Source organism: Ochrobactrum sp. Q0168 (assembly GCF_016427605.1).
Taxonomy (GTDB): Bacteria; Pseudomonadota; Alphaproteobacteria; order Rhizobiales; family Rhizobiaceae; genus Brucella.
Genome location: NZ_JAELXQ010000006.1, coordinates 229,264 through 272,792, shown reverse-complemented (window position 1 = coordinate 272,792; position 43,529 = coordinate 229,264). Strand labels below are relative to the sequence as shown.

Sequence of the window (43,529 nt, the reverse complement as noted above, 5' to 3'; positions counted from 1 at the left end):
GGTGGGCGATATCGGCCACCACCTTGAGATTGTGTTCCACCATCAAAACGGCGCGATCCTTCGCGACATCGGCAATGAGGGCGGCGATGGTGTGAACGTCTTCATGGCCCATGCCGGCCATCGGCTCATCGAGCAGCAGCACTTTGGGATCGAGCGCAAGCGTGGTGGCGATTTCCAGCGCGCGCTTGCGGCCATAGGACAAATCCGCAGCCAGTGCATGACGGGCATCGGCAAGGCCGACGCGTTCCAGAAGCGCGATCGCCTGCGCATCCAGCCGGTCGAGTGCTGCAAGCGAACGCCAGAATTGCGTGGCAAGGCCGTTCGGGCGCTGCAGCGCCACCTTGACGTTTTCCAGCACCGTCAGATGCGGGAAGGTTGCGGAAATCTGGAACGAGCGCACCAGTCCCATCCGCGCCACTTTGGCCGGATCGGTCTTGGTAATCGTTTCGCCCAGAAGCGTGATCTCGCCGCTTGTCGGCTGGAGAAACTTGGTCAGAAGATTGAAGACCGTCGTCTTGCCAGCCCCGTTCGGGCCGATCAGCGCATGAACGCGGGCATGGTCCACATCAAGATCGACATTCCTCACCGCATAAAAGCCGCCAAACGACTTGCCCAAGCCGCGCGCCGACAAAACAGGACGCGCAGCGGCTTGCGATGGAGAATTCGAGCTCGACGGCCCTGCTTCACGCAGAGCCGTCACATTGCCAGAAGCTGTCATTCAATAAGCCTCTTACTGCGTGACCAAAGGACAGCCGCCCTTATCGAGCGGACGGAACGCCTCGTCGCCCGGAATGGTGCGCAGAACTTTATAATAGTCCCACGGACCTTTGGATTCCTCAGGCGACTTTACCTGAACAAGATACATGTCGTGTACCATACGACCGTCTGCGCGCAGCTTTGCGTTGCGGGCGAAGAAGTCATTGATATCCATCGTGCGCATCTTGTCCAGAACCACCTTGCCGCTGGTGGACTTCGCTGCTTCCGAAGCCTTGAGATAATTCATGACCGCCGAGTAAACGCCAGCATGAACCATTGTCGGCATTTTGCCGTTCATCCGTTCGCCGAAGCGCTTCGACCAAGCGCGGGTCTGGTCATCATAATCCCAGTAGAAGCCGGTGGTGAGTGTCAGTCCTTTTGCAGTCTCGAGGCCAACGCTATGGACGTCGGAGAGAAACAGCAACATGCCCGCAATCTTCTGTCCACCCTGAGCAATGCCATATTCATTGGCCTGCTTGAGCGCAGTCATCGTATCGCCCGAGGAGTTAGCAAGGGCAATCACGTCAGCGCCCGACGCTTGCGCCTGTAGCAGGAAGGAGGAGAAATCCGTGGTTTCACGTGGATGACGCACGGAGCCCACAACTTCGCCGCCGCTTGCCTTGACGGCTTCTGTCGTGTCCCGTTCGAGGGCATGACCGAAGGTGTAGTCAACCGTGATGAAGTACCACTTCTTGCCACCTTCCTGCGTCATGGCGCGACCGGTACCATTGGCAAGTGAATAAGTATCCCAGGTCCACTGCGCCGTCGTTGGCGAGCAGGCCTTGCCCGTCAGGTCCGAGGAACCTGCGGTCGATGCCAGAAAAGCTACGTCCTTGTCACGCGCGATCTCTTGAACCGCCATTGCGACCGACGATGTCGGCACGTCGATAATGGCCTTGACGTTCTTCTCATCGATCCAGCTGCGCGCCAGCGTGGATCCGATATCCGGCTTGTTCTGATGATCGCCGACGATGACTTCAATGGCCTCGCCATTCAACTTGCCACCGAAGTCCTCCACAGCCATCTTGGCCGCAACGACCGAGCCTTCGCCAGCAAGATCGAAATTCATGCCGGACATATCCGTCAGCACACCCAGTCGAACGGGCTCTGCCAAAGCCGGGCTTGCAAGCACCATTGCGGCAAATGCACCCGAAAGCATCATTGATTTCATTGTCATGGTTTTCCTCCTCCCAAATAATAACGGTGTCAGCCCGACTGACTGCTGCTTTCCACAATCAGTCTCGCCAGATAAAACTGGTCTGCTTCATAAGGTGCGGCCCAGTTGGCGCGGTGTTCTTGATCAATAGCCCTCTTGGTCATCCGCAGGGCTAAAGGCGAGCATTCGGCGATTGTTTGCGCGAAGAGTTTTGCGGCTTCTACCGCCTCACCTGCGGGAGCAATCTTGTCGCAAAGCCCCATATTGAGCGCGTCCTGCTCGCCGATCCGCTCATTGGCGAAAAGCACGCGCTTGGCACGCGTCGGGCCGATAAGCGACGACAAAAGGGGCAGTCCGCCCCAACCCAGCGTCATGCCCAGACGGACTTCTGGAAACTGAAAGAAGGCGCCCTCAGCCATAACGCGGAAATCGGCTGCCAACGCCAGAATGCCGCCGCCACCAACGGCCGGTCCCTCGACGGCCGCGATCGTGATCTGCGGCAGCAACCGCCACCGATCACACATGACGCCGCCGAGCGACATGGCCGTGTGGCGAGAGACAGCGTCCGCATCGTTGCGCCACAGGTTCTCATCCTTCAAATCAACGCCACCGGAAAATCGGCTTTCGGTTCCGGCGATGATTACGACCTGAACACTGTCATCCGCCGATAATTCGTCCGCTGCCTGGATGAGCGCCTTGATTGATTCTTCATTGAGAGCATTGGCCTTGCCGCCCCGGTCATAGCGCGCCACCGCAATCGGTCCCTCGCGCTTGATATCGACTATGGCCATTTCCATCCTCCCAGATGTTTTCGCTTTGACATACTACCGAGTATGTTGCATATTCCAAACAGGTTTGCAACTGCCCTCTTTTGAAGGTTTAGTTGCGGCCGGGTAGGAGGAATTCAGAACATGACGCCAGACCAGCGCGCGCTCAACCGTAACCATTCCGTGTTACGATATCTTCTCGATCAATATGCAGCCGAGCGCCCCACGGCACCATTCGTGCATTTTTGGCCGTCGACGGAATGGGATTACAAGACGACCCGCGACCGCGTTCGCCAGCGCGCGGCAACGCTGCAATCCCATGGCGTAAAACGCGGCGATCACGTGCTTTGTTTTATGGGCAACGGCCCGGATCTACTTACCACCTGGTTCGCGATCAACTATATTGGCGCTGTCTATGTGCCGATCAACACTGCAGCACGTGGACGCCCGCTGGAACATATTCTGGACGACGCGGATGCACCACTGATGGTTGCTCACGCCGATCTGATGGAACGATTGCTGAGTATCGCCCCCGGCAAGCTGCGCAAAGTTCTGGTGGTCGAAGGCACCATAGACTGCACCATTGCTGGCGTAGAAATCCAGCCTTTGACTGACGTGGAAACAGTCAGCGAGACCGAACTTGTTCTCGACAAGCCGATTGAGCCTTGGGACACGCTTGCCATCATGTACACATCTGGCACGACGGGCAATGCCAAGGGTGTCGTAACCTCTTATGTGCAGCTTTATACAATGGGTCCTGACGCCTTTGACTGCGTGGATGAAACGGATCGTTGCATGATCTGCGGTCCGATCTTCCATTGCGGCTCCACGCTCTATGTCTACGCGATGCTGGCGCGCGGCCTTTCCATCGGCATGATGCGCGAGTTCAAAACTCAGCATTTCTGGCAGGCTGTTCGAGAAACGAACTCGACCTATTGTCTGTTGCTCGGCGTCATGGCGAGCTTCCTCCTGAAACAACCAGTTTCATCGGATGATCGCAACCACCCGCTGCGGCGCGCCTTCATTACCCCGTTCGGCGAGGATGGCCCATTATTTGCGGAAAGATTCGGCATCGAGGCATGGACCATTTACAACATGACCGAAATCGCCAGCCCGCTTGTTGCTGGACCCGGCATTACGCAAAAGGGAATCGCCGGAAAGCCGCGCCCCTGGTATCAGCTGCGCGTGGTTGACGAAAACGACATCGAAGTGCCGGATGGCACAGCCGGTGAACTGGTCATCCGCTCCGACCGCCCCTGGGCGTTGATGAAAGGTTACTACAACAACCCGAAGGCCACCGTCGAAGCGATGCGCAATGGTTGGTTTCACACCGGAGACAGCTTTCGCAAGGATGAAAATGGCGTCTATTTCTTCGTAGATCGCCTGAAAGACGTCATTCGGCGGCGCGGCGAAAATATCTCCTCCTTTGCGTTGGAGGCCGAAGTGCTTTTCCACCACACCGTCAAGGAATGCGCGGCCATCGCAGTGCCAAGCGAATTGAGCGAAGATGAAGTGCTGATCGCCGTAACTCCTGTCGAGGGACAGGAAATCGTCGCCGGGGAACTGCTGGAATTTCTCGCAGGCCGGCTGCCACGCTTCATGGTGCCGCGCTATGTGCGAATTTTGGAATCTCTTCCAAAAACCTCGAGCGGTAAAATTCAGAAACATGTACTACGCAGCGAAGGCATTACCGGAGATACGATCGATCGCGAACTCAATGTGAAGCGCGCGGGCTGATCTCTCAAAATCGAAAGACCTGAACATCATGGAAAATTTCGTTTTCAATACAACGCCATCCATCGTGCTGCAGACCGGCGGGCTGGCGAAGATCGCTGATATTGCCGGGCATCTGCTGGGCAAGCGCGTGGTCATCGTAACCGACAAGGGATTGCGTAGACTCGGGCTTCTGGGCCCGGCCACAAACGCTTTGGAACAGGCAGGCATTGCCGTTTCGATCTTTGATGATGTGCAGGCCGACCCGCCAGAAGGCAATGTTATCGCGCTGAAAGATCACATTCTGGCTCACGAAGCGACTGGCGTTATTGCCATTGGCGGCGGCTCCTCAATGGACGTTGCGAAGGTTGCCGCTCTGATCGCAAAAAGCAGTGAGACGCTCAACGACATTTACGGCGTCAACATCGCTCGTGGACCGCGACTGCCGCTCGTGCTGGTGCCGACGACAGCGGGCACCGGGTCGGAAGTTACACCTATATCGATCATCACCACCGGCGCATCGGAGAAGAAGGGCGTCGTCTCCCCACTGCTGCTGCCGGACATGGCAATTCTCGACGCGGATTTGACTGTCGGCTTGCCGGCAGCGGTCACTGCCGCCACTGGCATCGACGCAATGGTGCACGCCATAGAGGCTTATGCTTCAGCTTCCGCCAACAACAACCCTTTGTCGCGTTCGCTGGCGCGCAACGCGTTGCAACTGCTCGGCGCCAATATTCGTACAGCTGTCTTGAACGGCGGGAACCGCGACGCACGCGCCGCCATGCTGCTCGGCTCGCTGCTTGCCGGTCAGGCCTTTGCCAATTCTCCGGTTGCTGCAGTTCATGCCCTCGCCTATCCGATTGGTGGGCATTTCCATGTACCCCATGGCTTGTCTAATGCGCTCGTGCTTACGCATGTTTTGCGCTTCAACCTGCCGGAAGCAAGCCACGTTTATGCGGAAATTGCCGCAGATGTTTTTCCGGAACTGAGCACCGTGTCGGCAGAAAACCGTGCTGAAGCCTTTGTCGAAAAACTGGCGGACCTCAGCCGTGAGCTCGGCGTGCCGCAGACATTGCGCGAAGTGAATATTACGGAAGACGACCTGCCCCTGCTTGCGCGCGACGCCATGAAACAGACCCGCCTTCTGGTCAACAATCCGCGCAAGGTCACTGAGGCGGATGCCTTGGCGATTTATAAAGCCGCTTATTGACACCGCCGCTGACAATATCATGAAAAAGGCCGGTTTAACCGGCCTTTTTCGTTTCAATCAACATATTTCGAACAAGCCCGCAGCGCCCATACCGCCGCCAACGCACATGGTCACCACCACATAGCGTCCATTGCGCCGCTTGCCTTCGATGAGGGCATGCCCGGTCATACGCGCGCCCGACATTCCATAAGGATGGCCAATCGAAATAGCGCCGCCACTGACGTTCAGTTTTTCATTGTCGATGCCGAGCTTGTCTCGACAGTAAAGTACCTGCGCTGCGAAGGCTTCGTTCAGCTCCCACAGATCGATATCATCAACTGTAAGGCCATGCTGCTTGAGCAGTTTGGGTACGGCATAAACAGGGCCGATACCCATTTCGTCAGGTTCGCATCCGGCGACCGCCATTCCACGATAAATACCGAGCGGAGAAAGACCCCGCTTTTCTGCTTCCTTTGCTTCCATTAGCACAGACGCCGAAGCACCATCGGACAGCTGTGAGGCGTTGCCAGCAGTAATATAGTTCCCCTGCGCGATCATCTGACCACCGGCAAAGACCGGCTTCAACCCGCGCAAGCCTTCCAGCGTGGTTTCGGGGCGATTGCCTTCATCCATCGCTAGCTCAACGCTTTTCGCGGAAACCTCGCCCGTGGCCTTGTCCGTGACCAGCATGGAAGAGCGAAGGGGTACAATTTCTGCGTTCAGGCGGCCTGCTACCTGTGCCGCCGCTGTGCGCTGCTGCGATTGAAGCGCATATTCATCCTGCGCCTCACGCGATATACCATAACGAGCGGAAACGATCTCCGCCGTCTCGATCATGCTCATGTAAGTAGCAGGCAGATGTTCCGTCAACCAAGGATCGCGCCATCGATAGACGTTCATATGGTCGTTCTGCACGAGCGAGATCTGCTCTACGCCGCCGCCGATGGCAATCGTCATACCGTCGCCGGTGATCTGCTTGGCGGCAGTTGCGATAGCCATCAGCCCTGAAGCGCATTGTCGGTCCATCGACTGGCCAGGAACTGAAACCGGAAGGCCAGCCCGCAACAAGGAGGTGCGGGCGATATTCATGTGCGTTGTGCCTTGCTGAAGCGCAGCACCAAGGACAACGTCCTCAACTTCGGCACCATCGATGCCCGCGCGCTCAACCGCAGCGGCAATCGCGTGGCCCGCTAGCGCTGGCGCTGTGGTGTCGTTGAAAGCGCCGCGATAGGCTTTGCCAATCGGGGTGCGTGCAGTTGATACGATTACAGCTTCTCTCATCAGAGCTCCTCCACTGACGCCGAAACGTAAAGCCTCCCGGCCAATTCTTTCAATTCCGGGGTCAGCGGAACAGGCCGTCGCGTGTCTCGGTTAACATAGACATGCACATATTCACTTACAGCAGCCGTCAGCTCTTCGCCATCCTTGAAGATGCCAAATCCCCATAGCAGGCTTGTAGTGCCGATATGCTCGACACGTACCCCGACAACGACACTGTCAGGATAAGAAATCTCGGAGAAATAATTCGTAGAATTGCGCGCGACGATACCGATGGGGGTGGAGCCATTCAGCTCCAGAGCGCCTGCCGCGATCAACGACCGGTTCAATGCCGCATCGCAATATTGCATATAGACGACATTGTTGACGTGGCCATAAATGTCCATGTCGCTCCAGCGTGTCTGCATTTCGTAGAACTCCCGATAGGCTGACCGATGTTCAGCCTTCGGGCGGATTTTTTGCGCCGTCATTCGACAGCCTCATGCGCCCGCGAAGTTGCGATGATGCGATCCACATGCGCCAAACCGGCATCGGTCTCGATAAAGTTGGTCATGTCATCGATCTTTGTGAAAGCAGCGGCGACGGCTTCCGGCGTCCGCTCGCCTTTCGGCAGATAAACACCTTCGCTTTCCACAATTGCCATACGAGCCACAGTACCTGCACCAGCAAGAAGAACGGTGCGGCTCGGCGCCTGTTCACTCACGAGGAAGAGCGCAGCCGGAACGACATTTTCAGGTGCGAGACGCACCAGCATTTCTTCGTCCAGCACATCGCCGGTCATGCGCGTTGCCGCCGTTGGAGCAATCGCATTGACATGAATGTCATACTTTTCGCCTTCAAAATGCAGCACATTCATCAAGCCGACGAGCCCCGCCTTGGCGGCACCATAGTTGGACTGGCCGAAATTCCCATAAACGCCGGACGTGGAAGTCGTCATTAGGATGCGGCCATAGTTCTGGCCTTTCATGACGTCCCACACCGCGCGGCTGGCATTGGCCGAGCCAATAAGATGCACGTCAACCACGGCGCGAAAATCAGACATTTCCATCTTCGCAAAGCTCTTGTCGCGCAAGATCCCGGCATTGTTGATGAGAATATCAATGCGACCAAATTCTTCGACCGTGCGCTTCGCCAGAGCCTGCATGTCTTCGAACTTCGTAACGTTGCCTGCGTCCGCAATGGCGACACCGCCCTTGGCGCGAATTTCCGCGACGACTTTTTCGGCTGCTTCCGATGCCCCGCCAGTACCGTCACGGCTGCCGCCGAAATCGTTCACGATGACTTTTGCCCCGCGCGCTGCCAGTTCGAGGGCATAAGCGCGCCCAAGTCCACCACCTGCGCCGGTTATAATTGCAACGCGATTTTCAAAAGAAATGGCCATGTGATCCTCAACCTACAGTCAGTATGAGCCAGTCGGCGGCGAGCGCTGGCTTGGTTTCGTCTTTGATTTCAACGGTCGCAGCAAGGGTCTGGAGCTGACCATTCCCTTTCGGCTGCACCGATTTGGAGCTGAATACGCCACGGATGGAAGACCCAACCTTTACCGGCGAAAGGAAGCGGACCTTGTCGAAACCATAGTTGATTTCAACCGTACCGGCCGCAACTTCCGGCAGCACCTCGCGGCTGAGCTTGGTCAACAGGCCAAGCACGAGAAAACCGTGGGCGATGGTGCCACCGAACACACTTTCGGTCGCTGCGCGTTGCGGGTCTGTGTGAATGAATTGATAATCGTCAATCACATCGGCAAATCGATCCACGAGCTGTTGATCGATCTTGATCCAGTCCGAGTACAGGAGCTGGTTTTCTGCGTTAGCAGAGGGCGCAGACGCAGTGGAATTAGGCTGAATTTGCAAATTTATGTCCTCCAAGCGCTGAAAAATGAACCGTAGTCGCATTAATCAACAACATACCGCGTAGCATGCACTTGAACATCGCCTTGTCTAGTGGCATTTTCCTTACAAAATTTGCTAGGCTGGGTTGCCGCTTACCTATGCATAAATCGGAGTAGCAGATGGCTGACAGCCGCCGATCTAACCGCACGGACAGTACCGGGAATGTCGTGATCCTGGAAACCGCCGCCCAGTGTTTCATGGAACAAGGCTTTTCGACGACAAGCATTGATGATGTGGCGCGCAGGATGGGCTCCACCAAGGGGCGCATCTATCATTATTATTCTTCCAAGACAGATTTGTTCTTTGACGTGCACCGGGAAGGCATGGAACGACTGTTCAAGGCCGTGGAACCGGTTATGACGCTGAATGGCTCTGGCCTGTACCGGCTTGAAGAGATGCTGACGGCCCATGCGCTTGCCATGATGAACAACGTCGCTTTCGAAGCAGTCGTCGTGCAAGGCGTTCATATGCATAAGCTCGCGGCGACCACACCCGACCAGCGCAGAACGCTCAACGAACTGATCTCTATCAGACGCCGGTTCGAGGACTTGTTCAAGCAGGTCATTCGCGAAGGCATAGAAGATGGCAGCATTCGTCACGTCGATGTATCGATAGCGGCCAAAGCGGTGCTCGGTGCCATCAACTGGCTATCGATCTGGTATCAACCAAGAAGCGTCGATACCGACGCTGACAGGATAGCCTTGGCCAGGGAAATTGTAGGCATACAGATCAAAGGTCTGCATTCGTAAGAGACGACCAGGCGTCTCTCACGAATGGGGCTCGATTGCTTTCAGAACCACATTGACGCATTTCATTTCGTTGTGACGAAGCGATCCAGTTTGCCCAGTGTCTCCATCCCAAGCTCAATGGCTCCAAAGCCCTTGGCACCCTGGAATTCAGCCGCTGTGTTGAAGACCATTCCCAAGGTCACTTTCGTAAACCCGTCCTGATCCTCGAACGCGGCCCATGCATCGGCATGTTTCGGCCCATTCTCGCCCCACAAAAGCGTATAGCCGAGCCGCTCTTCCGGCTTGATCTCACAATAGCGGTGGTGGTTTGGATACACCGTGCCGTCCGGTCCGATCATATCGAAAACCCATTCACCGCCCTGACGCAGATCGATCCTCTTTGTGCGACAGGAAAAACCTTCCGGCCCCCACCAGAGCGGCAAGGTTTCCGGATTCATCCATGCTTTCCAGACAACCGTGCGCGGCGCTCGAATGACTTTCTGCAACACCATGGTGCGCTCGGCGGCCTGACCCAGATTGTCCAGCCCCGCGCTGAAGCCTTCTCTATAGCCAGCCTCCATATCTCCGGCCAGCGATGACAACTGAACCGTCACCGTCACACTGCTGCGTTCGCCTTTATCGGCAAAGGCAGCAGTAACCAATGCTGCCGATTGCTTCACGCCTTCACTGGAGATCACTTCATAATTCACGCTGCGTAAAGCGGGGTGCAGTTCGAGCCAGCCACATTCGCAGCAAATGTCGGGCTGATCTTTCACCTTGCATAGCGAAACCTCACGACCACCAATCCGGGTGTCGGCTTCCAGAAATTCCACTTCGACGGCAGAGTTCGGCGCAGACCAGACCGCCCGCGCGGCGGGAGCAGTCCACGCCTGCCACAGAACGGACACCGGCGCCGCCACGTCCCGCTCTAAGGTGAGGGTTACAAAACGGCCTTCTTCTATGGGCGCGACATCAATACTATCGAGTTTCTGATTCCGTGTCATTTTTGCGCTCCTCCATAACGTTCATCACAAATGCATCAAGACGATCCAGTCGTACTTCCCAAATGGCGCGCTGTTCATCCATCCAACGGCGCGCCGGTTCCATCGCCTCGGGTCGGATAGCACAGGTGCGTATTCGTCCGTCCTTCGACGATACGATCAAACCCGCGTCTTCCAGCACGGAAAGGTGTCGCATCACCGTCGGCAGGCGCAGTCCGGTCGGACCTGCCAAATCCGTCACCGCGGTCGGCCCACCAGCTAAACGGGTCAGGATCGACCGGCGTGTCGGGTCAGCCAGCGCGTGGAACAAGAGTGAAAGATCTGGATCATGCTTAGCCATATTGCTAACTATCCACATGATGAAACAAAGCGCAAGGGAAAACTTAGCTGTTTAGCGAAGTTTCTCTTGCGCTCTCAGTTTGGGTTGCGACTATGAAAAACAGTTAACCACAATAAGCGCGAATGATTTTGCCGGTCGTAGCGTCTGTTTCAATAGTTACGCGCTCCTGCCTGAAATCCATCGTAACCGGATCGCCAGGCTTCACCTGACGGACGATGGTTGCGCCTGTCAGCTGCATGGCGGCTTGGTCTGTCATTTTATGCTTGCCGGCAAGAGTTTCTGCAACATCCTTCTTGCAGCTTCGAGCTTCAGCAGCGACCGGAGCCTGCTCCTTTTGGCATGCGGCAACGGCAAGCAACAGCACGACACCAGACAACAAAGACGCGCGACGCATGAAAACCATAATCAAGATATCCTTTCAGAACGAACCATCTGCCACCGGAATAGCACTATTGCGAAACACCAGCAGCCTTGCACAGATACATAATCTCGCTCACGTGACTGGAACCTGAACACAGGACGATTTCCTGTTGGCGCAGCAAATCAGTATCGGTATGTTTGCCAGAACGGCGATTGATATCGGGATGGAACTATGAATCTGCATAATGGAAGCATATGGGCGAGATTTCGCTCTGCTTTGCTCCCATTTGTCATTTGGTCACTGCTCAATCTTCTGATTGTTGGTTGTCTCGCAGTTTATCAGCGATCCGCTTTGATGTCCGAACTTGAAACAGCCAGTTTCACTTTGCATCGCGAAGCTTCTCAGCGTGCGGTTCAGCATGATGCCCATTTGACCGCGCTTTCAACGATTGCGCAATCCAAGACGCGAACCGCCGAACTCTCACAGGACGACGTGTTTCTCGAAGTCGCTACAACCATCACGCGCTTCTATCCGCGTATTGATGAAATTCAACTTGTACCGATCAATCCCACAGCGCCGGTTACCGGCACAAGAGCGCTGGAACCAGAGTTGGCTGCAGCAATACGAGCGGCAGCACTTTCATCGAGCGGCGTTCCGAAACTGATCACAACGGCAGCGCGTCCCGGGCATTACATGATCGTAAAGCGCAGTCCCAATAACGATGCTCCCCACGACGGGCTAACATTATCGATTAACGCTGATGCCCTGATCAGCTCGGACGATACATTCTGGCAACGCGATGGTGTCGCACGGCGTATTCTCATGCCCGACGGAACTGTCCTTTTCAGCAGCCCTGCGTCATTTGGAACCGCGCTTTTTTCCAAGCAATTGGGAAGCGCCTCTCAGCCGCTTCTTTTCGAAACCGCCATGAATGTGGGATGGGCGGCTCTGCTGCATCTGGACCAGTCGATCCCGATCCTCATTCTCACAAACCTGCTGTTCTTCGGCGGCATGGTAATCATTCGCCAGATACAACGCACACACCATGCGGAACGTCGCGCCGAACTGAGCGGCCTAGAAGCCCGACTGGCCCATGCGTCACGCGTCAACACCATGGGGGAAATGGCAAGCGGCATGGCGCATGAACTGACGCAGCCGTTGACGGCACTCCTCGCTGGCGCGCAAGCCGGACGCCGCCTATTGAGCCGCAACAACACAACGGCGCTTGCCAGCGCACTTGACAATATGGTGGATCAGGCGCGCCGCGCGTCTGCCATTCTGGATCGGTTACGCAACTGGTCTCGTCCACAACGCAGCGAAAACACCAAAGCCGACCTCCGTCTTTCGTTGCAAAATGTACAAACCCTGCTGGCCTCAGAAGCGAAACGGCAAAGTGTCAGGGTCGAGCTTCTAATACCTGAAAGCCCGTTGATAGCTCCAGCAGACCCCGTGGAAATGGAACAGGTAATGTTCAATCTTCTGCGCAATGCCATCGAGTCTTTTCACGACACTGACAACGGCAGTGAACGGCACGTAACAGCATCGCTCAAAACTGAAGGAACCATGGCGGTTCTAGAAGTTCAGGACAATGGCCCTGGCGTCGCGCCCGAATTGCTACCTCGGCTGTTCACACCGTTCACGACAAACCGCCCTGAGGGAACCGGCCTTGGACTTGCCCTAAGCCAACGTCTGGTCGAACGTTTCGGCGGCGAGATTTCTTATATCCCGCAGGAGCACGGGGCGCTATTTCGCGTGGTGCTTCCGACGGTTGCCGACAAAGAAAGTTGAAACTGATGGTTCAGCCTGTTTATCTCGTGGATGACGATGCAGCGGTCAGAAAAGCGCTTAGCCTCCTGCTCTCGACCATCGACATTGAGGTCAAGACTTTTGCCGATCCGTCGGCATTTCTGGCACAATTGCCACGACTGACGCCGGGATGCCTGATTTTCGACATTCGTATGCCGGTGATGACGGGCCTTAAACTGCAGGAAGTTTTGGCGGCACAGAAAATCGACTGGCCTGTGGTCATTATTTCCGGCCACGGCGATATCGAAGCCTGCCGCCGCGCGTTCCGCAACGGTGCAGTCGATTATCTTTCCAAACCCGTCGATGAACAGGACCTGATCGATGCAATCCAGAAAGCGCAGCAATTGCTGGACCATATGTTGGGCAGCAAGGCGCTGAGAGCTGAAACACTTGCCCTGCTCGACATGCTGACGGCCCGTGAGCACGAGGTGCTGGACCGTATTGCACAAGGCTTCACCACCCGGCAGATTGCGGATGGTCTTGGTTTATCTCCACGAACCATAGACAGCCACCGGGCAGCCATTGGTATAAAACTGGGCACCACATCGCAGGCGGAAATGACCCGCCTGTGGCTCGAAGGAAATGCAAATCCGTAGTTCTACGGATAAGATCGCAAAGGCTACGGATTCAGTTTCAGGGCGGGCGGAGTTAGATCACACCCATCGAAACCGAGGAACAACCATGATCCGTAAAGTTGCAATTATCGCTTTGTCGATGGCTCCGGCTACCGCTTTCGCTCAGACTCTTCCCACGACGCCTTATTTGCCGCTCGATCTGGCAACCAAGGCTGCTCAGGCGGCGCTGGATGCGTGTGTCGCCAAGGGGAACAATGTGAGCGTTGCAGTTGTAGCGCGTGATGGATCGACGAAAGTTCTGCTGAAAGCCGACCTTTCCGGTCCGCACACCGGCAATAGCGCCACAGGAAAAGCGTTTACGGCGGCGGCTCTTGGCCGCGACTCCGGCGAACTTGCAGAATTTATCGCTTCAAAGCCAGCCAATAGCGGCATGCGGGATATGGATTCGCGCTTTGTCATTCAAGCTGGCGGATTGCCGATCAAAATCGGCGATGCACTGGTGGGCGGAATTGGCGTCGGCGGCGCACCGTCGGGCGCAACAGATGCCGAATGTGCACTTGCTGGCATCCAGGCAATCGTTGCAAAATAAGAACAGTCGGGGCCGCAGCTAAGCGGCCCTATCTTTTCTTGCAGGTGAGTCACCGTTGCCTTGAAACAAGGCTCCTTTTCATAGATGAAGGCATATAATCTGCGCGCCAATCTTAGAAACAGGAAAGTGCCGATGACTGTTACGATCTACCACAATCCGAAATGTGGCACCTCTCGCAACACGCTGGCGATGATCCGCGCCAGCGGAGAAGAACCAGTCGTCATTGAATATATTCAAAATCCGCCACCACGCGAAAGACTGGTCGAGTTGCTGACAGCGATGCGGGTAACGCCCCGCCAGCTCTTGCGCGAGAAAGGCACGCCCTACGCACAATTGGGCCTGTCCGATCCAAAATGGGCGGATGACGAGCTGATCGATTTCATGATGGCGCATCCCATCCTGATCAATCGTCCTATTGTGGAAACACCGCTTGGCACCCGGCTCTGCCGTCCCTCGGAACTAGTCCTTGATCTTCTCGACAATCCGGTTACGACATTCACCAAAGAAGACGGCGAAGAAATCACTTACGAAAAGGTGTCAACTTGATATGTGTCACATCCCGCTCTTGGCAAGGTAAGCTCGCATACGTTCGGCAACTTGAATTGTCGCTGGCGTGTAGACCATCATATTGAGATCTGGACGACCATCGATTGCAAATGTCGAAAACTCGAGCTCAAGCGGCCCAAGTTCGGGATGATGCAGCCGTTTGACGCCCTCCCCCGACCCAACGACCTCATTATCGCGCCACAAAGATGCAAATTCCGGGCTCATCTGCGTCAGTTCTTCGACGAGTTGGGCAATTTCGGCGCCGGCACCAGCACGCGCTGCATCTGCCCTGAAGGCCCCCACAACGAACCTTGCTACACGCAGCCAGTCCTCCTGAATGGCTTTCACTCGCGAATCCGTGAACATCATGCGCAAGATATTTCGCTCACGCCGGGAACGCTTTGCATAATCCGTCAGGATTATGCTGGCAGCCTTGTTCCAGGCAATAACATCCCAGGTCGCGGTTCTGATAAGTGCGGGGCTGGCGGGAATAGCTTCAAGCACGCGCTGCAATCGCGGCGTTATGCCATCCTGCTCGTGAAACCGCACTTCCGGAGGGTGTCCAAACGCCAGAACATGGAGATGCACCCGCTCCGGCTCGGTCAGCATCAGTCCCTTGGCGATGCGCTCCAGAACATCCGCTGACGGTGCGCCGCCGCGACCCTGCTCCAGCCACGTATACCATGTCGGGCTGATATTGGCGCGCTGCGCGACTTCTTCTCTCCGCAATCCCGGTGTTCGCCGCCGCTCTGCTGAAAAGCCGAATGCCAACGGATCGAGACGCATGCGACGATCACGCAAAAACTGGCCCAGTGGATTTTCGCTTTCAAATGGCATGTCTATCCTGTTGGTTATTATACCATGATAAGATCACTACTTTAACATGAAAAAGATTACGCGATAATCCCTTTCCAACAGAAACGGAGAAACACACATGCGTATATTCCTCACAGGCGCAACCGGTTTTATCGGCTCACGTATCGTGCCCGAATTGCTTGTCCGTGGTCATCAGGTGGTTGGCATGACCCGCTCGGACGCCGGAGCGAACGCGCTCGCTGCGGCGGGAGCCGAGGTCCATAAAGGCACGCTTGAAGATCTCGACAGCATTCGCGCTGGCGCAGCCAATGCCGACGCGGTGATCCATACTGCATTCGATCATGACTTTTCCGACTTCATGGCCAATTGCGAGAAAGACCGCCGCGTCATCGAAGCGTTAGGTTCAGTTCTCCAGGGCTCCAACCGCTCGCTTCTGATAACATCAGGCACCGGCTTCGGCGATCCCGGCAATGGTCAGCCCGCCAAGGAGGACGTATTCAACTCGCATCATCCAAATCCGCGCATTGGCTCGGAACTGGCGGCGCAACGCTTGCTGGAAGAGGGTGTGAACGTGTCTGTCATGCGGCTACCGCAGGTACATGACACGGTGAAACAAGGCCTCATTACGCCATACATTCAGGTCTCGCGGGAAAAAGGAGCCGTTGCATATATTGGTGAAGGCTTGAACCGCTGGCCAGCGGCGCATGTTCTCGATGTAGCCAAACTTTACGCCCTTGCTGTCGACAAAGGTGAGGCCGGCGCACGGTATCATGCCGTTGCCGAGGAAGGCATCGCCGTCCGGGACATTGCACAAATCGTTGGAACAGGTCTTGGTCTACCGATCATCTCCCTCTCGCCTGACAAGGCCGCCGACCATTTCGGGTGGCTCGGGATGTTCGCCAGCCTCGATATGCCGGCTTCAAGTGCAAAAACGCGGGTAGAGCTTGGTTGGGAGCCAACGGGCCCAAGCCTGCTCTCGGACCTGAAAGCAATGGACTATGCTGCCATTCAACATTAAGGTCAGCACCTTGATTAAAAATGCCACTTTGATACTAAAGGAAAACGGTAGCACAATCATGAAGTGATCCAGAATTTTGATATGACGACTATTCTTGAAATCTTGCTCTCTATATTCGACGGTTTGAAGAATGTGTCGTCATTTCCTCTCATGATGGATGCCAGATCAGACGATGCCAATGGGTTGCTGCACACGTAAGTTGCAGCGACCCCGACACTCCCATCACCACGAAACATACAGTTCGCACTGGCAAGGCCAGTCGTTCTTTTCAACGTTTGGGTTTTTAAATGGCAATCTGGACTGAGTTGGCGCGCGCCGGCAATGACGCTGGCGACGAAATATTGTTGCGACAAAGAGACGACATCTACGAAATTCGATATAACGGGTTGGAATTGATGTCGAACGTCAATTTCCAATCGGAGATCGTCCTGGCGGAACGTTCGCTGAGATTTTTGCCTCAAACGCCGAGAAAAATTCTCATCGGCGGGCTCGGCATGGGCTTCACGCTGCGGGCGGCGCTGAACTTCGTTCCGCTGGAAACTGAGATAACCGTATGCGAACTCGTTCCTGAAATTGTCGAATGGAACCATTCCTTTATTGGTCATCTTGCTGATGATCCACTCGAAGATCATCGTGTGGAGCTTCAGGTCGGCGATGTCATGGAGACGTTACGACAGCAGCCTGCAACATTCGATCTGATCTTGATGGACACCGATAACGGCCCCGATTTCCTTGTAAGAGAACAAAACAACTCGATCTATTCCGAAAGTGGTCTGGCTACCCTTGAACGCGCCTTGACGCCGACAGGAACGGCAAGCTTCTGGTCTGCAACCGTATCATTGAAATTCGAAAAAATGCTTGATGCGGAGCAATGGAACTGGAGCCGCCACGATGTGTGCCTCATAGGTGGTAGAGCGGATGCATTTCACTATGTTTATTCCGTCAACCGGAACACGAATAGCGCTCTATACCCCATGAAGAACAGCAGTTCACAACAGTTTGTTAACGCTTGATAATTTCGGAAAAGAGGAAGGCGGTATACAGTCGTCTTCCTCACATCAACTGCATATTTCAGACTGCTGCAAAGGCGAGATCGGTAAGAAGCCAAGTCGCAAATTCCAATCCTCGGTATAATACGCTAGGCGTTCGGCCCATAGGCTGCTAAATCCTCCACAGAAGGATATAACGGCCACGGAACCCGAGAAACAAAGATGATGAATCACGAATCCCATGACCCAGGTGGCAAGGTTCGTCTGAAAATCAAACCGGAGATCAGAGGAGACGCAGTCTTTTCTGAATGCGGTCGATATCGTCGTCTTTTGACGCGAGAATGGGACGGGGGCGATAAAGACGGATACGTGCTCTGGATTGGCATGAACCCCAGCACCGCCGCCTATGATGTGGACGATCCCACGGTTTTCAAAGAGCAAAAGTTCACGCGCCGCTGGGGCTACAGCCGCTATGTAAAATGCAATGTGATGGATTACCGCGCCACGCACCCGAAAATGTTGCTGGAAGAAGGTGTTGTTCCCTGCACTGAAGAAAATGTGAAGACAATCCTCGAACAGGCCAAAAATGCAGCAATTGTTGTAATGGCATACGGGTCGCTTCATAAGAAACTTGCCCATCATGGTAAGCTTGTCACAGATACGCTGCGCAGCAACAATATCAAGCTCCATGCGCTGAAGATCACGAATAATGGTTCGCCCGGCCACCCCTTGTATTTGAAGGATACGAGCGAACTGATCGCTTATTGAGAAACGTGCGAAGTTCGGTTGGGCACAAAAATTGTTATCGATCCGGTGAGCGCCCGTTGCGCAAAACCGGCACCACAGACCAACGATAGAAAGACGGAAAATTGGCCAAGAATCCTCCTCGCAATCAGGCTGGTTTTGCAACGCGCGCAATCCATATCGGTCAGGAACCTGATCCATTGACCGGAGCCGTAATCCCGCCGATTTACCATGCAACGACATATGTGCAGGATGGCATCGGGGCGAGCAAGGGGTTTGATTATACGCGTAGCGGCAATCCAACCCGAAATGGTCTCGAGCGTTGCCTGGCAGACCTTGAAGGTGCAGAAGCCGCGTTCGTTTTTCCGAGCGGCCTTGCGGCAGCGGCGACATTGATTGAAGCGCTGCCGGCGGGATCGTCGATATTGGCCCACAATGATCTATATGGCGGCGTCTATCGGCTGCTTGCCGACGTCAAGCCGATCACGGCGGCACATAATGTGAACTTCGTGGATTTTTCCAACGAAGCCGCTCTTCGCCAAGCCATCACAGTTCATAAACCTGCCCTACTGTGGTTTGAAACTCCATCCAACCCAACGCTGCGCATCGTTGATCTGTCGCTGGTTGCAGAATTGGGCAAGAAGGCAGGCGCGATTACGGTTTGTGACAGCACTTTCTCATCGCCCGCTGGCCAGCGGCCAATTGACTATGGAATTCACGTGGTCGTCCATTCAGCAACGAAGATGCTGAACGGGCATTCAGACCTTTTGGGTGGCGTGGTCGCGGTGTCGGCGAACGCACCTGCCGGACTTGCAAAGCGGGTGGGTTATCTGCAAAACGCGCTTGGTTCCGTCATGTCGCCGACCGATTGCGCTCTTTTGCACCGCTCTCTGAAAACCTTGGAAATTCGCAACATCAGGCAGTCGGAAACAGCACTGAAGCTCGCGACCAGACTCGAACAACGCGCTGAAGAACTGGGGCTAACCAGAGTCGTATATCCCGGTTTGGCGAACCATCCGCAGCATAAACTGGCAGCGGACCAGATGATCAATTTCGGTTGTGTCATCTCCATTGAGGTCGCAGGTGATCTGGCGCGCGTTGAACGCATCTTGACTTCCACCCGCTATTTCCACTTTGCTGTCAGCCTTGGAAGCGTGGAAAGCCTCATTCAGCATCCTTTTTCGCTCACCCATGCGGTTGTACCGGAAGAACAGAAAAATGATCTGGGCATTGGCGCTCAGCTCATCCGTATCTCTGTCGGCCTCGAAGATCTGGAAGATCTGGAGGCTGATCTTGTGCAAGCATTGATGAATAATCGCTGATCGGTTTTTCCATCAGGAGCAAAGTGGCGTGGCGGCTCCAGCAATCCGCCCGTCAATTTGCTTCACTGACAGTCAAAACCCGCATCATCGACGCTGTGGACGCATCGCACCTGTCGGAACATTTTTCCAGCGAGACTGTTGATCTACTCATCATTCGGCGATGAGGATAGAGCAATGAAACAGTTCATTTTCGCGATAGCTTTTGCAGTCACTTCGACTGCAGCGTTTGCACAAGCACCCGGCATGCCGACCCAGTCAGGCGGACAGGAACCAGAAGTGCCCGGAAACCCGCCGCCTTCGTCCAATCAGCAGCTTGCTGCACCCGAAAACGTACCCGTTCCTGAAAAAGCTAAACCACCAAAGCATGATCGTAAAGACCGGAGCGAAAAGCACACCAAATGCATGCAAGGTCAAGACGCGAAGAAATGCCGGGATGAGCAGCGCGGTCGCAAATAATCGGCATTCGTTTGCCGTCCGTTTGGAACAATACCGACATCGCGCGGTTTGGTAGGGCTGTTTCGCTTCCGTGCTCAGGCGTGGCGGAACAGGCAGTTCATCAACGAGCGTATCGATAGCGGAGAAACAACATGCCCGCAAAATCAAAAGCACAGCAACAAGCCGCCGGGGCCGCCCTCGCCGCCAAACGCGGAGACAAAGCCAAAGGCAGCCTGCGTGGTGCATCAAAGCAAATGGAAAAATCCATGAGTGAGACGGAGCTGGAGAAAATGGCTTCCACGAAGCAAAAGGGGAAACCTAAACATGCATCCAAATCCTGATCGTTGTCTGTCGCATCTCCCGTCTTGAAAACAAAAATCGTGGGGAAGATGAAACAAATAGCCGCCTGATAGGTTGGGTTGGCCTGTCGCTGCAACAAAGCGACACTTACTTCGAAACAAGAAAACGGAGAGTTGGAAATGGCCAGAACCAAGCAACGCACTCTTGAGGATCTTTTTTATGATACGCTGAAAGATATATACTATGCTGAACGCAAGATATTGAAAACACTTCCAAAAATGGCGCGTGCGGCTGAAGATGAAAAGCTAAAAAACGCCTTCATGAAACACCGCGACCAGACAGAGGGGCATATTGAACGCTTGCAGCAATGTTTCGAGATTCTCGGAAAGCGCGCTCAGGGCAAAACATGCGAGGCGATTGAAGGTATCATTGCCGAAGGCGAGGAGATCATCGAAGAGTTTTCCGACACCCCCGCTTTGGATGCAGGCTTGATCTCTTCCGCTCAGGCAGTGGAGCATTACGAAATAACCCGTTATGGCACTTTGAAGCGTTGGGCGCAGACATTGGGTTACAACGATGTGGCCAAACTCCTTGATCAGACCTTGCAGGAAGAGGGCCAGACCGACAAGGATCTCACCCAGCTTGCTGAAACCTCCGCCAATCGTCACGCCGAAGCTGCCTGACGTTGATGGATACCATCGAGAAAATCTGCGTCATCAGTCGACCTTCGGATAGTCGGCATGATGTTGCCAGCGTTGAGGCCATCGCGGCGCGACTGGCGAAACTAACCGGGGCCCGTCTCGGTGCCACTGCGCAACATTTCGACGACGCGGATCGGACATTCTTTGTGCCGACTTTCTCGTTGATCCGACAAAGCCACCCCGAGCTTGATGCTAATCAGTTCTGGGGTGGTCGCGTCGATCAGGAATTCATGACAACCAAACTGGCGACACATCCTGCATGGGCTGAAGAAGACGATTTGCCGACTGGCTGGAAGCCGCAATTTGCCAGGGATCTGGAAGGTGCGGCCCTGATTGGCTTTTCGGTTTTCTCATATGATCACGCTGCACGAGCGGGTGCATTTCTCCTCGATAAGCGAAAGATCAGGTTGAAAGACCCCTACGCATCCGGCGGCAAGAAGCAGAGCGTCGTTCAAAACAATCACGAACTGGACGTGTTCCTTCGGGCACTTTCGGAAAGTGATATCGCCAGAGGAATGGTAATCGAGGAAGATATTGAAAACTCGTCAACTTATTCGGTGGGGCAAGTCAGCCTTGCCGGTCTGACGATGAGCTATCTCGGTCGCCAATATACCGCCAGCGACCGCAATGGCGAAAGCGTCTACGCGGGAAGTCGGCTCTATGTGGTGCGGGGAAACTGGGAGGCACTGCGAACGCGACTGCGTATGCCTGTCGCCCATCGGATTATCGAAAGCGCGCGACGCTATGATAGCGCAGCCGAACAACATTTCGGCCTCGTCGCATCTCGAAAAAACTATGACGTGCTGGTTGGCCCCGTGACCGAAGATGGCTTTTGCTGCGGCGTGCTGGAACAGTCTTGGAGGGTCGGGGGCGCTTCTCCCGCCGAAATTCTCGCGCTGGAGGCAATGACCGCAGACAATTCCGTCGGTGCGGTAAAGGTCGTTGCACGTGAGACCTACGGCGCAGCGCCCCAATTGGACGCCGATGATTTTGTTGTTTACGTCGGCGAAGATGATACAGGGCAGCCGCTGCACAAATATGCACGATTAGAGAAACTCTACCATGATCCGTAATTCTACCACCGTTGATGTAGGTCAAGTCCAGCTGGATGCCACCGTCATCTCACCGGATACAACTATTCCAGGCATTTTGTTTCTCCATGGCTGGGCTGGTAATCAGGAACGCGATATCGAGCGGGCGAAATCAATTTCAGAACTCGGTTGCGTTTGCCTGACATTCGACATGCGCGGCCACGGACATACAATCACCAGCAATAAAACCGTCACACGTGGAGAAAATCTGGACGACGTCATCGCTGCCTATGACCGGCTGGCCAGTCTGAAGATCGTCGAAGAAGGATCGATTGTCGTCGTTGGCAGCAGCTACGGTGGGTATCTTGCAACGCTATTGACAGAATTCCGGCCCGTCAGATGGCTGGCCCTCAGAGCCCCTGCCCTTTATCGCGACAGTTATTGGCAATTGCCAAAAGCGCAACTCGATAGGGTTGATCTCCAGGCATATCGCTCGGCCTTGATAGGAGCGGAGGACAATCGTGCTCTCCGCCAAGCTAGAGAATTTCGCGGCGATGTGCTGCTCGTAGAATCTGAATATGACACAATCGTACCCCATCCAACGATTGCCAGCTATCAAGGCGCTTTCATCCATTCACACTCACTCACCTTGCGTATGTTGAGCGGAGCAGATCATGCGCTTGAGGATACTATTCACCAGAAAGCCTATAACCATCTTTTGACACGCTGGATCAGAGAAATGGTTCTCGGAGCCCGTTAGTGCGCGTTTCGATCTGATTGGATCAAATCGACGTTCTAATCCTTTGTTTTAAGGCGCATTTTTTTCGAAAACCGTTTCACACTTATCGGGACGCGCTCTAGGGTGAACCATGGATCGGATTGTGCGCGGATTAAAAGAGCTTCGCGCCGTCTGTCGGGTTCCATTGGATCAAAGCGCATCTTGATGGAACATCACGCCATCTCGCTGGTTGGGGTATCTCTCACCTTGAAGGGAGGAATTCCATGAAAAGCTCACTCAAATATTCGGCAGCTGCTGCTTTCGTTCTATTTGCCACCAGTGCACTCGCCCAAACGGCGCCTTCCGATGAACCGCAAACTCCTGCGGTCACAACGCCCGGCGAGACCAACCCGAACGCGCCCGTTCCGGGCAAGAACAGCTTTACCGAAGATCAGGCAAAACAGCGTCTGACCGACGCTGGTTATACCAATATTATGAACCTAAAACTCGGCGAGGACGGTATCTGGCGCGCCGAGGCGGCGCGTGATGGACAGCCCTTTAAGGTTCAGCTCGATTTTCAGGGTAATGTAACAACGCAATAAAAACGTAGCCCCAAAAGAACTGAAGGAGACGACAATGGTACATGTGACCGGTCTGTTCGACAATCATGACGAAGCGCTCGACGCTGTACGGGCACTAGAAGAAGCGGGCGTTTCAGCCGATGATATCAGTTTGATATCCAACAATACCAACGGGCAATATGTCGATGATGCTGTCCGAGAAAGTCAATCCACAATTGCAGGGGTGGAAACCGGCGCCGGCGTCGGTGCTGTCGCAGGCGGCGGAGCTGGCCTGCTGACAGGACTGGGCCTACTTGCAATTCCAGGCGTTGGACCCGTCGTTGCTGGTGGTTGGCTCACCGCCACTCTCGTGGGATTGGTGGGTGGTGCTGCCGCTGGCGGTGTCGCAGGCGGTATCGTCGGCGCCCTTGTGGAAAGCGGCATCCCGGAAGAGGAGGCTCAGGCCTATTCCGAAGCAATCCGTCGAGGCAGTACTTTGATCGTCGTTCGCTGTGACGAAGAGGAACGGCAGAAGGTGGAAGCGATTTTCGACGAGTGGGCCCGAGTGGACATCAGGAAAAGGCGCAATGCCTATATTGATGAAGGCTGGGAACGGTTCAATGCGGCCGGGGCGCCGTATACATCTGATCAGATCGAGCAGGAACGCCGTCGATGGACATAGATCAGGAGTGGAGCAGCCATTATGAAGGAGGTTACTCCCAAAGACGCCCGGCAGGGTCCGAAGGGACGCCGTATATTGCTGATCCTCGTTGTCAGTCTATTACTGGCAATAGTTGTCTGGGCGGCTGTTGAATTTTACGGGCAGTTGAGACCCGGCAGGGGTTTCATGGATGACAACAGCAAGCCGCCCGCATCTACAGAATCGAAACCACCGGCTTCGGCAACGGGCGCGCAATGACACAACGCTCAGCAAAAACCACGGAGGCTTCCCTGGCCTCCGTCAGGCACGAAGCACGTGGCTGTACGCGGTGCGACTTATACAAAAACGCAACGCAAACTGTCTTCGGTGAAGGGCCTGCTGGGGCCGGTATCATGTTTGTCGCCGAACAGCCTGGTGACAAGGAGGATCGAGCGGGCCATCCCCTGATCGGTCCAGCAGGGCAGTTGTTTGAACGCTGTCTGGCGGAAGCAGGACTTCAACGCGACCGTTGCTACCTCACCAATGCTGTCAAACATTTCCGCCATAGTCAGCGAGGCAAGCGAAGGCTGCATCAGCGCCCCTCGACAAGCCATATCGAAGCCTGCCGCTGGTGGCTCGATCAGGAGATCGAACTGGTCCAGCCGGCACTCATCGTTGCCTTAGGAGCAACCGCCGCACAATCCTTATTAGGCAAGACGGTCCGGATTTCGGACATACGAGGGCGGCTGCTCGCTTATGGCGACCATACGCAATTACTCATCACCATCCATCCCTCCTACTTACTGCGGTTACAAAACCGACCGGAATTCGAGAAAGAACGCGCTGCCTTCCTAAAGGAACTCGCGATGGCTGTCGATTTCGCGCGTTGATCCAATTGCCCAAGCCAAACGTGAAGTTTGTTACAGCGAAAGCGCGGAACCTAGGCACGCTGGGCGGGTTAGGCTTATGTCACGCGCGACAGAATAACTTTGGAAACTTGAAACCACCGGAAGGAAAGTAAAATGGCCCAGAGTCATACGCCAAGCCATACCCAGGGTGGCACCCACGAACAGCACGTAAAGGCTGGCCAGCAAAGCCATAAGAATGATGGCAAGCAGGCAAGCGGTGGCAATAACCAGCAGTCGTCTTCACGCGGCGGCTCCCATGAGCAACACGTGAAGGCCGGGCAGCAAAGCCACAAGAACTCGTAACCTAAAGGGGCGGCAAAAGCCGCCCCACCCTCAAACCGAACCGTGGTTCGGAAAGGTCAGACGGATGTCTTGCCCCCTTCATTCCGACTACACATTGGAACCCGACGAACTCGTTGAGATGATCCCCGCTTTGCGCGCATTTGCGCGCACTTTTTATAGCCAACGGGAAGATGCCGAAGATCTCGTTCAGGAAACGCTTGTTAAGGCATTGGCAAACCGGGAAAAATACGTCCCTTATTCTCCACTGAAATCTTGGCTTTTCACCATCATGCGCAATACGTTTTGCACCCGTATCCGCCTGCAAAAGAGAGAAGCGCCGGGTGTTGCGGAATGTATCTCACCAACAGCAAGCGTGGATGCTTCTCAGGAATATACGCTGGAAGCACATGATGTGCAGATTGCGCTCGCAACCTTGCCGCAAAAATATCGTCGTGTGCTTTCACTCGTCGTGCTGGAAGGCAAAAGCTACGAGCGAACAGCGGAGCTGTGCGATTGTTCGATTGGTACGGTTAAAAGCCGTCTGCATCGCGCCCGCCATAAGCTGCACGATATCGTCGATGGCTGATGAATGAAAAACTCTCGACTTGCCTAATCATCAGCGTGTCGATCAAAGCGCAAAACCATCGCCCGATGTCTTGCGTTTTGCATTTGGACATGACTAACTAACTATTTGTTATGATAGGTGTAAATGATAGGGCCATGTATTCATTTTCGGGCAAGCGCATTCTCGTTTTCGAAGATAGTTTTCTTCTTTCGGAGGAAACCGGGCGAAAACTTGGTGCCATTGGTGCAGTCATTCTTGGCCCCGTCAACACGACAGAGCAAGCGCTCCATTTTCTTCAGAACGAAGAAGTCGACGCTGCTATCCTTGACGTGGCGCTGGAACCAGTGACTGTATTACCGCTCGTCGATGCGCTGGAAACCCGTTCGACACCGTTTATCTTCGCACTGTCTGCCAACCCGGCGACGGATACCAAAGATTTCACTGGATTCGTGCTGAGCAATCGCGACAATGATCTGTCAGTTATTGCAGAAGCGCTTTTCCGACCTCGCGGTCTGGAGCAATAGTTACCGACACGTACCGCGCACATTCAACGACATAGGATGGGAACACTGGCGAATTCTGGTGGTTAGAACCGAAGCAATGATAATGCTACGGAAGGACAATCCATCATGAACGAACAATATCCCGCTCCTCCCTTTGATACGCCGCATCAGTCCATGCCCGGCTTAACGGAAAAGATGAATCCCAAGCCAGATCATGGCGAAGAAAGCTACAAGGGTTCAGGCAAGCTTGAAGGGCGAAAAGCCATCATCACGGGCGGCGATAGCGGGATCGGACGCGCCGTCGCTATCGCCTTTGCACGAGAAGGTGCGGATGTTCTGATTGTCTATCTTCAGGAAGAGGCCGATGCGCTTGAAACGCGGTCGCTGATCGAGGCAGAGGGCCGCAAAGCCGTTTTGATGAAATGCGATATTCAGCGTGCCCAAACCTGTCGGGAGATCGCGGAGCTTGCCGCTCAAGAATTTGGACAGATCGATATTCTGGTCAATAATGCCGCGCACCAGGCCAGTTTTACCGCGTTGGAAGATATCAGCGACGAGGAGTGGGATCTGACCTTCCGGGTAAACATCCATGCAATGTTCTATCTGACAAAGGCGGCCCTGCCTCATATGAAACCTGGTTCGGCAATCATCAACACGGCTTCGATCAATTCGGATATGCCCAACCCCACCCTGCTGGCTTATGCGACGACCAAAGGCGCCATCCAGAATTTCACTGCTGGGCTTGCGCAATTACTGGCTGAAAAAGGAATTCGCGCCAATGCGGTTGCGCCGGGGCCAGTATGGACGCCTCTGATCCCTTCCACATTGCCAGAAGAAGCCGTCGCATCGTTTGGTAAGCAGACGCCGATGAAAAGGCCCGCTCAGCCCGCAGAGCTTGCCTCCGCCTATGTCATGCTGGCGGACCCGCTCTCAAGCTACACCTCAGGTGCGACCATCGCTGTAACTGGCGGAAAGCCAATCCTCTAAAAGAAAGCGCCCGCTTCAAGCGGGCGCTTTAGAGCGCGTTTTTATCGCGCATCTTTTCCGAAAACCGTTTCACACTTTTCGGGATGCGCTTTAATCGGGAGGATTGGTCTGCAAAGAATGGGGCGAAGGCTGTGTGCCAGCGTCTTCGTCGGTGGAGGGGTAAAAGAGAGAACCCACCGCCAGAAGCAACACAACACCAATAGCCAACCAGAGGACCGTTCTCATTTGTCTGATACTCGCTCCGCGTAGAGCCAGTGCTCCTTGTCATCGCGGTCCTTCGACCGGTCAGCAGCTTTGCGGTCTTTCGACTTCTCGGAATTCTTATCAGGCATTGTTGATGTCTTGTGCTCTTGTGGGAGGTGCTTGGGGATATGATGATCGTCCATCTCATTCTCCTTTGAGCCAGTTTTTCTATACTCAGACCGGCATCTAACCGACAGAAGCGGTGTATGTTCCCCAAAAACTAGGCACGATGATCCGCATCGAGGGAGGCAATGAGGCTTATCAACTGCGGCTCGTCTACCAACAGACCCGCTTCTTCAGGCGAAAGCCATTTGCGCTGACGCTGCTTTTGTTCCGACCACTGTGCTTTTTCGTATTGAACATGCAAGGGATAGACCCGCACCTTCACCGGAATGAAAACTCTTTTCAGCCGCTTCCAGTACAGATAGTGACCTATCATTGAACGAGCGACTTTCCCTTCGATACCCGCTTCTTCAAGGGCTTCGATACGGGCGGCGTCGGCCAGACTGCGCTTTTTCATCGGCCAGCCTTTCGGCAGGGTAAATCGGTGTGTGTTGCGCGAGGTGACTAGCATGATCTTCAGGCGGCCATTTTCAAAACGATAGGGAAGTGCTGCCGCCTGCTCCAACTCGTGACCTGCCTTGGCCCGACGGATGCGCTTTTTCCATTTTCCACTGGCCATCATCGGTTCTCCTCCTGGAGCATCCCGCTTAACAACCGCAAAAATACGCTTCTGTTCCATTTGAAACAATAGTGCCGTTTCGTTGTTTGGGGTTCGAACATGTCAAAGGAGGAACCGGAAGATGCACGATACAAAGCAGACCGAATGCATCACAGCCTGTCTCGACTGCTATCGCACCTGTACGGAGATGGCGTCCAACCATTGTCTGGAACGTGGCGGCGCGCATGTTGAGCCGAAGCATTTTAGAACTATGCTTGCTTGCGCTGAACTCTGTCGCACGGCTGCACAGGTAATGATGATGAAGAACCCCCTTCACAACGAGCTATGTAACCTCTGTGCGCGACTATGCGAGGACTGTGCTGAAAGCTGTCGCGCGCTGAACGGGATGGGAGAATGTGTAGCGGCTTGCGAGCGCTGCGCCGCTTCATGCCGGGAGATGGCAAATCATCCTATGGATTAAGCGCCCTCTAAAGCGGCTTTTCCTGGGGTATCCAGTGGATTGCATCGGGATTGATCCCGAGAAGTATAGCCACTGCTACCGCACGGGCCTTCAGCTCATCCGTCAGAACCGTGGATCGGGAAAGCACCCAGAAATAGTTGCGGCTTGACCCGACGATGATCGCCCATTCGTAATTCTCATCAAGATCGACAATGTTATAGCCGCCATAGAACGGACCGAAAAACGACACTTTCAGCGCGCCCTCGTCGGACGCGCCTACAAATTTTGCAGTGCCCTTCGCACTTGTGGAACGGCCTTTCCATGGATCAAACCCACTATTGACCACGCGAACAGTTCCATCGGCACTCAGTGAATATTCCGCCGTTGTGCGCGTGAGACCGCGTTCGAAGCGGTTTTCAATACGGCCAAGCTCAAACCACTTGCCAAGATAGCGCGACAGATCGAACGGTTTCACCGGCACAACGCCTTTCGGCACTTGCGGCGATGCTGCCCTTGCCAGAGCAAATCCCAGCGCTACCCCTGAAAGTCCGAGCAAAAACTTGGCCGTTTTCAAAATCACGTCCTTCCTTGTTAGTTCATGACTAACCAGATGCGGAAGAAATAGTTCCGTTATTCAGGCATTCGCCATCAGCCACTTCAGCGTAAGACGTTCGGCCTTGCTCAACCGAGGTGCCACAAGCCGGTTCGCCGCAGCAGCCTCAACTTCACCAGTCAACGTCCCAGCTTCCCAATGCTCGATAACACCGGGGTGAATATAGGCGCTGCGACATACCGCACGGGTATTACCAAGCGACTGCGCGATGCCGTCGATCACGTGATTAAGCGTGCGCTTTCTGGCCGCTTCGCTTTCAGGTAATTCCTTCGAGCGGAGTGCTACAACCGCCGCAGCAGTCGCGGCCCAGGTTCTGAAATGCTTTGATGTGAATTCATCTCCCATGGCATCTTGCAGATAGTCGTTGATGTCCTGCGAACAAACGGCGCGTCGGCCTCCCTCGTCATCGATATACTGGAACAGTTGCTGGCCAGGCAATTCCTGGATCGACCGCACGATCCGTGCAATCCGTCTGTCAGAAAGTTTGAGGTTCCAACTTTTACCCGACTTGCCGGTGAAGACCAGACGCAGACCAGCTCCATCATTCTTGACATGGCGATTGCGCAAGGTGGTGATACCAAAACTGTTGTTTTCACGCGCATAGTTGGGGTTGCCAACGCGCAGCAACAGTCTGTCCATCATCCAGATGACGGTTGCGACCACCTTTTCCCGACCGAGAGAGCGTCGCCGCATGTCCGCGTCGATCTTTTGCCGGAGACCGCTCAGCTTCTGGCCGAAAGTCCGCAAGCTTGAAAATTTGCTTTGCCCGCGTTGCGCCATCCAGTCAGGATGATAGATATACTGCTTCCTGCCGCGCGCATCGCGGCCTGTAGCCTGTATGTGGCCATGCTGATCGCGACATATCCAGACATTGCTCCATGCGGGAGGAATGGCCAGGGCCGCTATCCGCGCCTTTTCCGTAGCGCTCACGGCCCGCCGGTGACAGTCGACATATCGAAAGCCCGTGCCGCAACGGATGCGCTTTAAGCCCGGCTCGGCATCATTGACATGGATCAGGCGATGCTGGATCGGTGATTTTTCGAGCAATAGTGTTTCCTCGGGATATCGTGGCGGGATTCCTTCGCTCAGTAACCACCGAAATGCGTAACAGGTTCCGGCGCGATCCCCTTGAAACCGGAACCTTCTAGCCTTCAGCTGGTTATTCACAATTCAGAAGAGGGTCGAACAGTGCCGCACGCATTCTGGAAAGGCTATCTCAAATTATCGCTCGTCACCTGTGCCGTCGAATTGATGCCAGCGACAAGCGACAGCGAGAAAGTGCGCTTTCACACCCTCAACGCCAAAACGGGCAATCGGGTCGTCAGCCGCTACGTCGATTCAGTGACCCACAAGCCGGTGCGCGATCAGGATGAGATCAAGGGTTTCGAGAAGGCAGAAGGAGACTATATCCTCCTTGAAGACGATGAGCTTGAAGCGGTAGCGCTCGAAAGCACGCGCACCATCGATATCGATAAATTCGTGGAGCGCGATAGCATCGGCTGGATCTGGTACGACAAGCCCCATTATCTGTCGCCCTCGGACAAGGTCGGGCAGGAAGCCTTCGCAGTTATTCGGGAGGCGATGGACAAGAGGGGCGTTTGCGGTCTGGCGCGGCTGGTCATGTACCGGCGCGAAAGGGCCGTTCTTCTCGAGCCTCGCGGACGAGGTATTGTTTTATGGACTTTGCATTTCGGCGACGAGGTACGAAAGGCTGAGGAATATTTCGCAGATATCAAAGCCGAAAAGCCCGATAAGAAGCTGTTCTCCATGGTTCGTAAACTGATCAAGGACAAGACGGAAGACTGGAATCCGGATTTATTGAAGGACCCGGTTCAGAAGAATCTGAAATCGATGATCGCCGCCAAGAAGAAGAAAACAAAAGCACCGGCAAAGGCCAAATCTAGCACCACGCCCCCGCCGACCACTAGCAATGTCATCAACATCATGGATGCTTTGCGCAAAAGTCTCGCCAACGAGAAAAAGCAGAGCTAACTGCTTATTTTGTCGCTTTCTCTTACCGCTTCGGCAAGGGTTTCGCCGCTTTGCGGAAATCCTCCCAAGGGTCGTTCTTTAAGGCCGCAAGCCGGGTCGGCGTATTCAATATGGTAAAATGTGTCGGACCGATTGCCGGACTTACTTCATCCCACGCAAGCGGCATGGAAACCGCTGCGCCCTGACGAGCGCGTGGTGAGTAAGGCGCAACCGCTGTCATGCCGCGTTGGTTGCGCAAATAATCAATGAGGATTTTGCCTTTGCGTTTGGCTTTGGAAATAGTCGATACGTAGCGATCAGGACTATCCGCCGCCATCTCGTCGGCAATCGCCTTGGTGAACGCTTTAAGCGTTTCCCATTCGGCTTTCGGTTTTAACGGCGCCACGACATGCAACCCCTTACCGCCGGATGTTTTTACAAATGTGGTGAGACCATGTTTCTCAAGCCGCTCCTTGGTTTCAAAAGCGCCTTCGACGACGCGTTCCCAAGCCACACCCTCTCCAGGGTCGAGATCCATCGTCAATATATCTGGCAGTTCCCAATTTTTCAGGCCTGATCCCCATGGATGGATTTCCAGTGTGGCGGACTGTACCAGACCGATCAAACCGTCGAAGTCCTTGATCGCGATGTACGGATCCTCCTCCTTCTCAGACGGATCATCAACCTCGACAATATGCTCGTTTAGCCCCTTCCACGCGTGTTTCTGGAAGAAGTGCTGGCCATCGATGCCCGTGGGACAGCGCAACAACGCCAATGGCCGATTGACGATAAACGGCTCGATACGGGGCCAGACTTCGGCGTAATAATCAGCCAAACCCTGTTTCGTGATGCCTTCTTCCGGCCAATACACGCGATCGGGATGGGTAAGATTGACATCGGCTTCTTTGTGAGCTGCCTTTTCGGGCCGAGCTGGCATGGCGCTTTTCTCCAAGATGACCTCCGTCGCGGCCTTGTCGTCACGCAAGCCTCGGAAAGACGCGTGGCGCAATCTTCTGTCTGCGGTCCACGCGCGAAACTCGATCTCTGCGACGAGTTGCGGTTTGACGAATATGGCACCGCGCCTTTCTCCCGCCGTCAGCTGTGTGGCAAAAGGACTTTTTTCCTGACGCATTGCGTTGAGCTTTTTGTAAAGATCCTTGGCGAGTTTCACTGAAAACCCAGTTCCGACGCGTCCCACCGGAACGAGACCTTTCCTTTCCTGAACACCCAATAGAAGCGAGCCGATTGTATGCCGCGTTGCACTGGAGGGCACAAATCCAGCGATAACAAACTCCTGTCGTCCAATGCATTTCGATTTGCGCCAATCTTTGCTGCGACCGGAAGTATAGGAGCCGTCGCTCAGTTTCGAGACGATGCCTTCCAGTCCCAAACCGCACGCGTTTTTCAACACGGCCTCGCCATCTGCATCAAAGGCTTCGCTATAGCGCAGTGTGGTCATAGAAGGGGCGATGAGCTCTGCCAGCAGAGCCTTGCGTTCGACCAACGGCACCTGACGCAAATCGCGGCCATTGAGATAAAGAAGATCAAAGAGATAATAGGCGAACCGATCCGAACGCCCCTCGCTCAAGTCGCCTTGCAAAGCCGAAAAATCCGATAGGCCCGCCTCGCTTTCGACGACAATCTCACCATCCAGAATGGCATTGTCTACACCCATAGCCAGAATATCTTCTGTGATCGCTTGGCCGAATTTTTCGGTCCAATCCAGCCCACTGCGCGAATAAAGCACCACGTCACCATCAGACACATGCGTCTGGATGCGATAGCCATCGAACTTGATTTCGTGAATCCACCGGCTTCCTTCTGGAGCAGCGGACACCAACGTCGCCAGTTGTGGTTCGATAAACTGCGGCATCGCGGCTATCTTTGCACGTTTCGGCAAAGGCTTCGCTTTGGCTTGCTCGACGTCGCGCTTTTTGATCCGCCCGGTTTTGGATGACCAGCCCGGCGCTTCATCTTCTACATCGGCAATGACTCGCCCGGTCTTTACCGATTGCGGTTCTTCCTCCAGAATATTGGGATCGCTCGCCTCCCGCGCAAACTCATCCTCCCCCTTTATGAGCAGCCAGTTCTCGCGCTTCTCGCCCGGCTTTCCATGCATGCGAACAAGATGCCAGCGCCCCTTGAGCTTCTCGCCTTCCAGTTCGAATTCCATATGCCCCTTTTTATATTGTTTGTGTGGGTCGCCGATTGGCTTCCATTTCCCACTATCCCATACAATAACGGTGCCACCGCCATATTCCCCTTTCGGGATCGTGCCTTCAAAGCCGGCATATTCAAGGGGATGGTCTTCGACATGAACAGCAAGACGCTTCTCGCCGGGCACCAGACTTGGTCCCCGCGTGACGGCCCAGCTTTTCAAAACGCCATCCATCTCAAGCCTGAAATCATAGTGCAAACGGCGCGCATCGTGTTTCTGCACCACGAACAGGTCGCCTGTGCTTCGCCCGGCTTTGCCGCGCGGCTCTTTGGTCAGGCTGAAGTCGCGTTTCTTCTGATAGGTTTCGAGCGGCTGTCCCATTAACCAGCCTTTCTGGGCTTCGCTTTGCTTGTCGCGGTTTTCGCCGGTTTTTTCTTCGGCGCGCTCATGGCTGCGCTCTTACGCAAGGCTTCCTTCAGATCGATCACGTCAGCAGTTTTCGGAGCGGCAGGCTTTTTGAGCGGCTTGCCTTCGATCTTCGCTTTTATCAGCTCGGCAAGCGCTGCGTCGTAACGATCATCGAAGCTCGACGGATCGAAGCGGCCCATTTTGGTATCGATAATATGCTTGGCGAGATCGAGCATTTCCCGATCAAACTTGAATGCTTCCAGATTTGCAAACGCTTCATCCGCCGAACGGACTTCGTAATCAAAACTGAGCGTCGTTGCGATCATTCCGTCGCCATCGGCATGAATAAGGATTTTGCGCGCGCGGCGGAAAAGCACCGCCTCTGCGACTGCCGCGACGTTTTCAGCTTTCAATCCATCGCGGAAAAGCGAGAAAACCTCGTCATCATCGACGGGTGCTAAATAATAGGGCCGGTCGAGGTAAACATCGTCAATCTCACCGCATTTGACAAAATGAGTGATGTTCAGCGTTTTGTTGCTTTCCGGGATCGCTGATTGAATTTCATCATCGTCGAAACTGACATAACGGCCGGACGAAACCTCATATCCCTTAACCTGCTCTTCTCGTGGAACGGACTTGCCCGTATCGCTATCGACATATTCACGATTGAGACGATTGCCTGTCTTGCGATTGACAAGGTGAAACGAAACCCGCTCGGAGGTCGATACTGCCGTATAAAGACCGACCGGCATTAGAAGCTGATCGAGTTTCAATTGGCCTTTCCAGTTTGCGCGGAGAGCCATAGCTTCCTCATTCTTGTGCCTTGCCTGACCGGATCAACTCGCGACACCGCCAACTTGTTCCGGGCAATTGCCCGCCAGTTTAACTTTCGGCCTTGAATTTTTTGGCCTCAGCGAGAAGCTTCTGCCGGTCACGGTGGCCCAAACGTTCAATCAACTCTCGCGCCTGTAGCGGCGAAAGATCCGAGTTCTCGGCCAAAAATTTGATGTCCTCATCTTCGGTCAAAGGCACCGGTTTTTGCTCTTGCTCAATCATGATGGTTTCCTCGTTCACTTGGCTTTTAGTGAGACCTGGGCAGCTCGCCCCCCCTCTTCCGTAGAGCCGACCTCGGGCAAGTTCTGTATTTCCGACCGGCCATTGGAAAATTCTCCGCCACCCAGCAAGGCCCAAGCCAGCAACAACACTAACAATACCGCAAGAACCAGCAGCATTATTCGCGGGAAATACCGTAGAACCCGTGGTGATTGATCCTTTCGATAAGCCGTATAATGGTCTGTCAGACCGTTCATCTCGCTAGATCCAAATCGTTGTGGCGTAGCCAATGCAGATGATTGCCAGAAGGATCATCCACCAAATCAAATAGATGCGACCTTCCTGCAATCCACGGTTCCGTTCATGGATGACCTTAGTATGCGAGTTACCGTTCGTCGGCGCTCCACAACGGGTGCTGTCATTGGTCTTATCTGGTGTAACCATCGCCATTTGCCTCGCTGGTCCAACGTTCTCGCAAACCAAATGTTCCGGCGTTTCCCGGATAGTTGCTGTCGCCACGTCAGAAACCAACTTTACTTTGCGAAACTCGCCCTGAGGGAACCGATTACAGTCAAATAAGTTTCAGTGGAGCGCTGTGTCAGTTTTCACTACAATGGAGGAGGAATTGTCATGGAAAAGTTCTTCACTCGTCTCTCCCAGACTATCGCTGAACTGGCGGGGACATCTTATGCCTTCGCCTGTGCTTTGGGATTTATCGTCTTATGGGCCTGTTCGGGTCCAATATTCGGCTTTTCCGACACCTGGCAACTTGTCATCAACACAGCCACGACGATCATCACTTTCCTGATGGTCTTTCTAATCCAGAATTCCCAAAATCGCGATTCCACGGCAGTGGAAGCGAAACTGGACGAAGTCATTCGTTGTGTGAAAGGCGCACGTTCGCAGCTTATCGGCATTGAACACCTGACCGAAAGCGAAGTCGAAGCCATCCGGTCAGCAATTGAAGACGAGAACGGAAATGAGCCCGTCAATGTGAATGTTGAGGAATTGCTTCGAAATGCAACCTTAAGAGCAAAACAACAGCGCCCGAAATAAGTTGCGCCCTCGGAAGCCTTTCGACAGAAAACGGTTTGGTTCGAAACATATACGGTTTTGAGAAGTTAGGTTTCCCTATTCAATGGAGGCTAAAACAATGGGAAACCATGCACCAAAACCTGGAACGACCGATCAGAAGCCCAAATGGGAAGGGCCACCCGAAACCCGACCCCGTGGTTATGAACCGGCAGAAGATAATCCCGACAAGCAACGTGACGCAGCTGGACACAGCCTGTCGGACCCGGACCGGAGAAGCCTCTCCGATGCTTTAAGCGAGCCGACATCCAAAACGCCCAAGAAAAAAGGAGATACGGTATGACAACGACATCTCCAATCCCCGTGCCCCTAAAGGCTGTGGCACTGAACGCGACTTTGAAAGGAAAGGCGGAACGTACGCCGTCCTCAACAGACGAACTCCTACGTTATCTGGATTCCCATCTTATTCCCTATGGCGTCGAAACCGAGCATCTGCGATTGAGTGCGTTTAATATTGAACCGGGGGTAACTTCGCGCGAAAGCGATGATGATGAGTGGCCAATTGTACGGCAAAAGATTTTGGGAGCGGATATTTTTATTCTTGGCACGCCGATATGGCTCGGACAGCCCTCCAGCATCTGCAAGCGGGTTTTGGAACGCATGGATGCCTTTCTCTCCGAAACAGATGACAAGAACCGGATGCCGCCCTATGACTGCGTTGCAGCTGTGGTTGTGGTTGGTAACGAGGATGGAGCCCATCACGTATCCGCAGAGCTCTATCAGGCACTGAACGATGTTGGTTTTACCTTGCCGGCGAATGCCGTCACCTATTGGGTGGGTGAAGCAATGCAATCGACAAACTTCGTCGATCTCGATACAATTCCTCAAACCGTTGTTTCAACGACGAAAATGGTCGCTGCAAATTGTGTCCATCTTGCCCATTTATTGAAGAACCACTCCTATCCGGGTAACCATTAGTCATCATAGGCTGGCCTGGACTATCCGGTTTCGGCGAAGGTAATCCGCGTTCCGGGAGCGGCGGTATCTGCTCCGGTTCATCTGGACCGATTGGTTCGCCATCAGGGTGGGGAACGGTTTCATGCGGCTGTTGGGGAACTTTCTCAGGCTCGGGCGGCGGTATTTCTGTGGGATCGCCGGATTGCAATTCCAGGACATGATCACTGCACAGAAATGCGTGCGTGGTATTGGGTTGCAGCGTGTTCATCTGATATTCCTTCCTCTTTTCCAGAAAGGTCGAACCTGTCGCACGGGTGATTGTTCCGCTTCGTGCCTAATGTTTCTCGGGCTTTCCATAAGCGCTACGCAATTCGCTTTTCGCCAGTTCCAATACTCTTTTGCGCTCCTTGGGCAAGTTTTTACCAGCGCGATTGATATAAAACGTCAACATCGACATTGCCGATTGGAATGGTGTGGTTTTGCGTTTTTGGCTTTGATCAGCCGAACGTTTTAGAGAAAGCGCTATCTTCTTCGGATCTTCATTCTCGAAAATATGCGGCTCAAGTGTCAGCGCATCGCTATGCTCGGTCACTTCGGCCGACCATTTATTGGACTTCGTCATAGGGGCACCTCAATGATTTCAGGGAACTTTTTGCTCTCAAAACCATCTATCATGGCAGATGTTCCAGTTTTCCCCGTCCGCGATCAGAATAACGACCGCCAAAACCGCTCATAATTCCCGTTTTCACGTATCTTTGAAGAAGATTTTCATGGCAAATCATGATGCAGCGACCCGTAAAGACGACCTTCGAACCGGTATTCCCTTCTGGATCAAAACGCCGAATTCCACAGTGCAGGCGAACCGGCACCTTCCCAATAAATCTTTCGACATTATTGTGGTCGGCGCAGGCATCTCTGGAGCCTTGATGGCGGAAGCACTGACGCGTGGTGGAAAAAGCGTGTTGATCGTGGACCGCAGACCGCCTGTAAGAGGATCGACCTCCGCATCTACGGCAATGATCCAGCACGAAATCGACATAGCTTTAACGTCTCTCCGCAAGAAAATCGGCGATGAGCTCGCCAATGCGGCTTGGCGGCGGTCAGCGCAGGCCGTTCGGGACTTGATCGATTTGGCGAACCGCCTCGAACTTGAATGTCAGATGCATCCGAAGTCTGCTCTTTATCTGGCGGGTAACGAGATGGGAGCCCAAGCGCTGGCCAAAGAGGCGGCTGCCCGCAACAGGATTGGCATCAACTCCGATTATCTCGATCACGCGGCTCTCGCCGAGCGCTTTGGACTGGATCGGCCTGCCGCGATTTTGTCAGACATTTCCGCATCTGCCAATCCGGCGCAACTCACCGCAGGCCTCCTGCGCAAGGCGTTGGCGCGCAATGCCCATATTGTTTCACCCGTCGAGATTACCGATATGGCCGAACTGCCGTCAGGCGTTGCCTTGGCGACCAGAAAAGGCGAAGTTCTGGTCGCGGAACATGCGGTGTTTTGCACCGGTTACGAGTATCTTCCCCAAATGGAAACGAAATGGCACAGCATCACGTCAACCTGGGCGATAGCCGCGAAACCCCTGTCTCATGTCCCCAATTGGATGCGAGACGTGCTCGTCTGGGAAGCGTCTGATCCCTATCTATATCTCAGGACCGACGATTTTGGACGTATCATCGCTGGCGGCGAGGATGAGCAAGCGCAAGACAGCAATCGCGATCCGAAGAAACTGACAGACAAAGCGATCATCATCGCGCAGAAGCTGCAAAAACTCACCGGAATCCAGATTGATAAGCCGGACTATATCTGGTCGTCGCCTTTTGGAATCACCAAAGACGGCTTGCCGATTATTGACCGTGTACCCGGATATGAACGCATATTCGCGGCCATGGGTTTCGGTGGTAACGGGATAACCTTTGCAATGATCGCGTCACAAAACATCCCAGCCGCCCTAACGGGCAGGCCCGTTCCAGATGATAAACTCTTCCGCTATCGCTGAAGTGCAAACGAGACCACCGCCTCCTGTTCGTCGCTGCGAGCAATTGACGTCGGGTCGAGTAAACGACTGACTTCTTACTGTGATCTATGTTGGTCTCTCTTACCTGGCCAGCGCCAGTTCTGCATCCTTTTGCGAACCGGCTGCGGACTCGACGCTCTATTTTGGAGATCGCCTGTTGCGTTAGGGTTCGAACAGAAAGAGAAGTGCGTCACGCTTTTGTGATCAAACCGTAAAACTGGCGCTCAACCTGAACTTACGACTATTTTTCAAAACAACCGATCATTTCACATATAAGTCGCGTGAACGCTTCAAATGCGCCAGCATTGCAGCCTCTGCGCCTTCAGCGTCATTTTCGGCCAAACGGTCGAGAATTTCAGTGTGCTCGGCAAGCGTGTATTTTTCCTTGCCGGTCCAGATCAGCATATGCGTGTGGTATTCCTTCAACCAAGCCAACATGGCTTCGCTTACCGCTACGAAGATCGGATTATCCAGAATTTTTGCAATGCGAATATGAAACTCCATGTCCGCGGCGATGAACGCATCCGCGTCACCCAATGACTGCCGTTGCCGTTCGATGATGTCGCGCAATTCGGAAATATCGCGCGCAGTAACCTTCTGCGCCGCCTCGCGGGCAATGCCGCGCTCAAAAAAGATACGCGCGCTCTTGAGATGCTCAAGCGTATCCATAGACTGCGCGAGCATGATTTTCGCAGTCGGGTCCACCTGTTGAAATATCGACCTTGCAGTGAGCTTGAGAACCTTTGCGCGTTCGCCATGCGAGATGCTGACCAGCCCCATTTTCGCAAGCGACTGCATCGCTTCGCGGATCGCCGGACGGCCCACGCCAAACCGTTCCATCAGGACGCGTTCGGATGGCATCTCATCGCCCGGCAGCAATTCGCCGGACGTAATCATGGTTTCGAGCCGGTCAAAAACTTCGTCTGACAATTTACGGCGAACAATGGGTTCGATGGGCTGGGTCATGGCATCTCACTAATCATGAGCTTTGTTCCCTTATGCATCTTCGAATGCGCAGATGAAAGTCGTTACCTGCGCCTTCATGGATAGGCTAACAATTTTCCTCTTGCAGATATTGGAATACTCATTATACCAGTTTGCATTCAAACGCCATGCGCTTTCGCTGGCGCGAGTAAAACAGCGAGTGACAGCAATTCCGATGAACATCCGTTTGACCTACCGCATAGAAAGCACCGGCAACATTGAGAAGATGGCGGCCAAGATCGCCAGCGATCAATCCACCGGCACTTTTGTTGCCGTTCCCCGTGAAACGGATGAATTGAAGGCTCGCGTCGCCGCGAGAGTGCTGGATATCCGCCCTCTCGAGGAAGCCCGCGTTCCAGCGTGGCCAGAGCTGGAATTAGGTCACGGCCCAATCAGGCGCGCCGATGTTGACATTGCTTTTCCGCTTGATGCGGTCGGGACCGACCTCGCCGCTCTCATGACCATCGCCATTGGCGGGGGCTATTCGATCAAGGGCATGACCGGCATTCGCGTCGTCGGTATGAAGTTGCCACAGGCATTCCGTGACGCCCATCCCGGCCCGCAATTTGGTATTGAGGGAAGCCGCAAGCTCACCGGTGTTGAAAAGCGTCCGATCATTGGCACCATCGTCAAGCCCGCGCTCGGTCTGCGTCCCCATGAAACGGCTGAATTGGTGGGCGAGTTAATTACATCCGGCGTGGACTTCATCAAGGACGACGAGAAGCTGATGAGTCCCGCTTATTCGCCGCTGAAAGAACGCGTTACGGCAATCATGCCGCGTATTCTCGATCACGAACAGAAAACCGGCAAGAAGGTCATGTATGCCTTCGGTATTTCACATGCCGATCCCGACGAGATGATGCGCAATCATGACTTGGTTCTCAAAGCGGGCGGCAACTGCGCGGTGGTCAATATCAACTCTATCGGCTTCGGCGGGATGAGTTTCCTGCGCAAGCGCTCGGGTCTTGTCCTGCATGCGCATCGCAACGGCTGGGACATCTTGACCCGCAATCCGGGTGCCGGGATGGATTTCAGCGTCTATCAGCAGTTCTGGCGCCTGCTCGGCGTCGATCAGTTTCAGATCAATGGCATCCGCGTGAAATATTGGGAGCCGGACGAAAGCTTCGTCTCGTCGTTCAAGGCGATCAGTACACCGCTCTTCGATCTCACCGATTGCCCGCTGCCGGTTGCAGGCTCCGGTCAATGGGGCGGACAGGCACCGGAAACCTATGCCCGCACAGGCCGCACCACGGACCTCCTCTATTTGTGCGGCGGTGGCATTGTCAGCCATCCTGGCGGACCGGCAGCAGGCGTTCGCGCCGTGCAACAGGCATGGGAAGCCGCTGTTGCTGACATCCCGCTTGAGGTTTACGCAAAGGACCACCCCGAACTTGCTACCTCTCTGGCGAAATTTGGCAATGGAGGCGAAGGATGACTGGCCTCGACGCGCCGCTGCTTTCCTATTACGGGGATGATCTGACCGGTTCCACGGATGTGATGGAAGCGCTCAGTTCGAATGGTATCGAAACTGTCTTGTTCATGAACAAGCCGGATGACGCGCTTCTATCGCGCTTTGGACATTGCCGCGCCATTGGTCTCGCGGGCACCAGTCGCAGCGAAACGCCGGATTGGATGGATGCGCATCTGACCCCCGCCTTCGCCTGGCTGCGTAGCCTCAATGCCGCGATTTGCCACTACAAGGTCTGTTCCACTTTCGATTCCGCGCCGCATGTCGGCAATATCGGCAAGGCGATCGAGATCGGCAAATCGGTCTTCCAACAGGCTTATGTTCCGCTGATCGTCGGTGCGCCGCAACTCAAGCGTTACACATCGTTCGGCAATCTCTTTGCTGCCTATCAAGGCGAGACCTACCGTATCGACCGGCATCCGGTGATGAGCCGTCATCCTGTGACGCCGATGCATGAAGCAGATCTGCGTCTGCATCTAGCCCAACAAACGACATTGAAAACCGAATTGATTGATAGTGTCGCGCTCACCTCACCCGAAGCCGACGCGCATGTTCAAAGGATCGCGCGGCAGGCGACTGGCATGGTGCTGTTCGATGTGGATAGCACCGAAAGCCAGTTGCGCGCAGGTGAACAACTGTGGCGTTTACGTGCACCACAAGGCTGGATTGTGGCCGGTTCCTCCGGCATCGAATATGCACTGCTTGCCGTATGGCGAGAGGCGGGCCTGATCGGCGCGAGGAAAGATTTTCCGCTGCCGGGCAAAGTGGATCGTATCGCCGTGGTGTCGGGCAGCGTTTCGCCGACAACCGAAAGACAGATTCGCAACGCAACCGCAGCCGGCTTTGTCGGCATCAATCTCAATCCGCTCGAACTCCTCGGTGAAAATGCTGAGCAGGCGATGGAAACCGCCATCGCATATGCGCAAAAAACCTTGCAGGTGGGCAGAAGCGTCATTCTCAATACAGCACTTGGTCCCTCTGCCGATCGCGGCCGCGAAATCGACCGTATCGCCGGGAGCCGCCATCGACTGGCGCGCATTCTGGGATCGATCCTGCGCAGCCTGGTTGAGCGCGAACGTCTCTCGCGCGCCGTGATAGCGGGTGGCGATACGTCCAGCCACGCCCTGCGCGAGCTGCATATCGATGCACTGACCACGCTGCTGCCGCTTCCGCAAACACCCGGTTCGCCGCTTTGCACCGCGCATGGCGACGACGCTGCAACCAATGGCCTGCAAATCGCACTGAAAGGCGGGCAGGTCGGCGCTGACAATTATTTCAGCCAAATACGCGACGGTTTACGCACCTGAAATCTGGAATGCTCATTGACTGGTTATACCAGTTAAGCTACCAAAGATACCGGAGGAAAATTCAACCATGACAGCAATCGCTTTGTTCGGCGCAGGCGGCAAGATGGGTTACCGTCTGGCCAAGAACTTGAAGGGCTCGCGCTTCGACGTCCGCCATATTGAAGTCAGCGATGCAGGCAAGGCGCGTCTGAAGAACGATCTGGGCATCGATACGGTCGATGCCGATCAGGGCCTTGCAGATGCCGAAGTTGTCATTCTGGCCGTGCCGGACACTCTCATCGGGAAAGTAGCCGCAGGCATTATCGACAAACTGAAGCCCGGCACAATGGTGATCGCGCTTGACGCAGCCGCCCCCTTCGCAGGCCATCTGCCCGAGCGCGCCGATCTGACCTATTTCGTCACCCACCCTTGCCATCCGCCCATCTTTAACGACGAGACGGACATGCAGGCAAAGAAGGATCATTTCGGTGGTCTTTTTGCCAAGCAGCATATCGTTTCGGCACTCATGCAGGGACCAGAGACGGACTACGCGCTGGGCGAAGAAATCGCAAAGGTGATCTGGGCTCCCGTCATGCGCTCGCATCGCGTCACGGTCGAACAGATGGCGATGCTGGAGCCCGGCCTTTCGGAAACCGTCTGCGCCTCGCTTCTCGTCGTCATGCGCCAGGCAATGGATGAATGCGTGCGACGCGGCGTACCGGAAGAAGCGGCTCGCGATTTCCTGCTGGGCCATATGAATGTTCTGGGCGCGGTAATCTTCAAGGAGATCGATGGCGTGTTCTCGGATGCCTGCAACAAAGCAATCGAATTCGGCATCCCCGCGCTGATGCGCGACGATTGGAAAAACGTCTTTGAACCGCAGGAGATCGCCGAAAGCATTCGCCGCATCACCTGATAATGAACGGGAGGGTCAAGCGCCCTCCTCCACTGCCCTGCCGGGAACAGGGCTGAACAAACTGGGAGGAAATTATGGAATTCAC

52 protein-coding genes (1 of these 52 running past the window's edge) are annotated in these 43,529 nt (G+C 54.5%); 32 read left to right on the top strand and 20 right to left on the bottom strand.

Going from position 1 to position 43,529, the window contains the following annotated elements; all coding sequences use genetic code 11:
- The 3 genes from JAU75_RS13730 to JAU75_RS13720 all read right to left on the bottom strand — a co-directional run.
- Positions 1-718 (bottom strand): ABC transporter ATP-binding protein (locus JAU75_RS13730; RefSeq protein WP_199057057.1); only part of this gene is annotated, 718 nt, incomplete at its 3' end.
- A gap of 12 nt (positions 719-730) precedes the next feature.
- Positions 731-1,933 (bottom strand): ABC transporter substrate-binding protein, encoded by a 1,203-nt coding sequence (locus JAU75_RS13725; protein ID WP_199057056.1) that lies wholly within the window; start codon positions 1,931-1,933, stop codon positions 731-733.
- A 29-nt stretch (positions 1,934-1,962) separates the two neighbouring features.
- Positions 1,963-2,703: an enoyl-CoA hydratase/isomerase family protein gene (locus JAU75_RS13720; RefSeq protein WP_199057055.1), complete on the bottom strand. Its 741-nt coding sequence runs from the start codon at positions 2,701-2,703 to the stop codon at positions 1,963-1,965.
- A 120-nt stretch (positions 2,704-2,823) separates the two neighbouring features.
- Here JAU75_RS13720 and JAU75_RS13715 point away from each other — a divergent pair, with 120 nt between their 5' ends.
- Together JAU75_RS13715 and JAU75_RS13710 are read left to right on the top strand one after the other, a co-directional pair.
- Positions 2,824-4,416, top strand: coding sequence for an AMP-binding protein (locus tag JAU75_RS13715; protein WP_199057054.1), 1,593 nt, complete (start codon positions 2,824-2,826; stop codon positions 4,414-4,416).
- 28 nt (positions 4,417-4,444) lie between these two features.
- Positions 4,445-5,602 (top strand): iron-containing alcohol dehydrogenase, encoded by a 1,158-nt coding sequence (locus tag JAU75_RS13710; protein ID WP_199057053.1) that lies wholly within the window; start codon positions 4,445-4,447, stop codon positions 5,600-5,602.
- Between the two features lie 57 nt (positions 5,603-5,659).
- Here the strand turns inward: JAU75_RS13710 and JAU75_RS13705 are convergent, their stop codons facing one another.
- The 4 genes from JAU75_RS13705 to JAU75_RS13690 are packed head-to-tail and all read right to left on the bottom strand — an operon-like array spanning position 5,660 to position 8,712.
- The gene (locus JAU75_RS13705; RefSeq protein WP_199057052.1) at positions 5,660-6,862 is read right to left on the bottom strand and encodes an acetyl-CoA C-acyltransferase; all 1,203 of its coding nucleotides are present in this window, start codon (positions 6,860-6,862) and stop codon (positions 5,660-5,662) included.
- Positions 6,862-7,329: a thioesterase family protein gene (locus tag JAU75_RS13700; RefSeq protein WP_199057051.1), complete on the bottom strand. Its 468-nt coding sequence runs from the start codon at positions 7,327-7,329 to the stop codon at positions 6,862-6,864. The genes JAU75_RS13705 and JAU75_RS13700 overlap by 1 nt, the downstream gene beginning before the upstream one ends.
- Positions 7,326-8,240, bottom strand: a complete 915-nt coding sequence (locus JAU75_RS13695; RefSeq protein WP_199057050.1) for an SDR family NAD(P)-dependent oxidoreductase — start codon at positions 8,238-8,240, stop codon at positions 7,326-7,328. The genes JAU75_RS13700 and JAU75_RS13695 overlap by 4 nt, the downstream gene beginning before the upstream one ends.
- A gap of 7 nt (positions 8,241-8,247) precedes the next feature.
- On the bottom strand, positions 8,248-8,712 hold the full coding sequence (locus JAU75_RS13690; protein WP_247880487.1) for a MaoC family dehydratase: 465 nt from the start codon (positions 8,710-8,712) through the stop codon (positions 8,248-8,250).
- Between the two features lie 158 nt (positions 8,713-8,870).
- Between JAU75_RS13690 and JAU75_RS13685 the strand changes: the two genes are divergently transcribed.
- On the top strand, positions 8,871-9,500 hold the full coding sequence (locus JAU75_RS13685) for a TetR/AcrR family transcriptional regulator (RefSeq protein WP_199057048.1): 630 nt from the start codon (positions 8,871-8,873) through the stop codon (positions 9,498-9,500).
- A 62-nt stretch (positions 9,501-9,562) separates the two neighbouring features.
- Here JAU75_RS13685 and JAU75_RS13680 read toward each other — a convergent pair whose 3' ends face one another.
- The 3 genes from JAU75_RS13680 to JAU75_RS13670 all read right to left on the bottom strand — a co-directional run bounded on the left by JAU75_RS13680 (position 9,563) and on the right by JAU75_RS13670 (position 11,223).
- Positions 9,563-10,483 (bottom strand): SRPBCC family protein, encoded by a 921-nt coding sequence (locus JAU75_RS13680; RefSeq protein WP_199057047.1) that lies wholly within the window; start codon positions 10,481-10,483, stop codon positions 9,563-9,565.
- Positions 10,458-10,820, bottom strand: a complete 363-nt coding sequence (locus tag JAU75_RS13675) for a metalloregulator ArsR/SmtB family transcription factor (protein WP_199057046.1) — start codon at positions 10,818-10,820, stop codon at positions 10,458-10,460. Before JAU75_RS13675 ends, JAU75_RS13680 begins: the two co-directional genes overlap by 26 nt.
- 103 nt (positions 10,821-10,923) lie before the next feature.
- On the bottom strand, positions 10,924-11,223 hold the full coding sequence (locus JAU75_RS13670; RefSeq protein WP_199057045.1) for an I78 family peptidase inhibitor: 300 nt from the start codon (positions 11,221-11,223) through the stop codon (positions 10,924-10,926).
- Between the two features lie 312 nt (positions 11,224-11,535).
- On the opposite strand from JAU75_RS13670, the gene JAU75_RS13665 reads away from it, so the two are divergent.
- The 4 genes from JAU75_RS13665 to arsC all read left to right on the top strand — a co-directional run bounded on the left by JAU75_RS13665 (position 11,536) and on the right by arsC (position 14,697).
- Positions 11,536-12,969: an ATP-binding protein gene (locus tag JAU75_RS13665; RefSeq protein WP_247880486.1), complete on the top strand. Its 1,434-nt coding sequence runs from the start codon at positions 11,536-11,538 to the stop codon at positions 12,967-12,969.
- Between the two features lie 5 nt (positions 12,970-12,974).
- A complete protein-coding gene (locus tag JAU75_RS13660; protein ID WP_199057043.1) occupies positions 12,975-13,583 on the top strand; it encodes a response regulator in 609 nt (202 codons plus the stop codon).
- Between the two features lie 85 nt (positions 13,584-13,668).
- Positions 13,669-14,151: a heme-binding protein gene (locus JAU75_RS13655; protein ID WP_199057042.1), complete on the top strand. Its 483-nt coding sequence runs from the start codon at positions 13,669-13,671 to the stop codon at positions 14,149-14,151.
- A gap of 132 nt (positions 14,152-14,283) precedes the next feature.
- Positions 14,284-14,697 (top strand): arsenate reductase (glutaredoxin), encoded by a 414-nt coding sequence (gene arsC, locus JAU75_RS13650; RefSeq protein WP_199057041.1) that lies wholly within the window; start codon positions 14,284-14,286, stop codon positions 14,695-14,697.
- Between the two features lie 6 nt (positions 14,698-14,703).
- Here arsC and JAU75_RS13645 read toward each other — a convergent pair whose 3' ends face one another.
- Positions 14,704-15,534 carry a helix-turn-helix transcriptional regulator gene (locus JAU75_RS13645; protein WP_199057040.1) on the bottom strand — a complete coding sequence of 277 codons (831 nt, stop codon included), beginning with the start codon at positions 15,532-15,534 and terminating at the stop codon, positions 14,704-14,706.
- Between the two features lie 97 nt (positions 15,535-15,631).
- On the opposite strand from JAU75_RS13645, the gene JAU75_RS13640 reads away from it, so the two are divergent.
- The 16 genes from JAU75_RS13640 (at position 15,632) to JAU75_RS13565 (ending at position 27,216) form a co-directional block, all read left to right on the top strand.
- Positions 15,632-16,531 carry an SDR family oxidoreductase gene (locus JAU75_RS13640; protein ID WP_199057039.1) on the top strand — a complete coding sequence of 300 codons (900 nt, stop codon included), beginning with the start codon at positions 15,632-15,634 and terminating at the stop codon, positions 16,529-16,531.
- Between the two features lie 287 nt (positions 16,532-16,818).
- Complete coding sequence (locus JAU75_RS13635; RefSeq protein ID WP_199057038.1) at positions 16,819-17,544, top strand: hypothetical protein; 726 nt, start codon at positions 16,819-16,821, stop codon at positions 17,542-17,544.
- A gap of 198 nt (positions 17,545-17,742) precedes the next feature.
- Positions 17,743-18,288, top strand: coding sequence for a DUF1643 domain-containing protein (locus JAU75_RS13630; RefSeq protein ID WP_247880485.1), 546 nt, complete (start codon positions 17,743-17,745; stop codon positions 18,286-18,288).
- A 101-nt stretch (positions 18,289-18,389) separates the two neighbouring features.
- Positions 18,390-19,586 (top strand): PLP-dependent aspartate aminotransferase family protein, encoded by a 1,197-nt coding sequence (locus JAU75_RS13625; RefSeq protein WP_199057037.1) that lies wholly within the window; start codon positions 18,390-18,392, stop codon positions 19,584-19,586.
- Positions 19,587-19,760: 174 nt separating this feature from the next.
- Positions 19,761-20,042 (top strand): hypothetical protein, encoded by a 282-nt coding sequence (locus JAU75_RS13620; RefSeq protein WP_199057036.1) that lies wholly within the window; start codon positions 19,761-19,763, stop codon positions 20,040-20,042.
- Between the two features lie 131 nt (positions 20,043-20,173).
- Positions 20,174-20,362 (top strand): DUF3008 family protein, encoded by a 189-nt coding sequence (locus tag JAU75_RS13615; protein ID WP_199057035.1) that lies wholly within the window; start codon positions 20,174-20,176, stop codon positions 20,360-20,362.
- Between the two features lie 138 nt (positions 20,363-20,500).
- Entirely contained in the window at positions 20,501-21,004 is a 504-nt protein-coding gene (locus JAU75_RS13610; RefSeq protein ID WP_199057034.1) for a ferritin-like domain-containing protein, read from the top strand.
- Positions 21,005-21,009: 5 nt separating this feature from the next.
- Positions 21,010-22,095, top strand: a complete 1,086-nt coding sequence (locus JAU75_RS13605; RefSeq protein ID WP_199057033.1) for a DUF3182 family protein — start codon at positions 21,010-21,012, stop codon at positions 22,093-22,095.
- Positions 22,085-22,813: an alpha/beta fold hydrolase gene (locus JAU75_RS13600; protein ID WP_199057032.1), complete on the top strand. Its 729-nt coding sequence runs from the start codon at positions 22,085-22,087 to the stop codon at positions 22,811-22,813. Before JAU75_RS13605 ends, JAU75_RS13600 begins: the two co-directional genes overlap by 11 nt.
- 242 nt (positions 22,814-23,055) lie before the next feature.
- Positions 23,056-23,373: a PepSY domain-containing protein gene (locus JAU75_RS13595; RefSeq protein WP_199057031.1), complete on the top strand. Its 318-nt coding sequence runs from the start codon at positions 23,056-23,058 to the stop codon at positions 23,371-23,373.
- A gap of 34 nt (positions 23,374-23,407) precedes the next feature.
- The gene (locus JAU75_RS13590) at positions 23,408-24,013 is read left to right on the top strand and encodes a DUF1269 domain-containing protein (protein WP_199057030.1); all 606 of its coding nucleotides are present in this window, start codon (positions 23,408-23,410) and stop codon (positions 24,011-24,013) included.
- A 233-nt stretch (positions 24,014-24,246) separates the two neighbouring features.
- Positions 24,247-24,861 (top strand): UdgX family uracil-DNA binding protein, encoded by a 615-nt coding sequence (locus tag JAU75_RS13585; protein WP_199057029.1) that lies wholly within the window; start codon positions 24,247-24,249, stop codon positions 24,859-24,861.
- 132 nt (positions 24,862-24,993) lie between these two features.
- The gene (locus JAU75_RS13580) at positions 24,994-25,182 is read left to right on the top strand and encodes a hypothetical protein (RefSeq protein ID WP_109365901.1); all 189 of its coding nucleotides are present in this window, start codon (positions 24,994-24,996) and stop codon (positions 25,180-25,182) included.
- Positions 25,183-25,246: 64 nt separating this feature from the next.
- Entirely contained in the window at positions 25,247-25,747 is a 501-nt protein-coding gene (locus JAU75_RS13575; protein ID WP_199057028.1) for a sigma-70 family RNA polymerase sigma factor, read from the top strand.
- 134 nt (positions 25,748-25,881) lie between these two features.
- Positions 25,882-26,250: a transcriptional regulator gene (locus JAU75_RS13570; protein ID WP_247880484.1), complete on the top strand. Its 369-nt coding sequence runs from the start codon at positions 25,882-25,884 to the stop codon at positions 26,248-26,250.
- A gap of 105 nt (positions 26,251-26,355) precedes the next feature.
- The gene (locus JAU75_RS13565) at positions 26,356-27,216 is read left to right on the top strand and encodes an SDR family oxidoreductase (protein ID WP_199057026.1); all 861 of its coding nucleotides are present in this window, start codon (positions 26,356-26,358) and stop codon (positions 27,214-27,216) included.
- A 221-nt stretch (positions 27,217-27,437) separates the two neighbouring features.
- On the opposite strand, the gene JAU75_RS13560 is transcribed toward JAU75_RS13565, so the two are convergent.
- The 4 genes from JAU75_RS13560 to JAU75_RS13545 form a co-directional block, all read right to left on the bottom strand.
- Complete coding sequence (locus tag JAU75_RS13560) at positions 27,438-27,602, bottom strand: hypothetical protein (protein WP_199057025.1); 165 nt, start codon at positions 27,600-27,602, stop codon at positions 27,438-27,440.
- Between the two features lie 77 nt (positions 27,603-27,679).
- On the bottom strand, positions 27,680-28,201 hold the full coding sequence (locus JAU75_RS13555; protein ID WP_247880483.1) for an NUDIX hydrolase: 522 nt from the start codon (positions 28,199-28,201) through the stop codon (positions 27,680-27,682).
- Positions 28,202-28,608: 407 nt separating this feature from the next.
- The gene (locus tag JAU75_RS13550) at positions 28,609-29,160 is read right to left on the bottom strand and encodes a lipocalin family protein (protein WP_371836175.1); all 552 of its coding nucleotides are present in this window, start codon (positions 29,158-29,160) and stop codon (positions 28,609-28,611) included.
- Positions 29,161-29,214: 54 nt separating this feature from the next.
- On the bottom strand, positions 29,215-30,240 hold the full coding sequence (locus tag JAU75_RS13545) for a DNA topoisomerase IB (protein WP_199057024.1): 1,026 nt from the start codon (positions 30,238-30,240) through the stop codon (positions 29,215-29,217).
- A gap of 141 nt (positions 30,241-30,381) precedes the next feature.
- Here JAU75_RS13545 and JAU75_RS13540 point away from each other — a divergent pair, with 141 nt between their 5' ends.
- Positions 30,382-31,185 (top strand): Ku protein, encoded by an 804-nt coding sequence (locus JAU75_RS13540; RefSeq protein ID WP_199057023.1) that lies wholly within the window; start codon positions 30,382-30,384, stop codon positions 31,183-31,185.
- Between the two features lie 22 nt (positions 31,186-31,207).
- On the opposite strand, the gene ligD is transcribed toward JAU75_RS13540, so the two are convergent.
- The 3 genes from ligD to JAU75_RS13525 form a co-directional block, all read right to left on the bottom strand.
- The gene (ligD, locus tag JAU75_RS13535) at positions 31,208-33,703 is read right to left on the bottom strand and encodes a DNA ligase D (RefSeq protein ID WP_199057022.1); all 2,496 of its coding nucleotides are present in this window, start codon (positions 33,701-33,703) and stop codon (positions 31,208-31,210) included.
- The gene (locus JAU75_RS13530; RefSeq protein ID WP_199057021.1) at positions 33,703-34,533 is read right to left on the bottom strand and encodes a Ku protein; all 831 of its coding nucleotides are present in this window, start codon (positions 34,531-34,533) and stop codon (positions 33,703-33,705) included. Before JAU75_RS13530 ends, ligD begins: the two co-directional genes overlap by 1 nt.
- 79 nt (positions 34,534-34,612) lie before the next feature.
- Positions 34,613-34,786 carry a hypothetical protein gene (locus JAU75_RS13525; RefSeq protein ID WP_199057020.1) on the bottom strand — a complete coding sequence of 58 codons (174 nt, stop codon included), beginning with the start codon at positions 34,784-34,786 and terminating at the stop codon, positions 34,613-34,615.
- A 627-nt stretch (positions 34,787-35,413) separates the two neighbouring features.
- On the opposite strand from JAU75_RS13525, the gene JAU75_RS13520 reads away from it, so the two are divergent.
- From JAU75_RS13520 to JAU75_RS13515, 3 genes are all read left to right on the top strand, one after another.
- Positions 35,414-35,839, top strand: a complete 426-nt coding sequence (locus JAU75_RS13520) for a low affinity iron permease family protein (protein ID WP_199057019.1) — start codon at positions 35,414-35,416, stop codon at positions 35,837-35,839.
- 97 nt (positions 35,840-35,936) lie between these two features.
- Positions 35,937-36,158 carry a hypothetical protein gene (locus JAU75_RS24105; protein ID WP_247880481.1) on the top strand — a complete coding sequence of 74 codons (222 nt, stop codon included), beginning with the start codon at positions 35,937-35,939 and terminating at the stop codon, positions 36,156-36,158.
- A gap of 20 nt (positions 36,159-36,178) precedes the next feature.
- On the top strand, positions 36,179-36,793 hold the full coding sequence (locus tag JAU75_RS13515) for an NAD(P)H-dependent oxidoreductase (RefSeq protein WP_199057072.1): 615 nt from the start codon (positions 36,179-36,181) through the stop codon (positions 36,791-36,793).
- A gap of 313 nt (positions 36,794-37,106) precedes the next feature.
- Here JAU75_RS13515 and JAU75_RS13510 read toward each other — a convergent pair whose 3' ends face one another.
- Complete coding sequence (locus JAU75_RS13510) at positions 37,107-37,394, bottom strand: DUF3175 domain-containing protein (RefSeq protein ID WP_199057018.1); 288 nt, start codon at positions 37,392-37,394, stop codon at positions 37,107-37,109.
- A 148-nt stretch (positions 37,395-37,542) separates the two neighbouring features.
- Between JAU75_RS13510 and JAU75_RS13505 the strand changes: the two genes are divergently transcribed.
- Positions 37,543-38,772 (top strand): FAD-binding oxidoreductase, encoded by a 1,230-nt coding sequence (locus JAU75_RS13505; protein WP_199057017.1) that lies wholly within the window; start codon positions 37,543-37,545, stop codon positions 38,770-38,772.
- A 279-nt stretch (positions 38,773-39,051) separates the two neighbouring features.
- On the opposite strand, the gene JAU75_RS13500 is transcribed toward JAU75_RS13505, so the two are convergent.
- Positions 39,052-39,756: a transcriptional regulator NanR gene (locus tag JAU75_RS13500; protein WP_109365884.1), complete on the bottom strand. Its 705-nt coding sequence runs from the start codon at positions 39,754-39,756 to the stop codon at positions 39,052-39,054.
- A 193-nt stretch (positions 39,757-39,949) separates the two neighbouring features.
- Between JAU75_RS13500 and oiaX the strand changes: the two genes are divergently transcribed.
- The 4 genes from oiaX to JAU75_RS13480 form a co-directional block, all read left to right on the top strand.
- Positions 39,950-41,209, top strand: a complete 1,260-nt coding sequence (gene oiaX, locus JAU75_RS13495; protein WP_199057016.1) for a 3-oxo-isoapionate-4-phosphate decarboxylase OiaX — start codon at positions 39,950-39,952, stop codon at positions 41,207-41,209.
- Positions 41,206-42,549 carry a four-carbon acid sugar kinase family protein gene (locus JAU75_RS13490; RefSeq protein WP_199057015.1) on the top strand — a complete coding sequence of 448 codons (1,344 nt, stop codon included), beginning with the start codon at positions 41,206-41,208 and terminating at the stop codon, positions 42,547-42,549. Before oiaX ends, JAU75_RS13490 begins: the two co-directional genes overlap by 4 nt.
- Positions 42,550-42,616: 67 nt before the next feature.
- A complete protein-coding gene (locus JAU75_RS13485) occupies positions 42,617-43,444 on the top strand; it encodes a phosphogluconate dehydrogenase C-terminal domain-containing protein (protein WP_247880480.1) in 828 nt (275 codons plus the stop codon).
- Positions 43,445-43,518: 74 nt separating this feature from the next.
- On the top strand, positions 43,519-43,529 hold the beginning of the coding sequence (locus JAU75_RS13480; protein WP_199057014.1) for a D-ribose ABC transporter substrate-binding protein. Its footprint extends 946 nt past the window's final position; only the first 11 of its 957 coding nucleotides appear in the window; its start codon is at positions 43,519-43,521; the stop codon falls past the right edge of the window.

Bases quoted from the DNA above. Each gene is read 5' to 3' on its own strand.
- JAU75_RS13605 (WP_199057033.1), top strand. From the start codon at position 21,010: ATGGATACCATCGAGAAAATCTGCGTCATCAGTCGACCTTCGGATAGT.
- oiaX (WP_199057016.1), top strand. From the start codon at position 39,950: ATGAACATCCGTTTGACCTACCGCATAGAAAGCACCGGCAACATTGAG.
- JAU75_RS13630 (WP_247880485.1), top strand. From the start codon at position 17,743: ATGATGAATCACGAATCCCATGACCCAGGTGGCAAGGTTCGTCTGAAA.
- JAU75_RS13565 (WP_199057026.1), top strand. From the start codon at position 26,356: ATGAACGAACAATATCCCGCTCCTCCCTTTGATACGCCGCATCAGTCC.
- JAU75_RS13685 (WP_199057048.1), top strand. From the start codon at position 8,871: ATGGCTGACAGCCGCCGATCTAACCGCACGGACAGTACCGGGAATGTC.
- JAU75_RS13485 (WP_247880480.1), top strand. From the start codon at position 42,617: ATGACAGCAATCGCTTTGTTCGGCGCAGGCGGCAAGATGGGTTACCGT.
- JAU75_RS13595 (WP_199057031.1), top strand. From the start codon at position 23,056: ATGAAAAGCTCACTCAAATATTCGGCAGCTGCTGCTTTCGTTCTATTT.
- JAU75_RS13655 (WP_199057042.1), top strand. From the start codon at position 13,669: ATGATCCGTAAAGTTGCAATTATCGCTTTGTCGATGGCTCCGGCTACC.
- JAU75_RS13640 (WP_199057039.1), top strand. From the start codon at position 15,632: ATGCGTATATTCCTCACAGGCGCAACCGGTTTTATCGGCTCACGTATC.
- JAU75_RS13530 (WP_199057021.1), bottom strand. From the start codon at position 34,533: ATGGCTCTCCGCGCAAACTGGAAAGGCCAATTGAAACTCGATCAGCTT.
- JAU75_RS13560 (WP_199057025.1), bottom strand. From the start codon at position 27,602: ATGGACGATCATCATATCCCCAAGCACCTCCCACAAGAGCACAAGACA.
- arsC (WP_199057041.1), top strand. From the start codon at position 14,284: ATGACTGTTACGATCTACCACAATCCGAAATGTGGCACCTCTCGCAAC.
- ligD (WP_199057022.1), bottom strand. From the start codon at position 33,703: ATGGGACAGCCGCTCGAAACCTATCAGAAGAAACGCGACTTCAGCCTG.
- JAU75_RS13645 (WP_199057040.1), bottom strand. From the start codon at position 15,534: ATGCCATTTGAAAGCGAAAATCCACTGGGCCAGTTTTTGCGTGATCGT.
- JAU75_RS13520 (WP_199057019.1), top strand. From the start codon at position 35,414: ATGGAAAAGTTCTTCACTCGTCTCTCCCAGACTATCGCTGAACTGGCG.
- JAU75_RS13680 (WP_199057047.1), bottom strand. From the start codon at position 10,483: ATGACACGGAATCAGAAACTCGATAGTATTGATGTCGCGCCCATAGAA.
- JAU75_RS13525 (WP_199057020.1), bottom strand. From the start codon at position 34,786: ATGATTGAGCAAGAGCAAAAACCGGTGCCTTTGACCGAAGATGAGGAC.
- JAU75_RS13660 (WP_199057043.1), top strand. From the start codon at position 12,975: ATGGTTCAGCCTGTTTATCTCGTGGATGACGATGCAGCGGTCAGAAAA.
- JAU75_RS13720 (WP_199057055.1), bottom strand. From the start codon at position 2,703: ATGGCCATAGTCGATATCAAGCGCGAGGGACCGATTGCGGTGGCGCGC.
- JAU75_RS13620 (WP_199057036.1), top strand. From the start codon at position 19,761: ATGAAACAGTTCATTTTCGCGATAGCTTTTGCAGTCACTTCGACTGCA.
- JAU75_RS13500 (WP_109365884.1), bottom strand. From the start codon at position 39,756: ATGACCCAGCCCATCGAACCCATTGTTCGCCGTAAATTGTCAGACGAA.
- JAU75_RS13505 (WP_199057017.1), top strand. From the start codon at position 37,543: ATGGCAAATCATGATGCAGCGACCCGTAAAGACGACCTTCGAACCGGT.
- JAU75_RS13665 (WP_247880486.1), top strand. From the start codon at position 11,536: ATGTCCGAACTTGAAACAGCCAGTTTCACTTTGCATCGCGAAGCTTCT.
- JAU75_RS13710 (WP_199057053.1), top strand. From the start codon at position 4,445: ATGGAAAATTTCGTTTTCAATACAACGCCATCCATCGTGCTGCAGACC.
- JAU75_RS13600 (WP_199057032.1), top strand. From the start codon at position 22,085: ATGATCCGTAATTCTACCACCGTTGATGTAGGTCAAGTCCAGCTGGAT.
- JAU75_RS13695 (WP_199057050.1), bottom strand. From the start codon at position 8,240: ATGGCCATTTCTTTTGAAAATCGCGTTGCAATTATAACCGGCGCAGGT.
- JAU75_RS13590 (WP_199057030.1), top strand. From the start codon at position 23,408: ATGGTACATGTGACCGGTCTGTTCGACAATCATGACGAAGCGCTCGAC.
- JAU75_RS13575 (WP_199057028.1), top strand. From the start codon at position 25,247: ATGTCTTGCCCCCTTCATTCCGACTACACATTGGAACCCGACGAACTC.
- JAU75_RS13615 (WP_199057035.1), top strand. From the start codon at position 20,174: ATGCCCGCAAAATCAAAAGCACAGCAACAAGCCGCCGGGGCCGCCCTC.
- JAU75_RS13585 (WP_199057029.1), top strand. From the start codon at position 24,247: ATGACACAACGCTCAGCAAAAACCACGGAGGCTTCCCTGGCCTCCGTC.
- JAU75_RS24105 (WP_247880481.1), top strand. From the start codon at position 35,937: ATGGGAAACCATGCACCAAAACCTGGAACGACCGATCAGAAGCCCAAA.
- JAU75_RS13705 (WP_199057052.1), bottom strand. From the start codon at position 6,862: ATGAGAGAAGCTGTAATCGTATCAACTGCACGCACCCCGATTGGCAAA.
- JAU75_RS13725 (WP_199057056.1), bottom strand. From the start codon at position 1,933: ATGACAATGAAATCAATGATGCTTTCGGGTGCATTTGCCGCAATGGTG.
- JAU75_RS13700 (WP_199057051.1), bottom strand. From the start codon at position 7,329: ATGACGGCGCAAAAAATCCGCCCGAAGGCTGAACATCGGTCAGCCTAT.
- JAU75_RS13510 (WP_199057018.1), bottom strand. From the start codon at position 37,394: ATGACGAAGTCCAATAAATGGTCGGCCGAAGTGACCGAGCATAGCGAT.
- JAU75_RS13635 (WP_199057038.1), top strand. From the start codon at position 16,819: ATGGCAATCTGGACTGAGTTGGCGCGCGCCGGCAATGACGCTGGCGAC.
- JAU75_RS13675 (WP_199057046.1), bottom strand. From the start codon at position 10,820: ATGGCTAAGCATGATCCAGATCTTTCACTCTTGTTCCACGCGCTGGCT.
- JAU75_RS13715 (WP_199057054.1), top strand. From the start codon at position 2,824: ATGACGCCAGACCAGCGCGCGCTCAACCGTAACCATTCCGTGTTACGA.
- JAU75_RS13610 (WP_199057034.1), top strand. From the start codon at position 20,501: ATGGCCAGAACCAAGCAACGCACTCTTGAGGATCTTTTTTATGATACG.
- JAU75_RS13580 (WP_109365901.1), top strand. From the start codon at position 24,994: ATGGCCCAGAGTCATACGCCAAGCCATACCCAGGGTGGCACCCACGAA.
- JAU75_RS13670 (WP_199057045.1), bottom strand. From the start codon at position 11,223: ATGGTTTTCATGCGTCGCGCGTCTTTGTTGTCTGGTGTCGTGCTGTTG.
- JAU75_RS13570 (WP_247880484.1), top strand. From the start codon at position 25,882: ATGTATTCATTTTCGGGCAAGCGCATTCTCGTTTTCGAAGATAGTTTT.
- JAU75_RS13555 (WP_247880483.1), bottom strand. From the start codon at position 28,201: ATGGAACAGAAGCGTATTTTTGCGGTTGTTAAGCGGGATGCTCCAGGA.
- JAU75_RS13490 (WP_199057015.1), top strand. From the start codon at position 41,206: ATGACTGGCCTCGACGCGCCGCTGCTTTCCTATTACGGGGATGATCTG.